This is a genomic window from Arenibacter certesii DSM 19833 (assembly GCF_000429545.1).
Taxonomy (GTDB): Bacteria; Bacteroidota; Bacteroidia; order Flavobacteriales; family Flavobacteriaceae; genus Arenibacter; species Arenibacter certesii.
Window position 1 is genome coordinate 57,672 of the sequence record NZ_KE386914.1, and the last position, 57,671, is coordinate 115,342.

41 protein-coding genes (2 of these 41 cut by a window edge) are annotated in these 57,671 nt (G+C 37.9%); 28 read left to right on the forward strand and 13 right to left on the reverse strand.

The features are described from left to right. On the reverse strand, positions 1–587 hold the 5' portion of the coding sequence (locus G466_RS0119175; protein ID WP_026815062.1) for a uracil-DNA glycosylase. 79 nt of this gene lie to the left of the window's left edge; 587 of the gene's 666 nt are visible here — the first part of the coding sequence; the start codon lies at positions 585–587; its stop codon lies off the left edge, out of view. A gap of 230 nt (positions 588–817) precedes the next feature. Here G466_RS0119175 and G466_RS0119180 point away from each other — a divergent pair, with 230 nt between their 5' ends. From G466_RS0119180 to G466_RS0119190, 3 genes are read left to right on the forward strand one after another with little or no spacing between them, the layout of a single operon-like run. Continuing rightward, positions 818–1,363, forward strand: a complete 546-nt coding sequence (locus tag G466_RS0119180) for an RNA polymerase sigma factor (RefSeq protein WP_026815063.1) — start codon at positions 818–820, stop codon at positions 1,361–1,363. 33 nt (positions 1,364–1,396) lie between these two features. After that, entirely contained in the window at positions 1,397–1,918 is a 522-nt protein-coding gene (locus G466_RS0119185) for a hypothetical protein (protein WP_026815064.1), read from the forward strand. Next, entirely contained in the window at positions 1,908–2,360 is a 453-nt protein-coding gene (locus tag G466_RS0119190) for a hypothetical protein (RefSeq protein WP_026815065.1), read from the forward strand. Before G466_RS0119185 ends, G466_RS0119190 begins: the two co-directional genes overlap by 11 nt. A gap of 914 nt (positions 2,361–3,274) precedes the next feature. Here G466_RS0119190 and G466_RS0119195 read toward each other — a convergent pair. Then, positions 3,275–4,306: a WD40/YVTN/BNR-like repeat-containing protein gene (locus G466_RS0119195; protein WP_026815066.1), complete on the reverse strand. Its 1,032-nt coding sequence runs from the start codon at positions 4,304–4,306 to the stop codon at positions 3,275–3,277. A 73-nt stretch (positions 4,307–4,379) separates the two neighbouring features. Here G466_RS0119195 and G466_RS0119200 point away from each other — a divergent pair, with 73 nt between their 5' ends. Further along, entirely contained in the window at positions 4,380–5,597 is a 1,218-nt protein-coding gene (locus G466_RS0119200; protein WP_026815067.1) for an RsmB/NOP family class I SAM-dependent RNA methyltransferase, read from the forward strand. Positions 5,598–5,674: 77 nt separating this feature from the next. Here G466_RS0119200 and G466_RS0119205 read toward each other — a convergent pair whose 3' ends face one another. Both G466_RS0119205 and G466_RS0119210 read right to left on the reverse strand, forming a co-directional pair. Continuing rightward, the gene (locus tag G466_RS0119205) at positions 5,675–6,115 is read right to left on the reverse strand and encodes a hypothetical protein (RefSeq protein ID WP_026815068.1); all 441 of its coding nucleotides are present in this window, start codon (positions 6,113–6,115) and stop codon (positions 5,675–5,677) included. A 104-nt stretch (positions 6,116–6,219) separates the two neighbouring features. Continuing rightward, on the reverse strand, positions 6,220–8,028 hold the full coding sequence (locus tag G466_RS0119210) for an acyl-CoA dehydrogenase (protein WP_026815069.1): 1,809 nt from the start codon (positions 8,026–8,028) through the stop codon (positions 6,220–6,222). Positions 8,029–8,181: 153 nt separating this feature from the next. Here G466_RS0119210 and G466_RS0119215 point away from each other — a divergent pair, with 153 nt between their 5' ends. The 4 genes from G466_RS0119215 to G466_RS0119230 all read left to right on the forward strand — a co-directional run bounded on the left by G466_RS0119215 (position 8,182) and on the right by G466_RS0119230 (position 14,829). After that, positions 8,182–9,048 carry a cation diffusion facilitator family transporter gene (locus tag G466_RS0119215; RefSeq protein WP_026815070.1) on the forward strand — a complete coding sequence of 289 codons (867 nt, stop codon included), beginning with the start codon at positions 8,182–8,184 and terminating at the stop codon, positions 9,046–9,048. Between the two features lie 129 nt (positions 9,049–9,177). Beyond that, entirely contained in the window at positions 9,178–12,846 is a 3,669-nt protein-coding gene (purL, locus tag G466_RS0119220) for a phosphoribosylformylglycinamidine synthase (protein ID WP_026815071.1), read from the forward strand. 291 nt (positions 12,847–13,137) lie between these two features. Next, on the forward strand, positions 13,138–13,950 hold the full coding sequence (locus tag G466_RS0119225; RefSeq protein ID WP_026815072.1) for a class I SAM-dependent methyltransferase: 813 nt from the start codon (positions 13,138–13,140) through the stop codon (positions 13,948–13,950). A gap of 162 nt (positions 13,951–14,112) precedes the next feature. After that, positions 14,113–14,829 carry an AAA family ATPase gene (locus G466_RS0119230; protein WP_026815073.1) on the forward strand — a complete coding sequence of 239 codons (717 nt, stop codon included), beginning with the start codon at positions 14,113–14,115 and terminating at the stop codon, positions 14,827–14,829. A gap of 149 nt (positions 14,830–14,978) precedes the next feature. Here G466_RS0119230 and G466_RS0119240 read toward each other — a convergent pair whose 3' ends face one another. After that, positions 14,979–16,088, reverse strand: a complete 1,110-nt coding sequence (locus G466_RS0119240) for a glycoside hydrolase family 10 protein (protein WP_026815074.1) — start codon at positions 16,086–16,088, stop codon at positions 14,979–14,981. Positions 16,089–16,563: 475 nt separating this feature from the next. Here G466_RS0119240 and G466_RS0119245 point away from each other — a divergent pair, with 475 nt between their 5' ends. The 6 genes from G466_RS0119245 (at position 16,564) to G466_RS0119270 (ending at position 24,918) form a co-directional block, all read left to right on the forward strand. Continuing rightward, complete coding sequence (locus G466_RS0119245) at positions 16,564–18,336, forward strand: AMP-dependent synthetase/ligase (RefSeq protein ID WP_026815075.1); 1,773 nt, start codon at positions 16,564–16,566, stop codon at positions 18,334–18,336. A gap of 134 nt (positions 18,337–18,470) precedes the next feature. Further along, the gene (locus G466_RS0119250; protein ID WP_026815076.1) at positions 18,471–18,923 is read left to right on the forward strand and encodes a MarR family winged helix-turn-helix transcriptional regulator; all 453 of its coding nucleotides are present in this window, start codon (positions 18,471–18,473) and stop codon (positions 18,921–18,923) included. Positions 18,924–18,935: 12 nt separating this feature from the next. Then, entirely contained in the window at positions 18,936–21,341 is a 2,406-nt protein-coding gene (locus tag G466_RS0119255) for a 3-hydroxyacyl-CoA dehydrogenase/enoyl-CoA hydratase family protein (protein ID WP_026815077.1), read from the forward strand. 43 nt (positions 21,342–21,384) lie between these two features. Beyond that, complete coding sequence (locus G466_RS0119260; RefSeq protein WP_026815078.1) at positions 21,385–21,732, forward strand: four helix bundle protein; 348 nt, start codon at positions 21,385–21,387, stop codon at positions 21,730–21,732. 65 nt (positions 21,733–21,797) lie between these two features. Next, positions 21,798–22,988, forward strand: a complete 1,191-nt coding sequence (locus G466_RS0119265) for an acetyl-CoA C-acyltransferase (protein WP_026815079.1) — start codon at positions 21,798–21,800, stop codon at positions 22,986–22,988. Positions 22,989–23,112: 124 nt separating this feature from the next. Beyond that, a complete protein-coding gene (locus G466_RS0119270) occupies positions 23,113–24,918 on the forward strand; it encodes an acyl-CoA dehydrogenase family protein (protein WP_026815080.1) in 1,806 nt (601 codons plus the stop codon). Between the two features lie 114 nt (positions 24,919–25,032). Here the strand turns inward: G466_RS0119270 and G466_RS0119275 are convergent, their stop codons facing one another. Both G466_RS0119275 and G466_RS0119280 read right to left on the reverse strand, forming a co-directional pair. Then, positions 25,033–27,078 (reverse strand): dipeptidyl-peptidase 3 family protein, encoded by a 2,046-nt coding sequence (locus G466_RS0119275; protein WP_026815081.1) that lies wholly within the window; start codon positions 27,076–27,078, stop codon positions 25,033–25,035. 351 nt (positions 27,079–27,429) lie between these two features. Continuing rightward, positions 27,430–29,247, reverse strand: a complete 1,818-nt coding sequence (locus G466_RS0119280; protein ID WP_026815082.1) for a glycoside hydrolase family 15 protein — start codon at positions 29,245–29,247, stop codon at positions 27,430–27,432. Positions 29,248–29,351: 104 nt separating this feature from the next. On the opposite strand from G466_RS0119280, the gene G466_RS0119285 reads away from it, so the two are divergent. From G466_RS0119285 to G466_RS0119320, 8 genes are all read left to right on the forward strand, one after another. Continuing rightward, positions 29,352–31,565, forward strand: coding sequence for a bifunctional alpha,alpha-trehalose-phosphate synthase (UDP-forming)/trehalose-phosphatase (locus G466_RS0119285; protein ID WP_026815083.1), 2,214 nt, complete (start codon positions 29,352–29,354; stop codon positions 31,563–31,565). 1 nt (position 31,566) lies between these two features. Continuing rightward, positions 31,567–32,898, forward strand: a complete 1,332-nt coding sequence (locus G466_RS0119290; protein WP_026815084.1) for a M28 family peptidase — start codon at positions 31,567–31,569, stop codon at positions 32,896–32,898. Between the two features lie 197 nt (positions 32,899–33,095). Continuing rightward, complete coding sequence (locus tag G466_RS0119295) at positions 33,096–34,733, forward strand: M1 family metallopeptidase (protein ID WP_026815085.1); 1,638 nt, start codon at positions 33,096–33,098, stop codon at positions 34,731–34,733. Between the two features lie 159 nt (positions 34,734–34,892). After that, on the forward strand, positions 34,893–35,627 hold the full coding sequence (locus G466_RS0119300; RefSeq protein WP_026815086.1) for an NYN domain-containing protein: 735 nt from the start codon (positions 34,893–34,895) through the stop codon (positions 35,625–35,627). A 222-nt stretch (positions 35,628–35,849) separates the two neighbouring features. After that, positions 35,850–36,533 carry a DUF2490 domain-containing protein gene (locus tag G466_RS0119305; RefSeq protein WP_026815087.1) on the forward strand — a complete coding sequence of 228 codons (684 nt, stop codon included), beginning with the start codon at positions 35,850–35,852 and terminating at the stop codon, positions 36,531–36,533. Positions 36,534–36,537: 4 nt separating this feature from the next. Continuing rightward, a complete protein-coding gene (locus tag G466_RS0119310; protein ID WP_026815088.1) occupies positions 36,538–37,749 on the forward strand; it encodes a bifunctional alpha/beta hydrolase/OsmC family protein in 1,212 nt (403 codons plus the stop codon). 106 nt (positions 37,750–37,855) lie between these two features. Then, entirely contained in the window at positions 37,856–38,443 is a 588-nt protein-coding gene (locus tag G466_RS0119315; RefSeq protein WP_026815089.1) for a superoxide dismutase family protein, read from the forward strand. A 133-nt stretch (positions 38,444–38,576) separates the two neighbouring features. Further along, positions 38,577–39,665, forward strand: a complete 1,089-nt coding sequence (locus G466_RS0119320) for a Gfo/Idh/MocA family protein (protein WP_026815090.1) — start codon at positions 38,577–38,579, stop codon at positions 39,663–39,665. 90 nt (positions 39,666–39,755) lie between these two features. Here the strand turns inward: G466_RS0119320 and G466_RS0119325 are convergent, their stop codons facing one another. Beyond that, complete coding sequence (locus G466_RS0119325; protein WP_026815091.1) at positions 39,756–40,685, reverse strand: hypothetical protein; 930 nt, start codon at positions 40,683–40,685, stop codon at positions 39,756–39,758. 192 nt (positions 40,686–40,877) lie between these two features. After that, entirely contained in the window at positions 40,878–41,480 is a 603-nt protein-coding gene (locus G466_RS0119330; protein WP_026815092.1) for a DUF2179 domain-containing protein, read from the reverse strand. A 258-nt stretch (positions 41,481–41,738) separates the two neighbouring features. Here G466_RS0119330 and G466_RS22790 point away from each other — a divergent pair, with 258 nt between their 5' ends. Beyond that, positions 41,739–44,102 (forward strand): ATP-dependent helicase, encoded by a 2,364-nt coding sequence (locus tag G466_RS22790; protein ID WP_084419002.1) that lies wholly within the window; start codon positions 41,739–41,741, stop codon positions 44,100–44,102. A 900-nt stretch (positions 44,103–45,002) separates the two neighbouring features. Next, positions 45,003–45,947, forward strand: a complete 945-nt coding sequence (locus G466_RS0119345; protein ID WP_229797122.1) for an endonuclease/exonuclease/phosphatase family protein — start codon at positions 45,003–45,005, stop codon at positions 45,945–45,947. 129 nt (positions 45,948–46,076) lie between these two features. Here the strand turns inward: G466_RS0119345 and G466_RS0119350 are convergent, their stop codons facing one another. Continuing rightward, positions 46,077–46,754: a class I SAM-dependent methyltransferase gene (locus G466_RS0119350; RefSeq protein WP_026815095.1), complete on the reverse strand. Its 678-nt coding sequence runs from the start codon at positions 46,752–46,754 to the stop codon at positions 46,077–46,079. Positions 46,755–47,028: 274 nt separating this feature from the next. On the opposite strand from G466_RS0119350, the gene G466_RS0119355 reads away from it, so the two are divergent. From G466_RS0119355 to G466_RS0119365, 3 genes are all read left to right on the forward strand, one after another. Then, entirely contained in the window at positions 47,029–47,274 is a 246-nt protein-coding gene (locus tag G466_RS0119355) for a hypothetical protein (protein WP_026815096.1), read from the forward strand. A 236-nt stretch (positions 47,275–47,510) separates the two neighbouring features. Further along, positions 47,511–48,713, forward strand: a complete 1,203-nt coding sequence (locus G466_RS0119360) for a metallophosphoesterase family protein (protein WP_026815097.1) — start codon at positions 47,511–47,513, stop codon at positions 48,711–48,713. Between the two features lie 3 nt (positions 48,714–48,716). Then, a complete protein-coding gene (locus tag G466_RS0119365) occupies positions 48,717–51,752 on the forward strand; it encodes an AAA family ATPase (RefSeq protein WP_026815098.1) in 3,036 nt (1,011 codons plus the stop codon). Between the two features lie 117 nt (positions 51,753–51,869). Here G466_RS0119365 and G466_RS0119370 read toward each other — a convergent pair whose 3' ends face one another. The 3 genes from G466_RS0119370 to G466_RS0119380 form a co-directional block, all read right to left on the reverse strand. Beyond that, on the reverse strand, positions 51,870–53,975 hold the full coding sequence (locus G466_RS0119370; RefSeq protein ID WP_026815099.1) for an Ig-like domain-containing protein: 2,106 nt from the start codon (positions 53,973–53,975) through the stop codon (positions 51,870–51,872). A gap of 349 nt (positions 53,976–54,324) precedes the next feature. Beyond that, positions 54,325–55,509 carry a glycoside hydrolase family 43 protein gene (locus G466_RS22795; protein ID WP_051315787.1) on the reverse strand — a complete coding sequence of 395 codons (1,185 nt, stop codon included), beginning with the start codon at positions 55,507–55,509 and terminating at the stop codon, positions 54,325–54,327. Between the two features lie 103 nt (positions 55,510–55,612). After that, entirely contained in the window at positions 55,613–56,455 is an 843-nt protein-coding gene (locus tag G466_RS0119380; protein ID WP_026815100.1) for a hypothetical protein, read from the reverse strand. 377 nt (positions 56,456–56,832) lie between these two features. On the opposite strand from G466_RS0119380, the gene G466_RS0119385 reads away from it, so the two are divergent. After that, positions 56,833–57,671, forward strand: partial view of a serine hydrolase gene (locus G466_RS0119385; protein ID WP_026815101.1) — the 5' portion only. It continues 736 nt past the right edge of the window; the window shows 839 of its 1,575 coding nt (coding positions 1–839); it begins with the start codon at positions 56,833–56,835; its stop codon lies off the right edge, out of view.

The following is a 57,671-nucleotide window of genomic DNA, read 5'->3' on the forward strand; positions in this document are numbered from 1 at the left end:
CCTCTATTCGCACTTAATGGCGAGGGATGTCCCGTAGTTAAAACACGGTGTTTTTGGGTATCTATTAATTTTACTTTTTTCTGCGCCTTTCCTCCCCACAATAAGAATATTAATCCTTCTTTCTCTTGTGAAAGCTTGGAAATCACGGCATCGGTAAAGGTTTCCCAGCCTTTACCTTGATGGCTTCCTGCACTATGTGCTCTAACGGTAAGTGTGGCATTCAGGAGCAGAACACCTTGGCAAGCCCATTTTTCCAAATTTCCACTTTTGGGAATTGGTTTTTGCTCGTCGGCTTGTAGTTCCTTAAAAATATTCATCAATGATGGAGGAAGTGCAATTCCGTCATTTACGGAAAAGCATAGGCCATTGGCCTGCCCAGGACCATGATAGGGGTCCTGCCCTATTATTACCACCTTAGTTTCATTAAAAAGGCAATGATCAAAAGCAGCGAAAATCTGTGATTTCAGGGGAAAACATTGGTGTTCATCATATTCCTGATTCACAAAAGCTTGTAGATTCTTAAAATACGGAGCCCTAAACTCGCTATTCAATAATTGGTGCCAACTAGGGTGTAGATTACCATGCATATGCAGTACAAACAATGATATTTAAATAATTAAGGGAAATAATAGCCCAAGGTTCAGTTATGAAAATTGGAAGCGGCAAAACTAATAAAAAAGTAACAATACAAAATTGCTTTATTCATTAAGTTGGGAAAACTTACTTATCTTGTTGTATACAGTGGAGAGCAATTATTTGGATTTGGAATAAACCTTTTCCTTATTTTGGAGTCCTATTAAAGAACTCAAGTTAAAACATGGAGATTGCAGAAGATGTTTTGGTATTGCAATTAAAACAAAAGAGCACTCAGGCGAAGGCTTTTGAAATACTTGTAGATACCTACAAGGAACGCCTCTATTGGCATATTAGGAGAATTATCCTTGATCATGACAACACGGACGATGTTTTACAAAATACGTTTATTAAGGTATTTAGGAATATAGATGGATTTAAGGGCGATAGCAAACTCTACACTTGGATGTACCGAATTGCTACTAACGAAGCTTTAAGTTTTCTAAAGATGGAATCTCATAAATTAAAGATCAGCAACGATGAATTAATGGTAGAAAAGATTGATAATTTAAGAGCCGACGTATATTTTGACGGAGATGAAATTCAATTACAGTTACAGCACGCAATAGCATTATTGCCAAAGAAACAAAAATTGGTGTTCAATATGAAATATTTCCAGGAACTTAAATATGAGGAGATTTCCGAGATATTGGATACCTCTGTCGGGGGATTAAAAGCGTCTTATCATTTGGCAACAAAAAAGATAGAAGCTTATTTAAAAGGGATTTAAACCTTCCAACACAATTAAGATCAAAGTATTAGAATGAAAAAATCAGGTAAAAATAAAGTCTTTAAAGTGCCCGATGGGTATTTCGATACCTTTTCGGACCAATTATTCTCTAAAATGGAGTCGGAAAGAATCGATTATACCAAGGGGGATGATTTTAGCGTGCCAGAAGGATATTTTGATACGCTCACAGATAAGATCCTTGGTAAATTAGAAAATGAAGAGAAGCAAAATGTACGAGTTTTTTCTTTGAAGAGGTATTCTTATATAGCAACCTCTATTGCCGCAGTGCTACTTTTAGTGATCGTTTTGCAATGGAAGGATCAAACTATTTCAAATAATTCTAATAGCGATATTTTGGCCAATTCTGATATAGAGGATTATTTTGAATTAAATGGATTGGGAGTATCTTCTTATGAAATAGCAGATATGTTTCCTTCTAATGACATGGATATTACTGATTTATTGGATACACAACTTGATAATGAAAGTGTTATTGACTATCTAAGTGTTAATATAAAAGATATAGAAGAATTAAATTTAAGTAATGATGACTAAAAAAATATACATATTCCTACCCCTTTTTTGGTTGATGGCCACTTTGGTCAGTACCGCTCAGGGGAAACCAGATTGGGATAAAATAAAATCTTATAAAATAGCTTTTATCACAGAACGCCTTAACCTAAGCCCAAAGGAAGCACAGGAGTTTTGGCCTTTATACAATGAATATGAAACGCAAAAAATAGCGCTTCATAGACAGGAACACAGTGATATTAAAAAGAAAATCAAAAATCTGGATGCACTTTCCACCAAGGAGGCAAGTGACCTATTGAAACAGATTGAAAAGCTGGAAGATGAAAAATATAAAGCGCAAAAGGCATATGTAGAAAAGGTTTCCAGTACTATTTCAGCAAAAAAAACAATTATATTGCTGCGTTCAGAAGAAGACTTTAAACGACAGTTAATTAAGCAATACCGACAAAAAGGAGGGAATAGATAAGAAATTAGCAGTTCCCTGTCGGCAGTTTACAGATCATGACTAATTGTTGTGTTCATGTAAATGATTGATATTTATTTCAATAGGATTTATTCTACGGAGCTCGATTAATCTATACCTTACCCTTCAACCAAATTCTCTTTCATTTTACTCAAGTGGTTCTTTATCGACTTTTAACGGTTTTTGTGAACCTGCGATTTCTTTGCTTGTCCAAAAAAAACGAAACAAAAGAAAAGACACCTTATCCAGATGAATTTATTAGATCAGATCTAAAAACCGGTTTAAAAGTCCGCGCTTTTTGAAAAAAAAACTGATTATCGGTCCTGAATCGTCGGAATTTAAACCTATCCTGAGGATATGGATGGCCTAACAAGTGGTGTCTACCAAAAGTTTTCGGCCTAATTTCTTCTTTGGCAGTAAATCAGGAGCTTCCACATTGACTTAAGGAAGGTTTACCTACCGGAGGTTGGCGTCCGGCAGCCCATGTTCACCTTAGTGAAAGCGGCTTGGGCGCTGCGGCTGTGGAAAGCCCGTAGATTTCAATAAAGGATAAATCAGCCTAGATTTTTCACGCCCCTGCCCGAACTAGGTCAGGCGGGCGTACCGAAACGGGTACGTTCGGGCGGGTTGAATACTTTTTTATTTATCTCCTTATCTATTGCTTTTTAAAGGAATTCATGAATGCTGAGCATTTCATCGATGGAAAAAAGTATTGAAATGCGTGTTAAAAGGTAGAGTATTGTTATTATGCTTACCTGATAATTTTAACCACAGACAACTTTTGTGATTGATCCAAAACTACTTCACCACTATAAATTACGAAGCAATTCAATTTTCTATTAAATCAACATACTCTAGTTACAGATAAGAATAATCAGATGGTCTCCTGACTTAATTTAGACCTTTACCAATAAAGTCTATTTAAAAGTTAGTTTGGCTATTCTATTTGCTCCAGCGGCGTAGGCTATGGAATCATTTAAAAAGCGTATGGTATAGAAGGACTCATCGGAAAGCTGGTCCCAATTTTTCCCTCTATCATGGGAATAGGCAATACCTTTAAATCCTATGGCAATGAGCGCTTTCCCATCCGAATTGGGTACAAATTGTACACAACTCCTGTAATCTGGTAATTGTCCACTCGCAACAAGTTGCCATGTTTTCCCGCCATCAACGGTCACCGCCTTATTATTTTTATTATTATCTGGATCGGTATAATCCCCGCCAATTGCGAACCCTACATTTTCATCGTAGAAATCGACGGAATAAATCCCTTCGGTAGATTTTTCGTTCTTAATTGGAGTGGCTATAACTTCCCAAGATGTACCTTTATTTTCTGTATAATAGATATTCCCCTTAGTGGTAGCAATCCATGCCTTATCCCCTATAACTTTTATATTGGTATTACTTGCGGCAAAGGCTCCCTCCCTTTCCTCAGCTTTAGGCAGGGACGAACAGGGCAATTTTTTCCAATTATTGCCACCATCCCGAGTAATAATAATGGAAAGACATCCTTCCATACTATCCCCAATAGCAATTCCCTCCATATTATTCCAAAAGGTCATTGAGTTGTAGAATACCTTCTCATCTTCTTCCTTATAAACCATCTCCATAGAACCAGTATCCCCAGTTTTATATAATAAGGCCGGATTACCTACAGAAAGCATAAAAAAATCTGTAGCGGTGTGTGCAACGGCTCTAAATTCTGGAGTTAATGTGTCATATTGTTGCGTATTTATCTTTGACTTTCCAGTACGTAAATCCAATAGGCCAAAGGCGCCCTTGTTGGCTGCAAAAGCCAAGCTGCCCGCGTCCATAAGTTCTATGGCCCTAATACTTAAAGAATCGGATAAAACGGTTTCTATTTCTACAGTGGAAAAAACCTTTGAATTTTCGGTATTAGCACAAGAAACGATCAGAAAAAGTAGGAAAGCAGGGATTAATCTAGTCATGCTCATAATTTTCACCAAAAATAATAGGATTAGCTTCTAATACAATACCTTTGCAATCTTAATTTTTTTTAAAATGCGATTACATAGAAATCTAGTGTTTGCAGTTGTTGATGCATTAAATTATATATTTAATGAAGGCGAATATGCAGATAAAGTAGTAGAAAAAGTATTAAAATACGATAAGCGCTGGGGTGCGCGAGACAGGGGCTTTATTGCCGAAACCACCTATGATATGGTGCGATGGAAGCGATTATATGCCGAGATAGCCGAAGTGAAAGCCCCTTATAGCAGACCAAATCTGTTTAGAATGTTTGCTGTTTGGGCGGTTTTAAAAGGCATAAAACTTCCAGATTGGAAACAATTAGAGCCAACCCCTGAAAGAAGAATCAAAGGGAGATTTGATGAACTTTCTAAAATCAGAAAATACAGGGAGTCTGTTCCGGATTGGATGGATGAATTAGCAGCAAAAGCATTAGGTGAAGCGCTTTGGACCAAGGAAATAGCCGCTTTAAACCAACAGGCAGAGGTTATTCTAAGGGTAAACACCTTAAAGACCACCAAAGATGCCTTGAAAAATGCACTCCGTGAAGCAGGAATCGAGACCGAACCTATACGAGGGTATCCAGATGCTTTAAAACTGGCCGAGCGCAGCAATGTATTTATTACTGAGCCTTTTAAATTAGGATGGTTTGAAGTGCAAGACGCCTCTTCCCAACTAGTAGCTCCATTTTTAGATGTAAAACCCGGACAGCGTGTTGTTGATACTTGTGCAGGTGCAGGTGGGAAAACCTTGCATTTGGCTGCCCTAATGGAAAATAAGGGGCAATTGATAGCCTTGGATATTTACGGAAATAAGCTTAAAGAACTTAAGAGAAGAGCTAAAAGGGATGGTGCCCACAATGTGGAAACTAGACATATAGAAACTACCAAGGTAATTAAGAAGTTATACGATACAGCAGACCGGGTACTTATAGATGCCCCTTGTACTGGACTCGGAGTACTTAAAAGGAATCCGGACGCTAAATGGAAATTGCAACCAGAGTTTCTTGAGAAAATTATGGTTACACAGCAAGAGATCTTACAGGACTATAGTCGCATTGTTAAACCTGGTGGTAAGTTGGTTTATGCAACCTGCTCAATTTTACCACAAGAAAATATCATGCAGGTAAAGAAATTTTTAAGTTCTGAGGCCGGAAAGGATTTCCATCTAGTTAAGGAATCCAAAATTTATTCTTCTAAAACAGGATATGATGGGTTTTATATGGCGCAGTTGGAAAAGAATCCCGCCTAATCAACGAATAAAAAAATCCCCGATGTAAAATGTCGGGGATTTTTTTTTTGCTTCTTCTCGTTATTGACATTAGTACATCAAATTCCAATCCGGACACTGGGCATTCTAACTCCTATTCCGGTACTAATTGTTGTTCTGTTGTAGGGTCTACGGTTCCCATAATTAGTATTATTGTAATAATAGAAAGAAGTTTGAGTGTGATAGTGCCTACTGTGATGACAATGAGAATCACAATGCTTTCTATGCTGGGCATAAGCATCATTTTTCCCCTTTAAATAGGCTTTATATGCTTTTTTATCTCTCTTTTTCAAGTCGCGTTCATATTCCTTTTGATCTTCCCAAAACTCCTCCTCGGCATCTTCGTCCAAGTTTTGGGTCTGTTCATATCTTGCATCTTCGATAGCACGTTGTTCATAATAGGATATCTCTTTATTTTCTATAGATTTTTTCTCTTGGGCAAATAATCCCACAGACATACACAACAAACTAATGAACGGAACGTATTTTAATTTCTTCATAATATTAATGTTTTATTCGAACATCTTAGCTCGAGACAATGGTTCGTGAATAAAACAACTACAGGAGAATTTACCCTACCTTAAACTTAAAATTCATCTATGGTTTAAAAATAATCTTTGCCCGTATTTAGAGTTAGAACATCTTTATGCATCAATGATTCCGCTAAAGCATTGGTTTTTACCAATTCGTACTTAAAGTAAAACTTCATGGAGTGTATTTTACTTTCATAGAAGTTGGTGGAGTAGGTTTTATTCTTTTCTAACATATTTTGTTGTGCTCTTGCGGCAATATCCAACCATACCCACCCTAGCACCAAATGACTAAGAAATTCCATAAACAAATTTGCATCGGCGAGATATCGTTCATAATCCCCTTCTTTGGCAATAGGCATCAAATGGGCAGTTACTTCCTGCGTCAATGATATCTTATCTCCAAGAATTTTAGCATAGGGAGCTAAATTTTCCATCGTTAGGGCCTCGGTAATAGTCTCCAATATTTCATTAAGCAACAGCTCCAGTCCTTTTCCATGGGCCATCAATACCTTTCTTCCCAAAAGATCTTGGGATTGAATTCCCGTTGTTCCCTCATAAATACTAAAAATACGGATATCGCGATAGTACTGCTGTAAGATATAGTCTGTACAGAATCCATAACCTCCTAAAACCTGAAGTCCATTACTAACTGCTATCGCGCCTGCTTCAGAAGGGTAGGTTTTTACTATAGGCGTGATCATCTCCAACAGTAATCCGTATTTTTTTGTAAGGGCTATATCATTTTCAGCAAGTTGTAGGTCGTGATATTTAGCTGCCAACAAAATTAAGCTTAGTGATCCTTCGGCAATAGTTTTTTGAAGCAATAACATTCGCCGTACATCGGGGTGTTCAATAATTAAACAAGGGCTTTCGTTGGGATTCTTTTTTCCTGAACTCCTAAGTTTTCTACCTTGGGTACGTTCCCTGGCATATTCTAAGGACGCCTGATAAGCAGCCATAGTTATAGCTGCTGCTCCCCTTCCCACACCTATGCGGGCATCGTTCATCATTTGGAACATATATTTCAATCCGTGGTGAGCTTCACCCAATAACCATCCTCGGCAGTTGTTTTTATCTCCGAACCCCAAATGTGTAGTAGCAAAACCTCGCTGACCCATTTTTTTAAAATCCGACAGGGTAACCACATCGTTGTTCACGAGTTCTCCATCTTCCATTCGGTTTTTCGGTACCACAAACAAGGAAATCCCTTTGGTTCCCGCTGGAGCACCTTCTATTCTGGCCAATACAAGATGTACTATGTTTTCGGCATATGGATAGTCGCCCCCAGAAATAAATATCTTCTGACCTTTTATTTTATAATATCCATCTTTATCGGGAATGGCTTTGGTAGTAATATCAGATAGGGAGCTGCCAGCATCGGGTTCAGTAAGACACATAGTTCCGCCCCATTTGCCAGATAACATGTTTGGGATATATGTGTCTTTTAAAGCTGTATTTCCAAAATGGATTATCAATTCCGCCGCCCCTAAAGTTAATGTCAAGTATCCGGGTAAATGATTATTGGCTGTATCTAAGATATAAGTTGCCGCGGTATGGACAATAAAGGGCAGCTGCAATCCTCCTATTTCATAATCTAAAGGACCGCATATTAGTCCCATTTCTCCACCTTTCTTCATCATCACTCCTACTTGTTCGTGAACTATGACCTCCCCATCCTTAAACGCTGCAGGAGATTCATCCATCTCTCTAAAATAAGGGAACAGTTCCCGGTCCGAAAATTCCTTAACAGAATCTAAGAACAGACCCAGGGACTCAAGATCGTGCTCCTTATATCGGTCTAATTTAAGCACATTGGAAAGTCCGTGTACATTGTACAATAAGTATTTAAGTGTTGGTAAATCTATATATTGTTGTATCATAGTCAAAATTATTAGTTCTAATATGCTTACTAAGATAAAATATATTCCGTCTAAATCACAGGGTACGTCAAGTCATTCCTTTGGAATGGGAATAATAAAACACGGAATTAGACTTTGGTCCACTATCTTTGTGGCTTATAAATCTCCCAAAGATTGAAGAACGAAAATACAGCCATACGAACCATTTACTTTAGTATTGTGGCAAGCACCCTTTTAGCAATTATTAAGGGGTTGGCTGGTTTTTTCGGTAATTCTTATGCTCTAATTGCCGACGCTATAGAGTCTACAACCGATATATTCTCTTCTCTACTAGTGCTCTTCGGATTAAAATATGCAAAAAGACCCGCCGATGATAACCACCCTTATGGACATGGGAAAATAGAACCTCTCATCACTTTTTTAGTAGTTGGATTTTTACTACTATCTGCTGTCTTAATCGCATATAATAGTATCCAGAATATTCAGACCGCACATTTACCGCCTAAACCGTGGACCTTATTAGTACTTGGAGGAATAATCATATGGAAGGAAACTTCATTTCGCCTCGTATTAAAAAAAAGTATTGAGACCAATAGCTCCTCCTTAAAAGCGGATGCATGGCACCATAGAAGTGATGCTATAACCTCTGTGATGGCCTTTGTAGGTATAACAATTGCTTTATTGTTTGGTGATGGATTTGAAACTGCAGATGACTGGGCGGCCTTATTTGCTGCGGGTTTTATAGTGTATAACAGCTACTTGATTTTCCGACCTGCACTCGGTGAAGTTATGGATGAACATCTTTACGATGATCTTATAGAAGAAATAAGGCAGATTTCTATTGGCGTTGAAGGGGTTTTGGGGACCGAGAAATGTTTTGTAAGAAAGGCAGGGACAAAATACCATGTAGATCTTCACGCATTGGTAAATGGGGATATATCAGTGTCTGAAGGTCACGCTATATCACACAAATTAAAAGATACGCTAATCAAGAAAATTCCAAATTTAGAGCATGTCTTAATTCATATAGAGCCTAAATAAATCATATTAGGTTCCAATGTTTAATAATAATTAACAATATCACCATAAAACTGTTAACTATTCTCCTTATAAATTTCAGTTTAAAACCGTAAATTTGTGCCTTTCTTAATCTTACAATTTATAAACTAGATGATTCATTTCTTCGGAGACCTCGACACCAAAGTTTTTGCGGTACAAACCAAGCAAGATCTGTTACAGGAAGATATAATAAAGCTTAGTTGGTTATTTGGTAATCAACCTAAGATAATAGCGGCGTCTTTAGACGCCTTTTTTGTTGGTCCTAGGGCAGCCATGATTACGCCATGGAGTACCAATGCCACGGAAATCACCCAAAATATGGGTATATCTGGGATAGTAAGAATTGAGGAGTTTTTAGCTTCAAACAAGGAGTTTAAGGACTACGACCCTATGCTGTCTCAAAAATATAGTTCACTACATCAGGATATATTTAAAATAGATGTTGAACCTGCTCCCATCCAAGAAATTGAAGATATTGCTTCTTACAATGAAAAGGAAGGCTTAGCCCTTAATGAAGAGGAAGTAGAATACCTACAGGAGATGTCTAAGAAGATTGGGCGTAAATTGACCGATTCCGAAGTTTTTGGATTTAGTCAAGTGAATTCAGAACACTGTAGGCATAAGATATTTAATGGCACTTTCATCATTGATGGCGAAGAAAAGCCATCCTCTCTTTTCCAGTTGATAAAAAAGACCTCCAAGGAGAATCCGGGAGACATTGTATCGGCCTATAAGGATAACGTAGCCTTTATTAAGGGACCAAAGGCGGTTCAGTTTGCTCCGAAAACTGCAGACAAGCCCGATTTTTATAAGGAAAGTGATTTTGAATCCGTTATTTCCCTAAAAGCGGAAACCCACAATTTCCCGACAACAGTAGAACCTTTTAGTGGTGCTGCTACCGGTGCAGGAGGTGAAATTCGTGACCGACTGGCAGGAGGTAAAGGCTCTTTGCCATTGGCAGGAACAGCTGTTTACATGACTGCTTATTCCCGATTAGAGGACAATAGACCGTGGGAAAAAGCTATGAAGGAAAGGGATTGGTTATACCAGACCCCAATGGATATCTTGATTAAAGCATCTAATGGAGCATCTGACTTTGGCAACAAATTTGGTCAGCCTTTAATTGCTGGGTCTGTTCTTACCTTTGAACATGATGAAAATAATCGCAAATTAGGCTATGATAAAGTGATTATGCAAGCCGGAGGTATTGGATATGGTAAGGCTAGTCAGGCAATTAAAGAAGAACCAAAAGCTGGGGATAAAATTGTAATTCTTGGTGGAGATAATTATCGTATCGGGATGGGCGGTGCTGCTGTTTCTAGTGCAGATACCGGCGCATTTGGATCTTCTATAGAACTTAATGCCATACAACGTTCCAATCCAGAAATGCAAAAAAGAGCTGCTAATGCTATCAGAGGGATGGTAGAAGCAGAACATAACCCAATAGTATCAATTCACGATCATGGGGCTGGGGGACATTTAAATTGTCTTTCCGAACTAGTGGAAGATACAGGTGGAAAAATAGATTTGGACAAGTTGCCTGTTGGAGACCCAACCTTATCGGCCAAGGAAACCATCGGGAACGAGTCCCAGGAGCGCATGGGCCTAGTAATAGGTAAGCAAGATATAGATACATTGCAAAGAATTGCGGATAGGGAAAGATCGCCTATGTATAAAGTAGGTGATGTAACCGGAGACAAGCGTTTTACTTTTGAATCTGCCACTACTGGAGAAAAACCAATGGATTTGGATTTGTCCGATATGTTCGGGAGCTCTCCAAAAACCATCATGACAGATACTACGATTAAAAGGGAATACAGTGCCCCTGTTTATTCTTTGGAGCATTTTCACGAGTATTTGGAAAACGTACTTCAATTAGAGGCTGTAGCCTCTAAAGATTGGTTAACCAATAAGGTAGACCGATGTGTTGGAGGGAAAGTAGCCAAACAACAATGTGTAGGCTCGCTACAATTGCCTTTAAACAATTGTGGGGTAATGGCGTTGGATTATAAAGGGAAGGAAGGAATTGCCACCTCTATTGGGCACTCTCCTATTTCCGGACTAATTGATCCTACCGCGGGTAGTAAAAATAGCATTGCTGAAGCATTGACCAATATTGTTTGGGCCCCATTAAAGGATGGACTTTCCTCGGTATCGCTTTCTGCGAACTGGATGTGGCCTTGTAATAATGAAGGGGAAGATGCTAGACTATATGAAGCTGTTTCGGCCGTTTCTGATTTTTCTATCGCCTTAGGAATCAATGTTCCTACCGGGAAAGATTCACTTTCCATGAAGCAACGTTATAAAAATGACGAGGTAATCGCACCAGGAACTGTAATTATCTCAGCTGCTGCCAACTGTAACGATATTAATAAAGTAGTTGAACCTGTTTTACAAAGGAATGGAGGAGGTATCTACTATATTAACTTATCAGAAGACAGTCACAAATTAGGCGGATCTTCTTTTGCTCAAGTTTTCAATACTATTGGAAACGAAGCTCCATCCGTACTTAATGCTAAAAACTTTAAGAATACCTTCAATACGATTCAGAAATTAATCGTAGAGGACAAAATTCTTGCAGGACATGATGTTGCTTCTGGTGGATTGATCACTACCCTTTTAGAGCTTTGTTTTGCAGACCAAAATTTAGGTGCAAATTTAGACTTAACATCAATTGAGGAGCCGGATACCATTAAATTGTTGTTTGCTGAAAATTCTGGAATCGTTTTTCAAGCTAAGGACGCTTCTGTAGAAGCTATACTTAACGAAGCAGGAGTTGTATTTTACCATATTGGTTCCGTTACTGAAGAAGCTACGCTTACCATCAAAAACAATGAGGTGGAAATGGGACTGAATATAGAGTCCTTAAGAGACACTTGGTTTAAGACCTCATATCTTTTAGATCAGCAGCAAACCGCCAATAATTTGGCTAAAGATCGATATGAAAATTATAAGAATCAGCCTTTAAACTATATTTTTCCAGCTAATTTTGAAGGTAAAATGCCTGAAAAACCGGCTACTGGTAAAAGACCTAAAGCTGCTATTCTTAGAGAAAAAGGCAGTAATTCTGAACGTGAAATGGCCAATGCCATGTTTTTGGCCGGATTTGATGTTAAGGACGTACACATGACCGACTTAATATCAGGAAGAGAGACGTTGGAAGATATCCAATTTATTGGCGCCGTGGGCGGATTCTCCAACTCGGATGTATTAGGAAGTGCTAAAGGTTGGGCTGGAGCATTTAAGTATAATGAGAAGGCCAATAAAGCACTGAAAGATTTCTTTGCTAGACCTGATACGCTTTCTGTGGGAATTTGTAATGGTTGTCAATTGTTTATGGAATTGGAACTAATTAATCCAGAGCATTCGGAGCATGGGAAACTTACCTATAACAATTCTAAAAAACACGAAAGCGGATTTACCTCTGTAAAAATCCAGAAAAACAAATCGGTGATGCTCTCCTCATTGGAAGGCACCAGCCTGGGAGTGTGGATTTCTCACGGGGAAGGTAAATTTAAACTACCTCTTTCTCAAGATAGTTATCAAATTGTAGCCAATTATGCTTATGAAGGGTACCCTGCTAACCCTAATGGGAGTGATTACAACACTGCTATGATGTGTGATAAGACAGGTAGGCATTTAGTCACTATGCCCCATATAGAACGTTCTATATTCCAATGGAACTGGCCGCACTACCCTAAGGATAGAAAAGATGAAGTTTCTCCTTGGTTAGAAGCATTCGTAAACGCGAGGAAATGGATCGAAAATAACGGTAAGTAATTTTCATTTGTCATTTTAATATATATTACCCCGTTGGAAATTTCCTTCGGGGTAATTTATTTTTAGGGGATAAACCATGTTCTAAAATGGTGTTGATTAATCTATTAAAAAGATGACGATCTATAAATATCAAACCATAAAATCATTACTTTTAATGGTATTTATTGCAGCCATCTGACCCTAGAGAAGTCTATTGACCTTAATTATACCTAATTAATGATCTAGTAAAGTAGAATCGAGGAAAAGAGAAAAAGTCAAATACGGGAATTGGGTAGTCAAACAGTATATAAATTGGAAAAAGCATCAAATTACCAGGCCATCAATAAAGCATCTTGGAATAACCGGGTTAATGCACATTTAAATTCGGATTTTTATGACCTTGATGGTTTTTTGAATGGAAAATCCTCTTTAAACCAAATAGAAACGGACCTTTTGGGCGATATAAAAGAGAAAAGTATTCTTCATCTACAGTGTCACTTTGGTCAAGATACTATCTCCCTTTGTCGTTTAGGAGCACAGGCTACAGGTGTAGATCTGTCTGATAAAGCAATTGAGGCTGCCAAGAGAATTGCCGCTGACACAAACTCCAAAGCCACTTTTATATGTTGCGACATTTATGATTTGCCAAAATATTTAAACCATCAATTTGATATTGTTTTTACAAGCTATGGAACAATTGGGTGGCTACCTGATTTAAATAAATGGGCTACAATTATAGCTAGATTTTTAAAACCAGGTGGTAAGTTAGTATTCGTAGAATTTCATCCTGTAGTTTGGATGTTTGATGACAATTTTGAGAAAGTTGCCTACAATTACTTCAACTCAGGAGCAATTGTAGAAACAGAACAGGGAACTTATGCCGACAAAAATGCTGAAATAGAACAGGAGTACGTAATGTGGAACCACAGTTTAAGTGAAGTGATCAGTGGTCTAATTTTGGCGGGACTAGAAATTAAATCCTTTGAGGAGTTTGATTATTCGCCTTATAACTGTTTCAACCATACCGTAGAAATAGCACCAGGGAAATTCAGAATAAAACATCTAGAAAATAAAATCCCACTGGTCTATTCCTTAGTTGCAACCAAGAAGAGTACTACCAAATAAAACCTCATAAGAATAGAAGGATAAAGGCATATACATCCTCCTCTAAACTATCACTGCCATTCTTTTTTTATTATACCTGTTACTGATTTCCCAGAAACCGTATGGTTTTAAATATCTTTGAAGATTATAATCCATCTCATAATATAATATTTAAAAGACTCTATGGGAATATATGACTTAATGATAAAATCCAAGGAAATTGAGCTTTCCCTAGATCAGATTCATTTCAGCCAAGTAAACGAAGACACCTTAAACCAGTTGTTGAACGAGTTTAAGCATTTTGAAGCCTTAAAAAAATATGACTTACCCATAGATAATAAAATTCTCTTACACGGGCATACCGGGTGTGGAAAAACAGCTACAGCGAAAGCTATCGCTAAAAAGTTGAACAAGGACATCATTATTCTTAATTTGGGAGGAATTGTATCCTCCCGATTGGGGGAAACGGCCAAAAATGTCTCCAATATCTTCCAAAAAGCCAGTAGGGATAAGTCCGTCCTATTTATTGATGAGTTCGATTTTTTGGGAAAACTTCGGGATTACGACGACAAGGACTCAGGAGAGATGAAACGGCTAGTAAATACAGTCATTCAATTAATAGATTACCTTTCAAATGACACCTTGCTTATTGCGGCAACGAATCATATTGAAATAATCGACAAGGCTGTTTTAAGGCGATTTCAGTTAAGATTAAAATTTGAACTTCCTTCACGGAAAGAACTAGACAGTTATTACGACGAATTGCTAAACAGGTATCCAGAAAAACTCCAGGATATTGAAAGGAAATATGACATTTCCTATGCCGAAGCCAAGGACATTATCCATAGGGAAGTAAAAAAACTGATAATAGAATGGGAAGAAAAGAAAGCGCAAAATTAGATAGTTCGTTCATATGTATCACCTAGGAAAATAATACTCCTAGTATCATAAAAACAATGTCCGTTGGGCTGTTTCCAGATCCAACGGACTTTATTATACTAATAACTTCTTTTCCTACACCCCTTACAAGAAGGCTAAAACAATATTTTTTATTTTTTGGTATAATCGGCATATATAGCTTTCTCAAAAGCTACCCAGTGCTCCGCTGTCATACGTTCTGGAGTAAACAAGCAAATTCCGGTAGCGCCGTTTTCTATAGATCCCCTGATAGCAGTTTCTATTTCGGACGGCAACAATCCGTGATTTTCTGGATCGTTTTCTTCAGTTTTATTCTCTGGATTAGGACAGATGAACAACCCACTAAAAATAGGTTTCTGGTTATTTACGGCCGCCACCTCTTCTTTAGTAACCTCCCCTACCCATTCTGGGCCTTTTAGGTAAAAATCATTATAATTCATAGGGTAAATAGCATCTAGATTCCATTTATCCCATTCTTGTCTAACCAATTTCTTGGAGATACTAGGGCCAGGAAAAACAGCTGCATTAATTTTCTTTCCTTTCTCATGCACTACTTCTGCTATACCATTTACCACATCGGTAATTAAGTTGTACCTAAATTGCTTCCATTCTGCTACTTGCGAAGGATCTTCCACTTCCTTGATATCGATTCCAGACTCTACCTTAAAATCTGCCACGCAATCGTCGCAGTAGCAATAGTCTGCAGGAGCATACTCCTCATCCATCACCAATCCGTATTTATCCCAAAGTCCTTCCGCTAAAATTACATCGGGAAACCGGATATAGTCCAAATGGATTCCGTCTACTTCTTCTACAGAAGCAATATTTCCATATAACTCAGCCAAAAATTGATGCGTACCGGGCTTATTGGGACAAAGAAATTTGTAATATGGAACATATACCGGTTTATCAAATGCAGATTCCCCATTTCTATTTATTGCATATAGTTCAGGCGCCAACTTGGGGTTATCCCCTTGTACCATAGTAGGTACCCAGGTATGGAATTCGAGTCCGGCTTCCTTCACCAATTTCCCAACCCTTTCATATGTTTTAGGATCTTGACCTCCATTATACATTAATCCGTCTATGCCTTTTTCCTTATAATCCTTAAAAGTAGCCAACAACTCTTGGTCCGTAGCCTCACCAGGTCCTCCCGTCCATGCATAGACAGGGATTTTAGATTTTTCCGCGCAAGAGTACAGATTAAAAATAATGACAATGGCGGCAATTAATTTTTTCATTTGTGTGTTTTAATGGGTTAATAAAATAATAGTATTACGAAAGGTCAAAATAATCAAAATTCCGGCTATAATGGAAATGGTTTCCCCCCTATTTTAATATATCACTTATGGCTGCTTAATTACTTTGATAACACTATAGGAAATTTCGCTTTTATAAACTCATGTTACGCTATCGTGTTAGTTCTTTAAACTCTTGATCTATTATTAAATTTATAAGAGGAAATTCCAGTATTACCACCTTAAAATAACTAATGTATCCTAAAAGATTTAAATTTTATAGCCAAATCAAATTCAAAGTAGTTGTTCTTGAAAGGAGCTATTATATTAAAGAACAAGCTGTCTTTAGCAATGAGGATATGGGTGGATTTACGATTAATAATGTAATTTCAACAATTATATATATCAAATTATACAAAAGTCATTTTATTATACCGTTCCGTTTTCTTAATTTGGCAATTCGAATAGCTCAAGAAATATGCAAGAAATTACCCGCCTTTTTGATTTCCCCTATTATCAGTTGGAGAAATACAATCTTAAAAAATCATTGGTAACCAAGTACAATGGAGAATGGGTAGCTACCTCTTCCCAAGAATATGTAAACAAATCAAATCAAATTAGTCGCGCTTTATTACGATTAGGGATAAAACCAAATGATAAAATTGCCGTGATATCCATGAGCAACAGAACGGAGTGGAATGTTATGGATATAGGGATACTACAATTAGGGGCTCAAAACGTACCTATCTACCCAACTATTTCCGAGGAGGATTACGAATATGTCCTTAATCATTCAGAGGCCATTTATTGCTTTGTCTCTTGTAGTGAGGTGTATAACAAGGTGGAAGCAGTACGGAAAAACATTCCTAATTTAAAGGAGGTGTTTTCATTCGATGAATTGGACAATTGCAAAAATTGGAGCGAAATCTTGGCGTTGGGTGTAGATACTGCTAATCAGCCAGAGGTTGAAAAACACAAAAATGCGGTTAAGCCCCACGATTTGGCAACGTTAATCTATACCTCTGGTACCACGGGAAGACCAAAAGGTGTAATGCTCACACATGATAACGTAGTGAGCAACGCATTGGAAAGTTCTAAGCGGTTTTCTCTTGTAGAAGGAGATACAAATGCGTTGAGTTTTTTGCCTTTATGCCATATTTATGAACGTATGATCATATACCTCTACCAGTTTAGAGGAGTATCGATACACTATGCCGAATCTATGGATAAAATTAGCGATAACATAAAGGAGGTTTCTCCCTATGTTATGACTGCCGTTCCCAGGGTTTTGGAAAAAGTGTACGACTCAATTATTGCAAAGGGAGCAGCCTTGACCGGGATAAAGAAAATGCTGTTCTTTTGGGCAGTGGATATCGGATTAAAATATGAGCCATACGGACAAAATGGATGGTGGTACGAGTGGCAACTAGCTCTTGCCCGTAAACTAATCTTTAGTAAATGGAAAGCAGGCCTAGGTGGAAAATTAAGCTTTGTTGCTTCCGGAAGTGCCGCATTACAGCCTAGATTAGCAAGAGTATTCAATGCTGCAGAAATGGGCGTTATGGAAGGTTATGGACTTACGGAAACTTCTCCGGTAATTTCCGTTAACGATATGCGCGATGGCGGATTTAGAATAGGAACTGTAGGAAAGTTATTGGATCGTACGGAAGTGAAAATTGCCGAAGATGGAGAAATTTGCGTAAAAGGACCCCAAGTGATGTTAGGGTATTATAAGGATAAGGAGAAAACAGCTGAGGTTTTGGAGGGTGGATATTTTCATACCGGGGACATCGGCGAAATAGATTCGGATGGATTCCTAAAAATAACCGATAGAAAAAAAGAGATGTTTAAAACCTCTGGAGGTAAATACGTGGCCCCACAATTATTGGAAAATAGATTTAAACAATCCCGATTCATAGAGCAGATCATGGTTATTGGGGAAGGGGAGAAAATGCCTGCAGCCCTAATCCAACCCGATTTCGATTTTATCCGAGATTGGGCCAAAATCCATAATGTAAAGGTGGGCGATAATAAGGACCTAGTCACCAATGAAAAGGTACTGGAACGTTACCAAGAGGAAGTAGACCTCGCCAATGAAAATTTCGCCAAATGGGAAAAAGTGAAACAGTTTAGACTTACCCCGGATGTCTGGAGTATAGAAGAAGGACACCTTACCCCCACCCTAAAATTGAAAAGAAAAATAGTCAGGGAAAAGTATAAAGATCTCTACAAAGAAATATATGGCCATTAACCAATATCCCGCTACCCTATAACAATCAGCTCCTTACAACAATAAGGAGCTTTTTTTTACATTGCTATTTTTTATTAAATTTATTATGCATGCATAATAAATTTTCTTATCTTTGAAATTCTCGCATCAAATAAATGAAAGATACAACAATAGATTATGCGTTACGCGCCACTTGGCAAGCAGTAACAAAAATGTATAATGAGGAAGCTAAAAAGTTTGGCAGCACTATGGCTGTCGGTTTTACGCTTTTAAGCATAGACCCTAAAACAGGTACTCCTTCCACAGCTTTAGGTCCAAAGATGGGAATGGAGGCCACCAGTTTATCTAGAATACTAAAAAGCATGGAACAAAAGGGTCTCATAGTACGCAAACCCAACCCTAATGATGGTAGAGGAGTCCTAATTCACCTAACTGATTTTGGACGTGAAAAAAGAAATGACTCCAAAGCAGTAGTCATTCGCTTTAATGAGACCATAAAGTCTCATGTATCAGAAGAACAATTAAATTCATTTTTTGAGGTGGCGGAGCTAATAAACCGCTTAGTCTCGGAAAAGAAAATTTACGATAAAAAGTCCATAACCAATTAATAATAACTATTGATGAAAAAACATATTAGAAAGGTAGCAGTTATTGGCTCCGGAATCATGGGAAGTGGAATAGCATGTCACTTTGCCAACATAGGAGTAGAAGTTTTACTGCTAGATATAGTACCACGAGAACTAAATGATAAGGAAAAAGCCAGTGGACTCACCTTAGAAGATAAGGCAGTACGCAATAGATTGGTAAACGAATCTTTAATGGTTGCATTAAAATCCAAGCCCTCCCCCATTTATCACCCAAAGTTTGCCCAGCGAATAACCACTGGAAATCTTGAAGATGATATCGCTAAAGTTGGCGAGGTTGACTGGATTATTGAGGTGGTCGTTGAACGATTGGACATCAAGAAAAAGGTATTCGAAAATCTGGAAAAATACAGAAAATCGGGAACATTAATCACTTCCAATACCTCTGGTATTCCTATAAAATTTATGAGTGAAGGTAGAAGTGAGGATTTCCAGAAACATTTCTGTGGAACCCACTTTTTTAACCCCGCCAGATATTTAAAACTATTCGAGATTATTCCAGGACCAAAAACTTCACCAGAGGTTTTGGAATTCCTAAATGGATATGGTGAACAGTTTTTGGGGAAAACTTCGGTTATAGCCAAGGATACCCCTGCATTTATAGGGAACCGTGTAGGTATTTTTGGAATACAGAGCCTATTCCACATGGTTAAGGAAATGGGACTTACTGTTGAAGAAGTTGACAAATTAACTGGTCCTGTAATAGGTCGACCTAAATCGGCTACTTTCCGTACAGTAGATGTAGTAGGTTTGGATACCCTAGTGCATGTTGCCAACGGTATTAATGAAAACTGCCCCAATGATGAACGTCATGAGCTGTTTAAACTGCCTGGCTTCATCAATACCATGATGGAAAACAAATGGTTGGGAAGTAAAACAGGACAAGGTTTTTATAAAAAAATAAAGAATGCCGATGGTTCCAGTGAGATAAAAACACTAGACCTCAATACCATGGAGTACAGAGCTAATAAAAGAGCTAGTTTTGCCACTTTAGAGCTTACAAAAACCATAGATAAGGTTGTAGACCGCTATAAGGTGTTAGTTGGTGGAAAAGACACGGCCGGCGAGTTCTACAGAAAGAGCTTTGCAGCGCTATTTGCCTACGTATCTAACCGGATCCCAGAAATAGCGGATGACCTCTATAAAATTGATGATGCCATGAAGGCTGGATTTGGATGGGAACATGGACCCTTTCAAATATGGGATGCCATTGGAGTGCAAGAGGGATTAGAAATGATAAAAAGTGAAGGTCTAAAAGCTGCCCCATGGGTATCAGAAATGCTAGCATCCGAAAATAAGTCGTTTTACAACGTAAAAAATGGGGCTACTTATTTTTATAATATCACCGCTAAAAAATCAGAAAAAGTACCTGGACAAGATGCTTTTATTATCCTAGATAATATTCGTAAGTCCAATGAAGTATTTAAAAACAGTGGTGTTGTAGTAGAAGATTTAGGAGATGGAATAGTAAATGTGGAATTCCAATCCAAAATGAATACCATTGGTGGCGATGTACTTGCAGGACTAAACAAGGCTATAGATATAGCTGAAAAAGATTTCCAAGGATTGGTAGTTGGCAACCAAGCTCCCAATTTCTCCGTAGGAGCCAATATTGGAATGATTTTTATGATGGCGGTAGAGCAGGAATATGATGAGCTGAATATGGCTATTAAAATGTTTCAAGACACGATGATGCGAATGAGGTATTCCGCAATTCCTACCATTTCGGCACCCCATGGGATGACCTTAGGTGGAGGATGCGAACTTTCTCTTCATGCAGATAAGGTAGTTGCTGCAGCTGAGACTTATATAGGATTGGTAGAATTTGGTGTAGGAGTTATCCCTGGTGGAGGTGGATCTAAAGAATTTGCCCTTCGAGCGCAGGATACCTTTAAGAAAAACGACGTAGAATTAAACGTTCTCCAGGAGTACTTTCTTACTATAGGAATGGCAAAAGTCTCTACTTCTGCCTACGAAGCCTATGACCTAGGAATATTACAACACGGAAAGGATATAGTGGTAGTCAATAAAGACCGACAAATAGCAACCGCCAAAGCACATGCCAAATTAATGGCAGAAGCAGGATATACTCAACCTATTAAACGCAAGGATATTAAAGTCCTTGGAAAACAAGCCCTTGGAATGTTCTTAGTAGGTACTGATGCTATGGAAGACAGTAATTACATAAGTGAACACGATAAGAAGATTGCCAATAAATTGGCGTATGTAATGGCAGGAGGAGACTTATCTGAGCCTACCCTGGTATCTGAACAGTATCTATTGGATTTGGAAAGGGAAGCCTTCCTATCGCTATGTACTGAAAGAAAAACCTTAGAAAGAATTCAGCACATGTTAAAAACGGGTAAACCGTTGAGAAACTAACAGCTTTAGTATTGAGATATTAGTATTGAGTAGTTAGACAGAAGTGCATAAAGTAGAAGGCTTAAAAATTTGGAGAAAGGCTATGGATTTAACAAAATCTATCTATCAACTTGTAACTGAGTTACCTTCTGATGAAAACTACGGGCTAAAATCTCAAATAAAAAGGTGTTCCATTTCTATACCTTCAAATATTTCAGAAGGTGCAGGAAGAAACTCCAATAAAGAATTTAAACACTTTTTGTCAATTGCAAATGGATCTGCCTATGAACTACAAACACAATTAATTCTATTGTGGGAGTTAAATTTAATATCAAAAGAAAAAGTACAACCCATTATTGAACAATGCATTGAAATTCAGAAAATGAATTATTCATTTCAAAAAACATTATAAATCACCTTATAAATATCCAACACTAAAATCTCAATACTCATATCTAAATACTCAATACTAAAATCATGAAAACAGCATATATAGTAAAAGCATATAGAACAGCGGTAGGAAAAGCTCCTAAAGGGGTCTTCCGCTTTAAGCGTACAGATGAATTGGCAGCGGAAACCATAGAATATATGATGAAAGAGTTGCCACAGCTCGATAAAAAACGCATTGACGATGTCATTGTAGGAAACGCCATGCCAGAAGGTTCTCAAGGGCTTAATATGGCACGACTCATCTCTTTAATGGGATTAGACATAGTTGACGTTCCTGGAGTTACTGTAAACAGATTTTGCGCCTCTGGAATAGAAACTATTGGAGTAGCCACCGCAAAAATTCAAGCTGGTATGGCCGATTGTATTATTGCTGGGGGAGCAGAAAGCATGAGTGCGGTCCCTATGACTGGCTATAAAACAGAACTTAATTACGACTTGGCTAAATCTGGTCACGAAGATTATTACTGGGGTATGGGAAATACTGCTGAAGCTGTTGCCAAGCAGTTTAAGGTATCTAGGGAAGATCAGGACGAGTTTGCCTACCATTCCCATATGAAAGCGTTAAAAGCGCAAGCAGAAGACCGCTTCCAAAGTCAGATCGTACCAATAGATGTAGAGCAGATTTATATAGATGAGAACGGAAAAAAGGCGACAAAGAACTATACGGTCACCAAAGATGAAGGTCCCCGTAAAGGAACTAGTTTAGAAGCTTTGGCGAAACTTCGCCCCGTATTTGCTGCTGGAGGTAGCGTTACTGCTGGAAACTCTTCCCAAATGAGTGATGGCGCCGCCTTTGTAATGGTAATGAGCGAAGAAATGGTAAAAGAATTAAACTTGGAACCCATTGCCAGACTGGTAAATTATGCTGCTGCAGGTGTAGAACCTCGGATTATGGGGATCGGACCGGTAAAAGCCATTCCCAAAGCGCTAAAGCAAGCGGGATTAAAGCAAGAGGATGTAGAATTAATTGAGTTAAACGAAGCCTTTGCTTCTCAATCCATAGCAGTAATTAGAGAGTTAAACCTTAACTCTGATATTGTAAACGTTAACGGTGGAGCCATCGCTTTAGGCCATCCATTAGGATGTACAGGTGCCAAGTTGTCCGTTCAACTGTTCGACGAAATGAGAAAGCGAAATATGAAAGGGAAATATGGTATGGTTACCATGTGCGTAGGAACCGGACAAGGAGCAGCAGGGATTTATGAGTTCCTAAATTAACAAGTTGACTCTTTAAACAAAATGATCAATCAATTACCGCTCTCACCTAGTGAGTGAAAAATAACGTTAAATTTTAAAACGCCCGTTATACCTGCAGATCGAAAAGCAGATCGGGAAAAGGCCTATGGAAACTACAGATAAAGAAATCTTACGAGGAGGACAATTCCTTGTAAAGGAAACAAAATGTGAGGATGTATTTACGCTTGAGGATTTATCCGAAGAGCAAAAAATGATGCGGGAGAGCACCAAAGAATTTGTGGATAGAGAGCTTTGGGCTCATTGGGAGCGATTTGAAAATAAAGATTACGCTTATACCGAAGAAACCATGCGCAAAGCGGGGGAATTAGGATTATTAAGTGTTGCAGTACCGGAATCTTACGGAGGAATGGGGATGGGTTTTGTATCTACCATGTTGGTATGTGATTATATTTCTGGGGCTACTGGATCTTTTAGTACCGCCTTTGGTGCACACACTGGAATTGGCACCATGCCTATTACCCTGTATGGTACTGAAGAGCAAAAACAAAAATACGTACCCAAATTGGCTTCAGGAGAATGGTTTGGCGCTTATTGCTTAACCGAACCAGGTGCCGGCTCCGATGCCAATTCTGGAAAGACCAAAGCTGTTCTTTCTGATGATGGTAAATACTATAGCATTTCGGGACAAAAAGTGTGGATATCCAATGCCGGATTCTGTAATCTGTTCATTGTTTTCGCTCGGATTGAGGACGATAAGAATATTACTGGTTTTATTGTGGAGAATGACCCCAGTAATGGAATTACTTTGGGAGAAGAAGAAAGGAAATTAGGAATCCACTCCTCCTCTACCCGCCAAGTATTCTTTAGCGATACCAAAGTTCCGATAGAGAATATGCTTTCGGAACGTGGCAACGGTTTTAAGATCGCTATGAATGCGTTGAATATAGGTCGGATAAAACTGGCAGCTGCCTGTTTGGAAGCGCAAAGACGTGTTATTGGTGAGGCTACTAAATATGCTAATGAAAGAATCCAGTTTAAGACACCAATTATCAATTTTGGCGCTATAAAAGCAAAGATTGCAAATATGGCCACCAATTGCTACGCAGATGAGTCTGCAAGTTATAGGGCTGCAAAAAACATTGAAGATAGGATTGCCATGAGACAGGCTGCAGGCAATTCTCATCAGGAAGCGGAACTAAAGGGTGTTGAAGAGTATGCTATAGAGTGCTCTATCTTAAAAGTAGCTGCATCCGAAGACGTTCAGAATACGACGGATGAAGGAATCCAAATTTTTGGGGGAATGGGATTTTCTGCAGACACCCCAATGGAATCTGCATGGAGAGATGCCCGTATTGCCCGAATATATGAGGGAACCAATGAAATCAATAGAATGTTGGTTGTAGGTATGCTAGTTAAAAAAGCCATGAAGGGCCATGTAGATCTTCTAGGACCAGCAACCAAGGTAGGTGAAGAATTAATGGGAATACCTTCTTTTGATGTGCCTGATTTCTCCGAATTGTTTGCGGAAGAAAAGGATTTATTAGCACGACTGAAGAAAGTGTTTTTAATGGTTGCCGGTAGTGCCGTACAAAAATATGGACCTGATTTAGAAAACCATCAACAACTAATGCTCTCTGCTGCCGATATTCTGATTGAAATCTATATGGCGGAATCTACGATCCTTAGAACAGAAAAAAATGCGAAACGTTTCGGAGAAGAAGCTCAATCCACTCAAATAGCAATGTCTAGATTATACTTATACACTGCAGTGGACACCATCATCCAAAAAGGAAAGGAAGCTATAGTTTCTTTCGCTGAAGGCGATGAGCAACGCATGATGCTAATGGGACTTAGACGTTTCACAAAATATACAAATCAACCTAACGTAGTGGCTTTACGCACACAAATTGCCGATAGAGTAGCTGCGGATAATGGTTATACCTTTGACTAACTCAAGTAGAAGCTTCCTATGGAGGCAAAACAAAAAGCCGTTTCCAAAAGGAACGGCTTTTTAATTTTTATGTTGTTACAAATCACTGATTTACTATTACATAAAGCTCATCACTTAATTAACTGCTTCAGTATGTTTTATGGTTAAAAAGCTAAAATTCTTAGCATACTCTAACATCTGAGATTCAAAATTCTTAGGTTGAGTTACCTCAATATCGGTGATTTCACCAGCCTCATTTACTTCTGCAACCAACACTGGATTTACAAAGCCACTATAAGGAGCAGATTTAAATTGAGAATTTCTTTCTATTATTTCAGCGTGAATTTCTTGATCTACTTTTACCCCATATCCCTCTACTAAATCTTGAGCAGCTTTAAAATCGCCTTCAGATTTCATTCTTTGGGTCTCCTGTAATAATTGACCAAACAACTCTCGTAATTTTTGATAGTCATTGATATTATAATAGGTCTTCCCTTCTCTTGTAATTTTCTCAATCACATTATCTGCCTTTCCTTTTTCGAAAGCCCATGCAGAAACCCATTGCCGGTTTACCATATGATCTTCTTCAATATCATCCCCAAGGTTGATACGAACCAGCTGGGTCATTAAACCATTTCGGATATAACCATCATAGGCCGCCTTACCTAGTTTCTCCCAATCGTCTACCAATCCCAGCTCCTGTAATTTAGGATCCATCAAATAGTAAAGCCCTATTAGATCAGCCCTACCTTCTTCAATAGTAGAGGCATAGTTTTTAAGGGTTTCTTTAGGTTGACCAACGCCTTCGTTTATTTGACCAGACGCATGCCCTATTACTTCGTGTAGTGCGGTATGCAGCTTATCCCCTATTTCTCCATATTTTATTTCCAATTCAATCTCCTCTGCATCGTGGGCAAATTCCTTTAATCTATCCGTACCCCCGGCATGGTTGTAGGCATTGATAATATTTCCTAAGGAAACCGATTTACTTCCGTGTTGCTGCCTAATCCAGTTGTTGTTGGGAAGGTTCACTCCTATTGGAGTACTTGGTGATGCATCTCCTGCTTCTCCTGCCACATTTACCGTTTTATAGGATACACCTACCACTTTTTCCTTTTTATGCTCTGGAAGTAAAGGCGCATTATCCTCAAACCATTGTGCATTATCAGATAGGACCGCCATTTGTCTGGACATTTCAAAATCCTTGATTTGTACAATAGATTCATAAGACCCCTTATACCCTTTTGGGTCATTGTAAACTTCAATAAAACCGTTGATCCAATCAATATTACCTGAAGTGGATGTGGCCCACTCAATGCAGTATTTATCCCAAGTATCTAAACTTCCAGTTTTGTAATATTCAATCAAAAGTCCCAATGCACTGGCCTGTTTTTCATTTTCAGCAACCCCTTGTGCTTTTTCCAGCCATTTAATGATCTCATCTATGGCACTTCCATAGAGTCCGCCAGACTTCCACACCTTTTCAACTAATTTCCCGTTTTCCTTAACAAGTTTAGAATTTAAACCCGTTTCAATGGGCATTCCTTTAGGTCCTTTATAAGCAGTTTTATAAAAATTTTCTACTTCTGCGTCGGTTACTGAAGGGTCGTAAAAGTTAACTGCAGAAGAAGCTACAATGTCCACCCCCTTTTTCTTATTTACCTTTTTACTATCCTTATCGTTGAAAATTACGTCAAAAGCTTCTCCTTTTAATTCAGTACCCGTTTCCGATAACAGAGAATTTAAATAGTCCGCTGAAAATTCGGGCATAATCTTGTCATTTGAATAGTGGTGATGGATTCCGTTGGAGAACCATACCCTTTTCATATACACCTCAAAAGACTTCCAATCGTCCGAGGTCTTATCTCCTTCAAAACGGGTATAGACATTTTCTAAAGCCTCTCTAATAGTAAGGTTATGCCGGTAGTTTTGGTCCCAGATAATATCCCTACCTGCCAGTCCGGCTTGAGTAAGGAAGTAAACCAATTTCTTCTCTTTTAGTGTTAGCTCCTCAAATCCAGGGATTTGATATCTTAAGATTTTAATATCGGCAAATTGGTCTACCGAATAATCAAAGCTCTGCTCTGTTTCCATTACAGGCTTTTCTACCATCTTCTTTTCAGTACAAGCCACTAACGTGCCTAGCAAAAGAAGACTACCTGCCATTAACTTTAAGTTCATTTCGCGTGTATATTTTAAATTAGCTTAAGCGCAAAATTAACGATTCATCAATAAAATGTTAGAATTATAAAATATTTAATTTGTATTTCCTCAATTAGGAGCTCCATTTCAATTTATACCGGGTAGGAATGTGAGGTATAGAAAAATGATAATACCTCAAAAGAAATTCTTATAGGGCTGTGAGGTAAAATATGGAAGTGCAAATAAAAGGCAGTAGCATAACCTGGTAGGTGGTTTATACAAATAAGGAGTATAGGATGTAATGAATTCACCTCTCTCCTTGGACCACCTACCGGAACTAAAAGAATTTAATTGGAATAGCACTCTTAAGCTCTAGCAAAACAGTAATAATTACTTATCATTTTTTTCCATAGATTCTAAAATATCTATTTCACTACGCTTCTTGGAGAAATTCATTGCACATTCTATCAACGCCAAATGGGAATAGGCTTGCGGAAAATTTCCTAGAAGTCTTTTGGTCTTAAAATCAATATCTTCGCTGAATAGACCTAAATGATTACTATAACTTAAAAGTTGATCAAAATGCGCTATCGCTTTTTCTTCTTCCCCTATTTTAAATAGACTATTTATAAACCAAAAAGTACAAATAGTAAAGGATGATGAGGGCAACCCAAAATCGTCCTCATTTTTATAACGATAAAGAAGTCCGTCATGGCAAAGTTCTTTTTCAACTGCATGTACCGTACTCACGTACTTGGGGTCTTTTGCCTCTATAAACCCATACGACTCCATTAAAAGCACTGAGGCATCTAGGTGTGGCGACCCATAGGATTGGGTAAATGCTTGTTTCTCTTCATTCCAAGCATTTGTATGGATATCTTCCCTAATTTCCCTTTCTAAGGTGCGCCATTTCTTCAGTCTATGTTTTTTCCCAAAGAATTCCGCTACTTTTAATGCCCTATCAATCGCTGTCCAGCAAAGCACTTTGGAAAAGGTAAAATGTCTGTTTTCGGTTCTAAATTCCCATATACCCTTATCTGGTTCTTGCCAGTGATTTCCAACGATCCAGGCAATTCCTTTGGTAATATTCCAAAGCTCCTCTCCATTTTCAATATCGGTATCAAATTCCTCCAACTGGGTATAGATAACATCCATTAAAATACCATATATATCGTGCTGACGTTGTTTATAAGCTGCGTTACCTATACGGACCGGTTTTGATCCTTTATACCCACTTAAGTGCTCTAGGGTTTTTTCTGTGAGCTTTTTCTCCTTATTGATACCGTACATAATTTGTAATTTCTCATCCTTATCGGGCATTAGGTCTATTATAAATTGCAGGTATCTTTTAGCAATATTTTTATGACCTAGTCTAGAAACCACCTTAATTACCATGGAAGCATCCCTGATCCAACAGAATCGATAATCCCAATTCCTAACTTCCCCAATAGTTTCTGGCAAAGAAGTAGTAGCTGCGGCCAATACTGCGCCAGACTTATCATAGCTAAGCATTTTAAGGGTAAGGGCACTTCGCTTTATTTGATCGCTATAGCTGTGGTAGGTAGGTGTCTTATTGGACCAGTTAAGCCAATATACCTTAGTACGTTCCATTTCCAAGTACACTTTCTCCAAAGTGGGAATTAGAATTTTCTCATTATATCCCAATAAAAAATACCCATCCTCCTCCAAGTTTATATCTCCACCGTTCATTACGGTCTGTTTGTCAAATGAGGTATAAAGGAATATAGTATCAAATCTCACCTCCCTAGTGAGGCTTGCAATAAAATTATCTTTAATATACGTCTTTGTTTCCCCTTGGGCATATTCCAACTTAGGATTATACAGCACTTTGAAAACTGGTTTTCCGTACACATATCTAATATACCTTACAATTTCAGGAGGTGCGTTATATCCACCTTTAGGACTTGGCCTATGGTATCTGGGCATAAAATCGTGCACTTCAAAAATATTTATTCCATCTGAATAACGGGTAACCAAAATAGCGGTATTACGAACATATTCTTGATTTATGGAATAACTTTCATCGACTAAAATCTCAAAACTCCCCCCTTTTTTCTCGTCTAGAAGTTTTGCGAAAATAGAGGCTGAATCAAATTCTGGCAAACAACACCAATCTAAAGATCCGTTTTTAGAAATTAATGCGGCGCTTCTACAATTGCCAATTATACCATAATCTAAATTATCCATAAACGTAAATATTGTAACTGTAAAGATTTAAAAATAGGAATTTCCCATGATTTTGTCGAAATTTAGGAAAATTAATGCCGAAAACATCCAAAAATTCTCATTTTATGTCTAAAACCATTATAATTTCAAACAGGTTACCCGTACAATTACAAATTGATAATCGCAAAATTACGGCCACCCCCAGTGTTGGTGGGTTAGCCACTGGAATGAAATCTGTACACTCTGGGGGAGATAGTCTTTGGATTGGATGGAGTGGATTAACTGATGAGGAGATTCCTAATGGGCTAGCGCCAGAAATAGACAAAGCATTGGCAAAACACGGTTCTTCTAAAGTAAGCTTAACTACGGCTGAGGTAGATGGATTCTATTATGGCTTTAGCAATCGTACCATTTGGCCCCTTTTTCACTATTTCTTGGAATATGCAGAGTTTGAACTGGAAAGCTGGAATATTTATAAAGCCGTAAATCAGAAATTTGCCGATGCCATTCTAGAGAAAGCGGAAGATGACGATATTATATGGGTCCATGATTACCAATTGATGTTGGTGCCACAAATGGTTAGGAAGCAACGCCCCAATGTATCCATTGGTTTCTTTCTTCATATACCTTTCCCTTCTTATGAGATATTTAGAACCTTACCGTGGCGAAAAGAAGTACTTGAAGGGCTGCTAGGAGCAGACTTAATCGGATTTCATACCTACGATTACGAACGACACTTTTTAAGCTCTGTAAGACGGTTATTACGCCTAGAGGTCAGCTTTAACGATATTCACTTAGATGACCGGGTTATTAAGGTAGATTCTTTTCCCATGGGGATAGATTATAAGAAGTTTAGTGATGCTGCAAAGAAACATCACGAAAATAAGGAAGTAGATAAATCGGAGTTGCAGAAGCGGTTGGATATGCACAAGAAAAATCAGCCCAATGCTAAATTTTTACTCTCCATAGACCGCTTGGATTATTCTAAGGGAATTGCTAAACGTCTTAAGGCCTTCGAATATTTTTTAAACGAAAACCCTCAATACAAGGAGAAGGTGCGACTTATTATCCTAGCGGTTCCTTCCCGCTCCAATGTGCCACAATATCAACTATTAAAAAAGGAAATAGACGAATTAGTGGGAAGAATAAACGGGGAATTTTCTACGGTAAGCTGGACCCCAATATGGTACTTTTACCGCTCTATGCCTTTTGAAAATTTAATAGATCTCTACACCTCTTGCGATATTGCTTGGCTGACCCCTATACGGGATGGGATGAACCTAGTTGCCAAAGAATATATAGCTACCAGAACGGACAAAACAGGAGTGCTAATACTCAGTGAAATGGCTGGTTCTGCCAATGAAATGAACGAGTCGCTACTTATAAACCCCAATAATTTTGAAGAGATATCGGAGGCATTACTCCAAGCAATTAATATGCCCAAGGAAGAGCAGCAGGCAAGAAACGGCATTTTACAAAAAAGACTGGAGCGCTATAATGTAGAAAAATGGGCAAATGATTTTATGACTTCACTTCTGGAGCAAAAACAAAACGAAAAACAACATAAGTCTCGCAAACTATCTGCTTCCAGGGCGAAGAATGTAATAGATGAGTTTAAGTCTGCCAAGAAAAAGCTATTGTTCATAGATTATGATGGCACCTTAGCAGGATTTCAAAACGACCCCCAAAAAGCAAGTCCAGATGAAGAATTATACCATCTCTTGGACAAGCTTGCTGCACTGGAAAATACTGATCTATATTTAATTAGCGGCAGGGACAAAGAAACTTTTACGAAATGGTTTTTGCCAAAAAAATACAATATGATCGTAGAGCATGGCGTATGGATATCCCAAAATGGGGAAGACTTTAGAATGCTGGAAAACGTTAAAAAAGATTGGATGGAAAAGATTCTTCCCGTACTAGAGTCCTTTGTTGATAGGACCCCAGGTAGTTTTATAGAAGAGAAGAATTACTCTATGGCCTGGCACTATCGGAATACCGATCCAGATTTTGGTCAGAAAAGGGCTACTGAACTCAATACTGTGCTCACTAGTCTAATTGCCAATGATGATTTAAGTGTTTTAAATGGCAATAAGGTGATGGAAATAAAGAGTAGCAATATAAATAAAGGACGTGCTGCTATGCGAGTATACTCCGAACAAGATTATGATTTTGTTTTTGCGATAGGCGATGACTGGACGGATGAATTTATGTTTGAAGAATTACCAGAATCCGCCTTTACAGTAAAGGTTGGCCGCCAAAAGACTCAAGCTAAGTTTTATGTGAACAGCATAAGTAATGTTAGACAATTACTCAATAAGTTTACGGACAAGTCCTAATATGAAAAAACTACAGGCAATTACCTTATTTTTATTAGTCGGTTTTTTAAACGCCCAGACCGATCAACGTATATATGATATCATTGAAGCAGTCTCAGCGGAAAGGATAAAAAACGATATTTCTACCCTTGCAGGATTTGGCACCAGACATACTTTAAGCGATACGGTTTCCACTACTCGTGGTATTGGCGCCGCAAGACGCTGGATAAAAAAAGAGTTTGATATCATCTCTAAGTCATGTGATAATTGCCTTGAAGTAACATCTCAAAAAGACCTGGTAAAGTCTGGTATAAATCAGCGTATTACCAAAGATACTTGGGTGGTGAATGTGGTAGCTATACAAAGAGGGGAAAAATACCCCAATCGATATATTATTATGAGCGGGGATATTGATTCCCGTGTAAGCGACCCTAACGATTTTACTTCAAATTCCCCTGGCGCCAATGATAATGCTAGTGGAATGGCAGGCACTTTAGAAGCCGCAAGAGTGCTTTCTAATTATCAATTTGAGAGCAGTATAATGTACCTTGGTTTGTCTGGTGAAGAACAAGGCCTTTTTGGTGGTCAGGGCTTTGCAAAACAGGCAAAGGAAAAAGGATGGGAAATTATTGGGGTATTCAATAATGACATGATTGGGAATATCAAGGGAGTAGATGGAATCATCAGTAATACCGATTTCAGGATATTCTCCGAACCAGTGCCACCCACAGAAACAGAGGAAGAGCGAAAAATGCGTAGATTCTACGGCGGGGAAGTAGACGGTACAAGTAGGCAACTCGCTCGCTATGTGCACAAAAATGTGCTGACCTATATGCCAGAAATGAATCCCATGATGATCTATAGGCTAGACAGATTTGGCCGAGGTGGACATCACAGACCCTTTAACGATCTGGGCTTTGCTGGAATACGTATTATGGAGGCTCATGAAAATTATACCCAACAACATCAAGATATTCGAATAGAAGACGGTATTTCCTATGGGGATGTATTGGAGCATGTGAACTTTAATTATGCTAAAAAGCTAACCGCGGTTAACGCTATTAACTTGGCATCCTTGGCTTGGTCACCTCCTGCCCCAAATGAAATTGGAATTGGCGGGATAGTAGCTCCTGCGGTTACACTTCAATGGAGTGAAGTTAGCGGTGCAAAGGGTTATAAAATATATTGGAGAGAAACCACCTCCCCCACCTGGGACCATAGTAGGTATGTTGGCGATGTTACTGCTTTTACCTTAGAGGGAATTGTAATCGATAATTATTTCTTTGGAGTATCGGCTGTGGGAGAAAATGGATTTGAAAGTGTGGTGGTTTTTCCTAATAAAATTATTAAATAATCCCAATAACTAGGTATTTGGTGCGTGAACCAGTGTTGTCTCAGTTTTTTTAAATCCGATGTTAAGAACCATTAAATCCAAAAAAAACTTTTTGATAGGACCTGTATTTGGGCTAGTACCAATTTAAATAATAAATTTGTTGCAATGAAAAATTGTAGGCAAAATAATACACTATCAAATACCCATCAATTACGACTATGATCAAAAACAGGATTCATAAATTCATCTCTATTTTTCTTATCTCTATTTTTTTTAGCGCATTTGGGCAAAACCAGAATTTTACGGAGCAAGATACGCTTCGTGGTAGCATAACTCCCGAAAGGGAATGGTGGGATGTAGATTTCTATCACTTAAACATAGAGGTGGACCCAGAAAAAAAATTTATCGCTGGGAGCAATACTGTCCGCTATACTGTGTTAGATGAATCTCAAGTGCTTCAAATAGACCTACAATCACCGTTAACAATTACTAAGGTGTTGCAAGATGGCAAATCGCTAAAATACAAATCCAATGGTAGCGCACATTTTATCAAACTAAAGAAAAAACAACGCAAAGGAGCCATTAATGAGCTCACCGTTTACTATTCCGGTCATCCAAGGGAAGCAGTGAAAGCGCCATGGGATGGTGGATTTTCTTGGAAAAAAGACGCCAATAATAAACATTTTATAGGATCTTCCTGTCAAGGGCTCGGTGCCAGTGTATGGTGGCCAAACAAGGATCATATGTATGATGAGGTTGATAGCATGGCTATAAGTGTTACCGTGCCCAAAGACCTAATGAATATTTCTAACGGGAAACTTAAACAAATAGAGGAGCATGGGGAAACTACCACCTATCACTGGTATGTTACGAATCCGATAAACAACTATGGGGTTAATGTAAATATTGGCGATTACGTCCATTTTGGCGAGACTTACGACGGGGAAAATGGCAAATTGAGTATGGATTATTATGTAATAGCTGGAAATTTAGAGAAAGCAAAGAAACAATTTCAGCAAGCTCCTATGATGATGAGCGCCTTTGAACATTGGTTTGGCCCGTATCCTTTTTATAATGATGGCTATAAATTAGTTGAGGCCCCGTATTTGGGAATGGAGCACCAAAGCTCAGTAACTTACGGGAACGGATTTAAAAATGGCTATTTAGGAAGGGACCTTTCTGGTACCGGTTGGGGCTTAAAGTTCGATTTTATCCTAGTTCATGAGTCAGGCCACGAATGGTTCGCCAACAATATCACCTACAAGGATATAGCTGATATGTGGATCCATGAGAGTTTTACCACCTATTCCGAAAGTCTTTATCTAGACTATCATTTCGGTAAAAATGCAGGCGCTGAATATGTTATTGGAACCAGAAAGGGAATCGCTAACGACATCCCAATTATTGGTCCCTACGGCGTTAATAAAAGCGGTTCTGGAGACATGTATTATAAGGGCGCCAATATGCTTCACACCTTGCGACAGCTTTTAGAAGACGATGAAAAATGGAGAGCTATTTTAAGGGGATTGAATGAAGAATTCTATCATCAAACCGTAACCACAGCGCAGATTGAAGAGTATATTAGTCAAAAAGCAGGCATTGATCTCACTCAATTTTTTAACCAATATCTCCGCACCACACAAATACCGAGGTTAGAATACTGGGCGGATGGCCATCAACTGCGTTTTAGATATACCAATATTGTTGCAGGTTTTGATATGCCAGTGAAAATTAGGTTAAATGGGAACGAAGAGTGGGTATTTCCAACAGCGAAATGGAAAACAATATCCTTAGATAATGAAATTAAGGCCATATCGGTAGATAAAAATTTCTATATAGAATCCATTAAAGTATAGGAAAATTGTTTTTGAGCCCATTTTTTCATAGAACAATCCTAAGTTATCTTTAGCTTTGTAGTTCATGTTTACCCTAATAACGGGTATAAAATGGCTTTTAACTTATAATCGTAAAATCAATAAACAACGTAATTAAAAAAATATAAAATCATTTAAATTATGGATACAAATTTGGCGGTATTAATCGATGGCGACAACATTCCCTCTGCCTATGTAAAGGAAATGATGGAGGAAATTGCCAAATACGGCAACCCTACCATTAAACGTATTTATGGAGACTGGACCAATCCAAAACTGGCCAAATGGAAGAACCTTTTATTGGAGAACGCCATCACTCCCATTCAGCAATACGCCTATACAACGGGAAAAAACGCTACTGATTCAGCAATGATAATCGATGCCATGGACATCCTGTACTCTAACAAGGTAAGTGGCTTTTGCATTGTATCCAGTGATAGCGACTTCACAAGATTGGCAACGCGACTAAGAGAAGCGGGCATGAATGTGATCGGTATCGGAGAAAAAAAGACTCCTAACCCTTTTATTGTAGCCTGTGACCGATTTATCTATATAGAGATTCTAAAAAATCAGACTGAAGAGAGTAGTTCAGAAGCATCAGATCGCAAAAAAGGTAAGAAAGATGATGTGGATAAGATCACCGCTAAAGAAATTAAGCTTATTGCCTCTACCATATCTGATGTGGCAGATGACGATGGATGGGCATTTTTAGGAGATGTGGGCAGTCTATTACAGAAAAAGCAACCCAATTTTGACTCTAGAAATTACGGGTTTCAAAAGCTGACTCCCCTTATCAAATCCATTAAGAATTTTGAAATCGATCAACGGGAAAATACAAAGGGCCGTTTTAAATTAATATATGTAAGAAATAAGTAAAGGACCTAGTTTATGTATGCCCAATTAGTGCTATGCTGTAATTAAAGCAGCCATATATGTTGTTTAGGTAGAACCTATCCTTGGCAGGTAATGCTGTTTGTTGCCATTCTCTCTATATGGTGTACATGCGAAGTGGAGAATTCTTTAAGAAGCTGTTCTTCCTCTACACTTTAGGATTGATTAGTGGCGCATAGGCATACATCATAATTCTAAAATTAAAACATGAAAAATATTTTTGGTCTCTGCCTACTTTTATGCATTGTTAATTTAAATGCGCAAGATTCAGGTGATCATAAGACGGGCTTTTGGTATCAATATGTTGGTCATAATAGGGTTTCGGAAAAAATGAGTGTATTAACGGAGGTGCAACTCCGCTATTTTGAACAGTCCAAAAATTTTCAGGAGCTCGTTCTGCGGACGGGGGCAAATTACTCCTTTGCCAAGGAGGTGAATATCACATTGGGTTATGCCTATTTATTTACTGATGACACTTTTGAAGAATTCCCTGATGAAGAAAATATAAGAGAGCACCGTATTTTTGAACAAGTAACGTTAAAGCAGCAATTTTGGGAAATGTATCTGGAGCATCGATATGTTTTGGAACAGCGATTTCTGGATTTTGGGGATCAAAACGAGACCCAACACAGAGCTAGGTATCGCCTGCAGTTGACCCTGCCCCTTACCAATACCTTCTTTGTTAACCTTTCTGATGAAGTAATGCTAAATTTACAAGAGGATATTTTTAATCAGAACCGACTCTACGCAGGGCTAGGAGTACGTGTCACCAACAATCTAAATGTGGAAGCAGGGTTTTTAAAAACCCATTTTTCCCATGCTAATTATGAACGTCTCTTATTAGGGGTAACCTATAATCCGGACCTTAGGGGTTTCTTTAAAAAAAAGTAATACTATGAATCTTCAAAAAGTAACTTTTACCAATTCAAATGGGGATACTTTGGTAGGCCGACTTGCTTTACCAGCCAATCAACAACCCCATAATTTTGTGCTGTTCGCTCATTGTTTTACATGCAATAAAAACTTTCCCGCCATACGGAATATTAGCAGGGCTTTGACCACTGAAGGTTTTGGAGTATTGCGTTTTGACTTTACTGGACTGGGGGAAAGTGAGGGCGAATTTGCAGATACCAACTTCTCTGGCAACGTAGGGGATCTTGTGGAGGCAGCCAATTACTTAAAAGAGCACTACTCCTCCCCTTCCTTGATTATTGGTCATTCTCTAGGTGGAGCTGCCGCTATTTTGGCGTCAGAAGAAATAAGCTCAATTAAGGCCATTGCGACTATTGGTGCACCATCGGATCCAAAGCATGTTACCCATATCTTTAAAGATAAATTGGAAACAATAGAGAATACTGGTGTTGCTGAAGTAAATGTTGGAGGGCGCAGTTTTACGGTTAAGAATCAATTTCTAAACGATCTACGATCCCAATCCTTAAAAGAACGTATAAAGAACAATAGAAAAGCGCTCCTAATACTACATTCACCACAAGATACTGTGGTTGGAATTAACAATTCGAAAGAAATATATCAAGCGGCACATCATCCCAAAAGTTTTGTAAGTCTAGATGGAGCCGATCATTTATTGAGCAATGTAGAGGATGGAAAATATACTGGAAACCTAATTGCGGCATGGGCCAAACGATATTTAGATTTTCCTAAAAGCGCACCTCTGGATACAGACCACCAGGTTGTGGCCAGTTTGGACAAAAACGATGGGTTTACCACCGAAATGAAAATAGGCAACCATTATATTACTGCAGATGAACCTATTTCTTTTGGCGGAAATGATTTTGGGCCATCACCCTACGAATTAGTATCCGCTGGATTATCGGCATGTACGGCAATGACCATACAGATGTATACTAAAAGAAAAAAATGGCCGCTAGAAAATGTTCAAGTACATACCTCTTATAAAAAGGTACACGCTAAAGACTGTGAAAATTGTGAATCGGACAATTCCAAGATAGATACATTTGAAAGGGAAATAAAACTAGTGGGTACTTTAGCTGCACCTCAGATTGCCAAAATATTAGAAATTGCCGATAAGTGTCCCGTACATAGAACCCTAGAAACTAAGATCCACATTTCTACCAAAATTGTGTAGATAGGTGAAGATCCTGATCGATAGTGTTAAAATCCTTTTGATTTATGGTTGATGTCCCCCAAAATTATACTTAACTTTATCTTTTTATAACTAAAAATAGTTAAACATGAAAAAAATACAATTAGTATCTCTAAGCCTTCTATTATTTGCAAGCTACAGTTGCAAAGAAGTAAAAAAAGAGAGTGAGAACGCAATTGATGGTATTGAATCCAAAATGGAGGAGATAACAGAAGAAGAGGAAGTGAAAGTCCTTAGGTTTTCAATGGAACCGAAAAGTGATAGTAACGTTACGGGTGATGTAACCTTTACGGAGGAAAATGGCACCGTTAGAATGCAAGCTACCCTGACAGGCTTAACTCCTGGTGAACATGCAATTCATATTCACGAGAAAGCAGATTGTTCTGCTGCAGATGGTACGTCTACCGGTGGGCATTGGAATCCTACTTTTGCACAACACGGAAAATGGGGAGATGAAGCGGGTTACCACCGTGGAGATATTGGGAACTTAACAGCAGATGCAGATGGTAATGCTACTGTAGATTTCTCAACTGACGAGTGGTGTCTAGGTTGTGATGATGAAACTAAAAATATTATCGGCAAGGCAGTGATTGTTCATCAAGGAGTTGACGATTTTGTTACTCAGCCTACTGGTGATGCAGGTGGAAGAGTAAGTTGTACCGGTATAATAGAATAAATTTTATTTTGATTAATCTTAAAAGCTGTCCTTATAGGCAGCTTTTTTTTTACACCTAATTTAACCGACTTCAATTAGTTAAAATTGATTTATTAAAATACTTATTGTATTTTCCTGGGATAAATTGGGAGCCATGGTAAACAAAAGACGCATTTTCATTCAAAACACAGGTATTATCGCAGCCACTGCAGCATTTTCCCCTAATGTATTGTTATCTGCCACTAGACCCGCAAAAGAGAAACTAGGGGTTGCCCTAGTGGGTTTGGGGTATTATAGTAAGGACCTCCTCGCTCCTGCCCTACAGCTGACAAAAAACTGTGAACTTAGGGGAATTGTGACTGGAAGCCCAGATAAAATTCCCGCCTGGAAGGCTAATTATGGAATTAAAGACAAGAATATATATGACTATCAAAATTTTGATGATATAGCCAACAACCCAGATATAGATGTGGTTTATGTGGTTTTACCACCATCCATGCATGCAGAATATACGATTAGGGCTGCCAAGGCTGGAAAACATGTTTGGTGCGAAAAACCTATGGCTCCCTCTGTAGCCGAATGTGAGGCTATGATTAAAGCATGTAAAGACAATAAAGTAAAATTGGCTATCGGATACCGCTGTCAGCACGATCCAAACATTCAGGCGTATATGAAAGTAGGGAATGATCGTCCGTTTGGAAAGGTAAAAATGATTAGCTCAGCAGCTGGTTATTTTGACGGGAGGACCGACCATTGGAAACAAAGCAAAGCAATGGGTGGTGGTGCTATGGGGGATATGGGAGTTTATGCTTTACAAGGAGCCCGATTGGCAACAGGAGAGGAGCCTATCTCCGTACTGGCACAAGCTTCTACTACGCGACCTAAAATATATCATGAAGTGGAAGAAACCATGATGTTTCAGTTAGAATTTCCCAGTGGTGCCTTGGCAGCATGCCATACCAGTTTTGGAATCAATATGAACCACTTACATATTACCTATGAAAATGGATGGTTAAAAATGCAACCACATTCCAGCTATAGTGGCAACAATGGAAGTATGTCTAATGGCACCATTATAAATTTCCCTATTCCAAACCAACAGGCCAAGCAAATGGATGAGGATGCCCATGCAATCTTAAATAATATGGACTTAATAGCGCCAGGAGAAGAAGGTTTGCGTGATATTGTAGTGGTAGAATCAATCTATAAATCGGCTGCACAACAATGTGCGATTATGATATAGATTATAGAGTAGCAGTATTATTTCCGATCTTTAATCAGCAATTAATATCCCTTCAAAACTACTGATCCCAATACGAACTAGGAGATATTCTTATTGCTCAGAAAACCTGTTGACGGTAAATTTTTTAAGAGCGTGACTTTGGACGGACCACACGTGTAGATTCCCTTCGTCATCAACTTGCAATCCGGCCGCAATTCCGAAGTGAACCTTACTTTTACCAGTAAAAGATTTGGATAACACCTTCTTCATTATAGGGAGAAAGGAATTTGTTTTACTAACCAGAATTAAATCGGCATACCCTAAATTATTGTCACCGTTGTAGAATCCAATGGCGTAAATAGCGTTATTATCCCTAATCAGATTTATGGATTGATAGGCAGGCCAGTCCAACGGGGCAGAAAAGCTTGCGAGTTTCTTTTTTACGTTTTCTTCGGGTTTAATATGGTAGAAATCCCAATTACGAGAGTCCCAATTACCGACCACCATCAAGCTGTAATTTTCCAATGCCAATAATCCTACCGCTCCAGCAGTTTGTTTTTCGGGTTCGCCATGTCTATCTATAACAATAGTAGGCTGTGCTTTATAAAGGAGGGTGGTCCTATAATTATAAACGCACACTTTGGAGGTTGTTTTACTGTAATTATCTTCAATTCCAACAGCTAACAGTCCATTACTAACTTGGAAACCACCAGCATGCCTGTATGGTTCCTTCTTAAGGGAAATAAGTTTATCGGATTTAAGGGTACCTAAATCTACTTGTAAAATATAGGCTTTGGAAAATGAACTTCCTGAGGCTAATAATTTTTCTTTTCCATTTTGCTGGATAACCTGTACCCCTTGCAAATGACCTCCCTTAGTGGGCACCTTTATTATATTTCTCACGAGAAAAATTTCTGGAACGGAGCTGATAGATCTAAAGGCATTGGGCACATCTTTTACTTGTTGGCCAAAACTTGATATAGGGATCAAACCAAGAAATAACATTATAATAAGGGAGCTCCTCCTATTTCGTACACCCATGGTTTTATAAAAGTGGATAAATATCTTCGTGCAATAGTACATTCTACAATTTAGATACAATTAAAATATTCTCCAAATACGATTGCTAGGAGTCAATAGTAAAAGGGGAGAAGAGTTAATAATGTAAAAAAATGAATTATTTTTTTACATTACTAACTTTAAAGAATTTAATAGAATATAATTCCCCACTATTTACTTTCTTTTTAATTGAATCCACCTAAAGCCAATTCCCTTTGGTACTTCTTCCGATAGGTCTGCTTCACTAACCATTTTTACCCCTTCAATGGTGTAGAATGCATTAGGGTGGTATTTGTTAATTGCTTCGGTCAAATTGTTTAGCAAATCCCTTTTTAGGACTAAAAAAACAACGTTCACTTTCCCTGTACTACCTTCTCCATCTAGCATGGAATAGCGATAATCGTTCTCTTTTAAGAAATCTAGAAATTGATGAACTGGTTCCTTTGTGATTAATCTTAACACCACACGGCCCAGAGCCAGTCTCTCCTCTATATACATTCCTACGTAAGTCCCTGTTGCAAATCCACTTGCATAGGCTATATAAGAGAAAACATTATCTATATTACTAATTATCTGTCCTATGGCCAATAACCAAATAAGAGCTTCAAAAAAACCTAAAATAGGGGCAATATTCTTTTTCCCGCTCATAACAAATATGATCCGGATGGTAGAAATGGAAACATCTCCGATCCTTGCCACAAAAATTAACAGAGGAATGATTACATAGTTTAAAACTCCCTCACTTACTCCAAAATTTTCGTAAAAAAATTGCTCCATAATTTAAATTTCTTATAAAAAAGTAACAACCAACGGTTAAAAAAAAGTTGTTTGTTTGAAGATGCAAAGGTATTCAATCAGCTTATAACCAATAAGAAAAATCAAAAAAGTTTAAAAAAGGTTTATCTCAGGATTAGTTTTATGAAGATTACGGGAAGTAGTACGTTATGGACCGAATTCACACCCTTATTTTTCATAGAATAACCCTATATTTACTTATTAGGCATGGATAGAAACCCTACATCTTGAATGTAAAACATGGAGAATCTGAAGGAAAATTTAAATGATCAACAATTAGAAGCTGTAACAGAAACAGAAGGCTATGTTAGAGTGATTGCTGGTGCAGGTTCGGGAAAAACTAAAGCACTTACCCAAAGATACGCCTACATTGTGGACGCCTTGGGAATTAACACTTCTAATATCCTTTGCGTAACTTTCACCAATAAAGCCGCACAAGAGATGCGGAAACGAGTAAAAAAACTGGTTGGTACCAATTCCGACTTGAGTTATATCACGACTTATCACGGATTTTGTGTTCGCGTATTAAGGGAAGACATCAATAAGATTGCCTACCCGAAAAATTTTATTATTATGGATGTTGAAGATCAAAAGACGGTTCTTCGACAAGTTTATGCCGAACGGGGCCTAACTTCTAAAGTCTTCACTTTTAAACAAGTATTACGATATATAAGCAAGCAGAAATCCACACAAGAATATTTGCGATATATCCTTGAATCCAAGAAGCAAGAAACTGATAACGAAATAGAAAAAATATTTAGACGATATCTAGAAAAACAACAGCGGAATTTTGCTTTGGATTTTGATGACTTGCTAAATTTTACCCTTTACCTATTTATAAACAACCCAGACGTACTTGAAAAATGGCAAAAAAGGCTGCACTATATTCAAGTTGACGAAACCCAGGACAGTTCGCAAAAACAATTTATGTTAATTGAGCTGCTTTCTCAATACCATAAGAACCTATTTGTTGTTGGCGACCCAGACCAAACTATTTACGAGTGGCGAGGGGCCAAACCTGAAATCTTGGTCGATTTTGATAAGCAATTCCCAGAGTCAAAGACCATCATAATGAATCAAAATTACCGGTCCACTCCCAATATTCTAAGTCTTGGCAATCATATAATAAAAAACAACAAGATCCGGGTAGATAAAGATATGTTTACAGAAAACCCGAAAGGGGTTGATGTGGTCCATTTCCATGCTCAGAATGATTACGAAGAGGGCTTATGGGTTGCTAACGAGATAAAAAGACTCCTATCCGAAGAAAACTGTACGTATTCCGATGTGGCCATATTATACAGGGCCAATCATATTTCGCGCAGTATTGAACAATCCCTAATAAGGGAAAATATTCCTTATTCCGTTTTTGGTGGAATACGGTTCTTTGAGCGGAAAGAAATCAAGGATGTTTTGGCATATTTAAGATTAATCCAATTTGAGGACGATTTTTCTTTTTTAAGAATAGTCAATACCCCAAGCAGAGGTTTAGGCAAGAAGTTCCTTGAAAGTGTTGCCAAAATTGCTGATCAGCAAAATACCTCACTATACACCGCATTAAAGGATAACCTAAAACACAGAGAGTTAAGTCGTAAAGGAGCTATAGAGTTTGTTCAACTAATAGAAAAGTACAAAAAAGAAAAAATAGATTTTATTGTATCCGACCTAGTAAAGGCAGTGATGGATGAAAGTGGTCTTACCTCCTACTACAGAACCGATGGTGATACGGACAGACTAGATAATATCAAAGAACTTCAGAACTCCATTATTTTATTGGAAACGCAGGATGAGGCGCCTATTGACCTAATGGAATATTTACAAGAAATTGCGCTTTATACCGATATGGATATAGAGGACGATAGCAATGATAGAATTAAATTAATGACTATCCACACTTCTAAAGGCTTGGAGTTTCCTTTCGTTTTTTTGTGTGGTTTTACAGAAGGGATACTACCAAGTGCCATGGCTATTAAGGAAAGGCGGGCAAAAGCCATTGAAGAAGAAAGACGATTGACCTATGTTGCTATAACAAGAGCAGAAAAGGCATTCTATATGACTGAATCCGAGGGGTATAATTTTAGCTTAGGGACTAGTAAATATCCCTCACGTTTTCTATTTGAAATAAGCGATAATTATTACGTTAGTAAAGGAGAATTGAGCCAAGAGATTATTAAGGCAGCCAAAGCGCAATTGAAGTCAGACACTACGCAGCAATTAATTCAGAAGAAATTTGAAGTTGGGGATATTGTTCACCATCAAATTTGGAAAGAAGGCAAAGTAATTGCAGTAAACGATGTAAAAGGAGAATACCAGATAGAGTTTTTGGAAATAGGCAAGACGAAACCCATAACTTATGAATTTAAGGGACTGACTAAGGTTGAGGGTTCTTCGGAACCGACCGGAGATGATAAAAATAAAAAAACGGATCTAGAAGAAGATTGGACCGCTTTAATAGAAGAAAAAGATAGGAAGAGAGGGAGTCAGCTCCTTAAAAATGATGAAGAAGAGCAACCTCCAGCCAATAAGAATGAAAAAGGCAACAGCAAACAGTCTAAAGAAAAAGACAATAATCTGTGGTCAAGGCTAAAGGACCTGTGGTCGTAAGTTTAAATTGGGCTCATTAGTTTAGTGTCTTAATTGTTTAGATTACCTTTTACAATCTGTTCAAAACACAAATTTCAAGGATTATCCTCTAATACTATTTCAGTCTTAAGCCTAATTATATAGTCCTTACCTCATGAATCACTTCTACCCTACTTTAGATTAATTTATTTTAAATTTTAGGAAGGTATGTAGCTTACCTAATTTTGTTAATTTAGGACTTTTATAAGATGTGTTAGTTAATTTTAGTAGGTTCGAAATCCGTATGGATGTATCTACTAAAAATTCAATAATCAATAAAAATTACCAATATGAGAGCATTAACGGCTTCAATGATAAATTTACTCGCCGCTGTCCGTACGTACCTTGAAAGGGGGAAATATAAAATTTCATTCAAAATATTTCTTATAATAATAGGTGCTTTAAGTATTTACGCTGCAGGAGAAAGATTAGGAGAGTTTCTCTTCTACATTACTAACAAAAACTTATTTTAAGTACGCATTTACGTCTTTAGAATACGAACATTGGTGGCACCCTTTACACTTAATTAAGAAAGTTTTTCCATTACCTTCATATATTAAACCTAGGGCTATCCCACTCACCATAAAGACCTGGTTTTCTTCCCCTATTCATATAATAGTCAAAGGTTGGCTATATAAATCTCTTTATATCCGTTTTGACGGCGTTCAAGATTGTTATAATTATTATCTTTATCTGTAGTAGATTAAATTAATCAACTAGAATTTACAGACCTTTTGTTATATGCTAATCGCTTTTTATATTTTATCGGCCATACTTATCACGGTGTCCTTACTACCTTTTATCTCACATCAACACTGGATATTCCGGGTATGGGATTTCGGAAGAATTCAGCTGTTGATACTTCAACTTTTAACATTATTCATGGGGATTTTATTGGTGGATGAAAAAAGTGATCTTTTCTGGGTGGTCATAGTTTTACATGCTGGGCTTATAACTTTCCATGTTATCATCTTAATTCCCTATACCACCTTATATAAGAGAAATAAAGCTGTAGAGGTCCCAAAAGAATCTGATCCCATTTCTATAATATCCGCTAATGTTTATCAATTTAACGAGCAGTATCAAAAATTAATTAATTTGGTCCTAGAAGTTAAGCCCGATATCTTGCTTACCATGGAGTCCAATCAGGCGTGGGAAGATGCTATGACCCAAATCGAAGGGGAATATCCAAACTTTAAAAAGGTAGCCTTAGAAAACACTTATGGGATTCACTTTTATACCAAACTCCCCGTAAAATCTATTAAGGTCAATTATTTTGTTGCGGACGATCTGCCAAGCATAGAGGCTTCCTTACTTACAGAATCAGGTCAGCCATTTACATTTTTCGGGATCCATCCACCTCCACCAAGCCCTACGGAAGAGGATACATCTAGAGAACGTGATGGAGAATTACTTGCCATTGGGAAACGAGTAAGAAACACTAAAGGGCCTGTAATTGTAGTAGGCGACTTTAATAATGTAGCCTGGGCAAGGTCTTCTGTCTTATTTAGAAAAACATCAGAACTTATTGATCCACGAATCGGAAGAGGTTTTGTTTCCACTTTTCATGCTAAATATAGATTCCTTAGAGCTCCCATTGATTTATTTTTCCATTCCAAGGAAGTGTTTATTGAAGATTTTAGAACGTTACGACCTATTGGAAGTGATCACCTACCCTTGTTCTCCAAATTTTTTATAAATCATGAGGAAGATGTTCAGGAGGAAGAGGTGGAGACATTAGATAAGGAAGAAGCCGAAGAAGTAGATGAAATGATTAAAGATGGTATTGAAGAAAAGAGCGATAGACCACAGGTAGCAACGGAATAGGATTATATAAGAATTTGGGAACCCCTCATTTCCCGCTAGTGAAAGTTTCCCTATGTAGGCCAATAGAAATTATGCTCCCACCCTACTATAAACGGAAATTGTCAGTCTAAAATACAGCTTAACCATGGTTTAAAAAAGAGTATATAGCGTGGTGACAATAACTCCTTTTCTATCCATTGGAATAACAGATAGGAGTTGCTTTTCTTCTTTTACCTTAAAACTGAATGGGGCTGCTATTACGTCTATTCCACTTTGTTTTTTGAGTCGAGTTCCTTGCCCGGAAATAATATCCAGATTGGGTACAAAATCTATTGCGGGTATATGTTCGGTTAGGAGTACATATTTAAAATGGATTAGCTTATCCAAAATACATTGCACTTCGGCATTGGATAAATGCTGCAGTACTTGTCGCAATAAAGCACAATCTCCAGAAGGCAAATTGTCTACTGCCACATCCAAACAATGGAATTCAAGATTCTCTTCTAGATATTTGTCCTTATGGTGCGCTATAAGATCTGCCACAATATCCACAGCAATATATTTCTTGGTATGCTTAACCAATTGTCTTCCCACGTTAAAGTCTCCACACCCTAGATCACAAACAACAAGCGGACTTTCAAAGGAAGTTAAAAATGAGGTTAAAGCTGTTATATATGGATTTACTATTTCCGGATGATGCGATCCTTCACCGGAATAGAAGTCGGATTTATTATCCCCCCAGAGTTTCATTTCATATACCTGTTCCATTGCCTTCTTGGTTGGCCAGGGCTTCTTTATTTTTTTGGTTGCTATTTCCTTCTTATTCATAAACAGGTTTAAAGATTATAAAAGTAAATTGAGCCATGCAGTCGTTTTTATAATCCAAATTAATTATCCCTGAAAAATACTTCCTGCTGATCTCCAAAAGTAAAAATATAGATAATATCAACTATATAAACCTGGCAACCCAAAAAAATAAAACCACGTTACAGTAGAGTTTGAACTCATCGGAAGCTAAGTAGTAGAAAAGAATTCGGTATATTGTTACCTACAGCGTACCCCCCCTTTTGAGGTTAATAAATCGAATTAAAAGAACAGAATAATGAAAACAATGACATGTAGCCAATTAGGAGGGGCTTGCGATAAAGAATTCCATGCAACTACTTTTGAGGAAATTGAGGGAATGAGTAAAAGTCACGGAATGGAAATGTTTCAAAAAAATGACAAAGCACATTTAGAGGCCATGCATAAAATGAGGGACTTAATGAAATCATCTGACTCTAATGCGATGCAGGATTGGCTAGATGAAAAAAGAAAAGAATTTAACGCACTTCCTGAAAGAGGATAATCAAGGGTGCCTATGTCAGCAGACCGGCGCGACGAAGGTACATCACATACCATCCAATTTTAAGAATACAGAATTCCTTAATTTAACAACTTCAAAAGTATAAAATAGGATTTGAAGAATTAGTTGTTTTAATTACATTCGATTTGAATTTGGGAAAATAACTCCTAGCATGAATCTAGAGGTATATGGCTTTGGATTATTTTCTTGTAGTTTTACGTCTTATATAAACCAATTGCATGAAAATCCTTCATACATCCGACTGGCATATCGGGAAGCAACTACATAAATACGATCTGTCCGAGGATCTTGAGCTGTTTTTTACATGGCTAATAAAATATATAAAATCTGAAAACATAGATGTCCTATTGGTGTCAGGTGATATTTTTGATCAGGCGAATCCTTCACAAGCAGCTTATAAGCAGTATTATGATTTACTGAAAAACCTTATTCAGCTCGACTGTAAAATTATACTTACTGGTGGGAATCACGATTCCCCAACGGTATTGAACGCACCTGCAGAATTGCTAAAGGCATTTGATATTACTGTAATTGGTGGAGCCACAGAGGCAGTGGAAGATATGTTTGTAACTGTTGATAAAAACAATGAGAAGTTAGTAGTGGCTGCCGTTCCCTTTCTAAAAGATCGCGACATCCGCAAATCTGCTGCAGGAGAAAGCTATGCTACAAAAATTGAACAAATAAAGTCGGGCTTAAGAACCTATTTTTCAAATGTAACTGCACATTACAGTCGGCACCATACCAATCAGGTGTTTATTTTAATGGGACATTTATATGTACAGGGCAGCGAGCTTTCCGAGAGCGAGCGCGATATACAGATTGGAAATCAGGCGGGTGTGGAGGCCAATATGTTTGGGGAAATACCTCATTATGTAGCTTTAGGCCATATTCATAAACCACAAGTAATTTCTCAAGAGCAAAATATACATTACTGTGGTTCCCCAATTCCATTGAGCTTTTCAGAAAAAGAAGATCGCAAACAGATTAACGTGATTACCATAGAGAATAACAAAATCTCACAGGTAGCTATTATTCCTATTCCCAAGCACAGAAATTTACTCACTTTTGAAGGCAGTCTCCAAGAAGTAGAAGAAAAATTAAATGCCTATTCCGAAGTAACCACTTTAATATCCCTAGCCGAAATAATCGTAAATGAGGAAAGCGAAAGTTTGGAGAAGCGACAAGCTTTTGATGCGCTTACCGATTCCCAACTCAATTCCAAAATCGAAATTGTGAAATCGCGACTCAATTTTAAGAGTAAAATTCGTGGTGCTAGTGATGCCTTTGCTGTGGGCACCGATGTAGCAGATGTTACTCCTATGCAGATGTTCGAAAAAAAACTGGAGCTACAAAGCGAATTAGAGAACACAGACGAATTAAAGAACGCTTTTCGTGAAATCTTGGAAGAATTGAAATTATAGTCCATGAAAATCCTAAAAATTAGATTTGAAAATATTCACTCCCTAAAAGGAGAACACCATGTTGATTTTGGTGATGGTGTTCTGGCGGAAGCTGGGCTCTTTGCCATTACCGGCCCTACAGGATCGGGTAAGTCGACTTTACTAGATGTAATAACCCTTGCGCTTTACAACCGAATTGCAAGGGTAGATAAAGCGGTAAGCAATACCATTTTGGAGGATGACGGCGGCATTATGACCCGCAATATGAAACATTGCTTTGCAGAGGTAGAATATCGTGTTAATGGCAAGGATTATCGTAGCCATTGGTCCATAGAACGCAATAGGAACAATAACTTAAACGCACGTAAGCAGGAATTGGTAGAAGTAGCAACTGGTCAGATCCTTGAAGCGGGTACCAAAACTCCGGATAAAAACCAGGAGGTTATTGGCCTTAGCTATGAACAATTTGTAAAAGCCATGGTGCTGTCTCAGGGAGAATTCAGTAAATTACTGCAAGCACCGCGCAACGAACGTAATAAATTATTGGAAGATATTACAGGGGCCCGCTCCTACCGTGAGATTGGAAAGGCAGTCTATTTTAGGTATAAACAGGTAGAAAAGAGCATAGCACTCAAAGAGGCAGGACTAGAAACTATTGAGCTTCTAACAGCAGAACAAGTTACGGAAAAGAAAGCTGAACTTAAATCCCTGACCGAGGCGAAGCCTGAAATAGAAAAAAGCTACCAAACCGCTTCAGAAAAAATATCCAACAGAAAAGAGCTTCATAAAAAACAAGTAGAACAAAAAGAACTGCAAGATCAACAGCTTCAGCTAAAAAAGGACTGGGATATTTTCAACCCTTTTAAAAGCCAATTGGAGCTACATGATAAACTAGCAAAATATAGTGTAATCTTGTCAGATTACGATGCTGTAAGCAAGCAAGAGAGCCAACTGAAGGAAGATGGAGATCGACTCGGAAAATCTAAATTGGAAGCAGAAAACCAATTAAAATCATATTTAGAGGCCGCCGAAAAGCTCCTTAAAGAAAAGGTGGAAGTCAAAACTGCCAATGAGAAATTGGATGCTTTCCGAAATAAAATTGCTCAACTACAAGCCGAAGAGAAAAAGATGCAAGGAGAGGCGTCGTTATTCCTTAATCAATTAAATACTTATGTTAGGAAAATAAATGAGTTGGGATATCCATTGCCCATGGCGTACAAGCCCCAATTGTTTATCCCAGAAGTTGCATTTCTACATAAAGCGATTCAGGAATCTATACATTCTTCAGGGGTAGATTCCCTAGAAAAGTTGAATTCGGTTTTGGATGGCCAACGTGTTTTAAATGAAAAAGCAGGGGAATTACTCTCTAGTAAAGAGCAACTTATAAAGATTCAAGAAAACCATAAAAATCAATTTGGCAAACTAAAAGAAGTCAAGGAACAGTTGGTAAAAGACACCAACACCATAGAATCTCTGGAAAAAGAGGTGCTTTTAGGGTCAAAGGAAGTAGAATCGTTAGAGAAATCTTTAGCACAGCAACGTAATCATCAGAGTTTAGAGGAATATCGATTACAGTTAGATCCCGAGCAACCTTGTCCGCTTTGTGGGTCATTGCACCATCCCTATGCTTCCGAAAAACCTTATTTGGATACCAAGGAGGAACTGGTAAACGAAAAAAAGAAAGCACTCCAAACAAAGTCGGATTATCTTATCTCATTAAGAGCAAAAAACAAATTCCAATTTAAGGAAATAGACGACTTAACCACGGCTATAGCAACCCTTAAAGAAGAGCAGGCACAGCATTTGGAATCACTCACCAATATAGCTGAGCCTTTAAATTGGAATTTTAAAGACGATTTAGAAACGCTAAAATCCCGCCGACTCGATTTAAATCGGCAAATCCAGCAAATGGAAAAGTCGAAACAAGCTTTCCAAGCGGCTTCCACATTAAAGGATTTGGATGATAGTTTAAAGCAGTGGGAGTTGGCACTAACCACTTATAAAAGCTTAAAACAGAAACGCACTGCCTTATATGATGGGCCAGATATCAATGGAAAGGTGAATACTTTATCCACTTCCATAACTAGACTCCACTCCACTATTACTTCGCTTTCTGAGCAGTTAAATGGAAACGCAGAAAAACTAAAACTGCAATCGGCACAAAAGGAAAAAAAGGAAAATGAGCTAAAGGGGATAATTACAGATGAAAAGCTAGAAAACCTACAAGCCTTACGGTCTGCCATACTTTCTGAAGAGCGTGCCAGTAAAATTAGGAAACGTGAAAATCAACTAAAAGAGCAAAAAACCATTCTATCAGAAAAAGAAAGCTCCATAAATAAAGCATTAACTGAGTTAACAGAGAAAGATGACCAATCCCTTTCACTGGAAGCTTTAACCACCCTATTTAAAGAAGCTAAGTCCAGCTGGGATACCCTGTCCATTAATATCGGTAAGATCACCCAAAGTTTGGAGGCCGATGAAAAAGCCAAGAAGCGTCAGCAAAAAGTACAGGAAGAAATAGACCTACTAAAGAAAGATTTGTCGCTATGGAAAACCATGAACGATTTAATTGGGGATGCTACAGGTAATAAATTTTCCAATTTTGTCCAGGATCTTACTCTAGAGCAACTTATTGGGCACGCCAATAAACGACTTTCTGAGTTTAGCGATCGTTATCTACTAGATATTCCAACAGCAGAGGAAGCCGAAAAAAGTGATACGCTCAAGGTTTTTGATAAATATATGGGTAATGCACGTCGCTCTGTACGTACCCTTTCCGGCGGTGAGACCTTTTTAGTTAGTTTGGCTATGGCTTTTGCGCTATCGGACATTGCTGCAAGAAATGTAAAGATAGAATCCCTCTTTATTGATGAAGGTTTTGGCACATTGGATCCAGAAACCTTGGACCAGGCAATTACGATACTGGAAAAAATGCAGAACGAGGGCGATAAGTCTGTTGGAGTAATCTCTCACGTAGGCGCATTAAAAGAACGTATTACAACTCAAATCCAATTAGAAAAAGGAAGTTTAGGGCATTCAACTTTAAAGGTGGTACAATGATATTGGTGGTAGGAGTTACTAAATTAGCATTGTTAGCACTCTTTAGGAATAAAACCAAGTTTATTTCCTGAATAACACCATAGCGGTTTCAATATCGGTCCGGGGTATTTAAATGCTTTATTCTGGAATTATAAACTTAAAACTTTCGGTGTTGGACTGTAGAATGTATATTCCTGGGGGTAATCCGCTTACATCAATAATTGATTCCTCGTGGGCGTTTTCTATATGCTTAACTGAATTTCCGTAGATATTAATTATCTCTAGATCACTACTTGTTTCTTGGAAAACATGCATTTGGGAACCTTCAATAGGGTTTGGCGCAACTTGAAGGGCACCGTTTCCTTCTTGTGGGGAATTTGAACCTAAGGCGTTCTTTTGAGTTAGATTTCCAATAGCCTTATCCACCACATTAAATTGTGTTACATTATTTTCTTTTTGACCATTACTATCTGTAACCTCAACTTTAACAGTATGGGTGCCAAGAGTAACATTGGTAATTAGATGGGGGGTATAAAACGAAAGATCGGTATCCACTAGAATGCCATTTACGAAGACCTGATATTGAACGATATTGCTCTCACTTGGAATGGCAATATCAACTGGGATGGTTTCTCCTGCAATATAATTTGTACCATCAACTGGTGATATTATTTTTAAGATGGATTTATCTTCATTGGGAATATTCTCTTTTCCCCCCTCATCCCCTATTCTAGTGTTAATAGTTTTAATAGTTTTTAAACCCTTGCTATCCGTTGCTTCGGCCCTAATAGTATATACACCTTCATTTGTATTCGTAATTTTATGAGGGGTAAAATTACTTCCATCGGTATCTACCAGCTCATCATTTACAAAAATCTGATATTGAACAATCTTACTATTATTGGCAGTTGTTAGGTCGACCGTAATAGTTTCCCCAACACCATAATGTGTACCCTCTATAGGGGATACAAAGTTAATCGAAGGAGTTTCGTTGTAATTTGGATTATCGTTTTCATTTTCTTCATCCTCCCTATCTTCTTCATCTTCCTTATTCTTATCTTCTATAACCACTATTTTGGTGGTATATTTGGTTTTTTGACCCTTATTGGTAGTCACTTCTGCTCGTATTTCGTAGTCTCCTTTTTTAATGTTCGTAATGATATGTGGCGTATAATTTACTCCGTCCGAATCAACTAAGTTGTTATTTACAAAAATTTGATGACTAATTATATTTAGTTGATTTTTTACTTTGAGATCAATAGTGACATCCTCCCCTACATTAAAAGTTTGTCCATTTTGGGGTGAGGTAATTAATAGCTCCATTGGCTCATTATTCTCGGGAAGCAGGGTCTTTTCACAAGGGTTTTCCATCAACTTCCTTGCATCATTATGATCAGGATTCTTTTTGCCTCCATTAAACGGTCCTCCACTAATTAGAAAGTACGACATACCCGCATCGGAAGGATCAAAATAACCGCTAAAAGGATTTCGACTATAAATCCAACGATTGTATGTTTTATTACTATCTCGCATCCAAGTCCAATTGCTTTTTGCAGAATTAAACCCACCATTCTGATCATTCAGTTTATTTGGGCTATTACATCCCCCCTTATTACAATTTTCAACAAAGTTCACACCTTTTCTCTTAAATTCGGACTTTAGATCATCCCAATTATGAGCACCACTACAATGGGTATGATCTTCATTCCATTTAGAGTGAGAGATTATGGTAACATTATCAAAACCTTTGGACGCATTTTTGAGCCCACGCCATACTGTTTCCATTGGTCCTCCTGCTAAGATCCACAATGGATTAGATTTAGTTGATTTCTCTATTTCGATGGTCATTTTATTAGTTGAAGCATTTCCCTGCCTTTCGTAATCATAAAAAATATTTGATCCGTATCCGAAGTTTTCTATGATGCCAGCAGCGGTTATGCGCATGTTTTGACTATCATCACCAGCACCAGGGCCCATTCCATCCGATTCTGTTACGTTGGTTTCGCATATATGGTTGTTATATTCTATTTGTACTACCTTGTCCTTAAGTCCAGCTGCCCACCACAAACCTGCAGATAGGGCCATTGCCACAATATCATCATCATCATGTACGTTTCCATCAAAGCTCATTACAACCCTACCACCAGGGAATTTCACTTCTGGTATAGGAGTACAGGCAGATTGACCGATAGTGTAATAGGAGGTTAATAGGGACAGGGCAAATAAAATTAGTTTCGTCTTCATAACGGGGAGTTAAATTTCACTATAAAATAATGAGCTAAACCATAAACTAGGTTCGGTATATTTTTCAATCTATAATTTAGATTTTCTTATATCCCCTATTTCAAAATTTTATGCCCAAACTTACCCGAAAATTTATAGATCATCTATTTCAATCAATTAAAATTTTGACTCAAATAGAGGATTAACGAACTGAAATATAGAGAGATAGTTGTTTAATAAGTTTTTACTTATAGTAACAATAGTAATAACCTACTTACCATCGTATTGTTAACGATATTAATAGATAGACATTTAAAGTGTAGAGCAAAAAACCGATAACCAGCAAGAAAAGGGCTTGCTCAGCTTACTACTATTCTTTTTTGAGTTTATTTAAAATACTTCGAGGCACTGAAATAATTGTTCCATGCCTAGCACCATCTGGGAATTTTACCCGATCAGAAACCTCTATCCAGTTTTCTAAATTTTCTGAAGAAACTGCTCCGTATTGGTGATGTATATATTTATCAAAATAAACAATAAACTTTCCATTTACATAGGTTGTAGTAGGACCTTCCGCCCAATAGTCCCCTGTGATAGGTTTCCCTGGTGCACTATAGGGACCTTCCACAGAACTACTAAAGGCTATCTTAATATTTTTTTGGGCGGGCTCAATAGTTTCATCCTTTAAAAACATTACATACTGGTCTTTAACTTTTATGATATGTGAATCTATTACATTAAAACCGGGTTCATACAGTAGTTGCGTTTTGGTGTAGTTTTTAAAATCTTTTGTTGTGGTGTAATATATGCGATGGTTATATCCATTTTCTTTTTCAGACTTTGTTTCTTGAAATTGCCCTTCCACTGTACTGGCCCAATAGATTATATATCTCTCAGTATCAAGGTCGAATGTTATTTCGGGTGCCCAGGTATTTCGACTATCTTTTTCATGGGCCATAACGGGAATAAACTGTTGTTCGGACCAATTTATAAGATCTTTAGAGTAGGCATACCCTATCCCATTATCCGTCCAACTTACCGTCCATACCATGTGATAGTTGCCGTCTCCCCCTATAATTATGCATGGGTCGCGCATAAGTTTATCTTTTCCTACGGTTGGACTCAAAAATGATGTGTCGTTCTTTAAAGCCTTCCATACAAATCCGTCCTCGCTAAACGCCAAATGGAGTCCGTCCTCACCATTGCCTTTAAAGTAGGAGAATAACAGCACATCATCCTGGGGATTTCCGACTTCTAGATAAATAGGAGGCCATTGTTCTACATCTAGGTTTGTAGCAGATACTACCTTTGCCTCCGTAGAATCCTCAACAGATGGGCTGCTCATTCCATATTGCTCTTTAAAAGATAATGAAAGGTCATTTTTCCAAACATTATCATTTGAGTATTGACCCCTTATTTCAAAATTCTTATCGTGATTTACCACCGTATTAATTCTATAAAGGTCTGGTGACATCCTGGAATGGGATAATAATGTCCCGTATGTGATATAAAATAAGAGGGTGATAAATTGGTATTTAAAATTTTTCCTGGCCATTTGGTAATATAGTTTTTTAAAGCTTCTCTTTTCAGCGGGAGTCTGATTTTGTATACAACGTTGGCCGGATTGTGTTGATAAAGCAAATTTCTACTGAAATCGATTACTCAAAATAGTCTTCTGGCAGGTACACATAATAAGAATTAGAAGAAATATGTTTAAAACGATAATTTACCTTCATATTATAATATGCAAAGTCTGTCTCTTCACTTAAAACCATAGTGTTCTTAGGTATTCCGATAGGAAAAGAAATAGGGAGTTCTATATCACCCTCCAAATTATTAAAGTGATGCAAAGGCCGCATATCTATATCACTAGTACCCACATAAAATACCGAAGGATCTGGTTGACCTTTAAAAAACACCTCATATTTTTCACCTTTAAAAACTTCCCAACCATGAACCGAATCTCCAAAATTTTTAATTTCTCCTCTTGGCTTCCAAAAATAGGAGAATTCCTTTTCATCAACAAAATCAATTACCTGTCTATCTATTGTATTCGGCGTATTCATCTCAGGTTCTTGATAATTAAAAATATATTCTCCATTTGGCTTAGCAAGTACCCATTCGCACATTTCACTACTCACTCCAAAAGAGCTTAATCTTTCAAACAACCAATAGTTTAAATTTGGTTCCCTAAATACCCACATTTCCTTCCATTCTCTATCTTCACTGAGATATTCCCAGATCCATAATTCGGTGAAATGAATTTCTTTTATACCTTCCGTATTATTAGGCTCCGCATACTGATCCTCATACTGCTGAAAGTCTACTTCTGCTTCTTCACTTTCCAACTCTGGATCACCTATGATTATAGTGCTATTTTCAAAATGATCCAATGCATCAACTTCTATTAGGGAATCTGTTGTTCCTTTAAATTTTTCTGATATAAATGCGCAGCTTGTAAAAAGAAAGAGTAAGCTAAAGTAAGTCAAACACTTTGTCATTATTATAACTTCTTAAGTTGTTCAATAGAAATTTGATACTTATATCCGAATTTTAAATATATGCAAAAATTTTCCTTTTGATCGCCTAATTAAAGTAAACCCAGAGGTTTAAAGATGAATATTCGTTTAAAATCAGTAAAGCTTATAATTAACCTGATATTGAAGATTTAGAATCTAAAATCACTACATAACGGATAGCACTATAATCACCTAAGAATACAATCTATTTTTTCACTAATATCTATTTGCGTATGCAAGAAGCTTGCTCAATTTTTTTTTAGTTGAGTTTAATAAAATAGAAACCTTATTTTTAACTGTCTAAGGACAATAAAAGCTTCGGTTAAGTTCAATTAAAAACATCAAGAAACCTTCCAATAATGAAAAAATCCATATCACCATACTTAGTCGCATTTTATTTATTGGTAGGTCAAAACTTAATGAGCCAGAACTATAGTTCTTTTCAAATAGATTCCATAGTCAAAAAATCTATGTCTATAAGGCCTAATGCTGGGATAGCCGTTGCGGTGGTTAAAGACAATGAGGTGGTTCATTTAAAAGGCTATGGGGTAACATCTATCCTTACCAAGGAAGCAGTAGATGAGAATACACTGTTTGCAATAGCCTCTAACTCCAAAGCGTTTACTACCACGGCACTAGCCATATTGGTGGATGAAGGCAAACTTAGTTGGGATGATAAGGTTGTGGATCATATCCCTGAATTTAAAATGTACTCCCCTTATGTTACGGAAAACTTTAATATACAAGATTTACTAACACACCGGAGCGGTTTAGGTTTAGGCGCTGGAGATTTAATGTTCTTCCCTGATGGGTCTGATTTTACTATTGGGGATGTATTACAAAGTTTTCAGTATCAAAAGCCCGTATCCGCATTCAGGACGAAATACGATTATGATAATTTACTTTACGTAGTGGCCGGGGAAGTAGTAGCACGAGTAAGTGGAATGGGCTGGGCCAACTTTGTAGAAACCAAAATAATGGATCCTTTGGGGATGAATAGGTCTGTTGGCGTATATCAGCGATTACAAGATAAAAACAATGTCGCATTTCCACACTCAAGCGAAAATGGTGAACTAAGGCAATTGGAACATTATACAAAAAGTGACGCATCACTTGGTGCTGCAGGGGGAATATATGCCAGTGTAAACGATCTAAGCAAGTGGCTATTGTTAAATTTAAATAACGGGAAATATGGTGC

Coding starts and splice junctions, on each gene's coding strand:
- G466_RS0119180 (WP_026815063.1), top strand. CDS start 818: ATGGAGATTGCAGAAGATGTTTTGGTATTGCAATTAAAACAAAAGAGC.
- G466_RS0119185 (WP_026815064.1), top strand. CDS start 1,397: ATGAAAAAATCAGGTAAAAATAAAGTCTTTAAAGTGCCCGATGGGTAT.
- G466_RS0119190 (WP_026815065.1), top strand. CDS start 1,908: ATGATGACTAAAAAAATATACATATTCCTACCCCTTTTTTGGTTGATG.
- G466_RS0119195 (WP_026815066.1), bottom strand. CDS start 4,306: ATGACTAGATTAATCCCTGCTTTCCTACTTTTTCTGATCGTTTCTTGT.
- G466_RS0119200 (WP_026815067.1), top strand. CDS start 4,380: ATGCGATTACATAGAAATCTAGTGTTTGCAGTTGTTGATGCATTAAAT.
- G466_RS0119205 (WP_026815068.1), bottom strand. CDS start 6,115: ATGAAGAAATTAAAATACGTTCCGTTCATTAGTTTGTTGTGTATGTCT.
- G466_RS0119210 (WP_026815069.1), bottom strand. CDS start 8,028: ATGATACAACAATATATAGATTTACCAACACTTAAATACTTATTGTAC.
- purL (WP_026815071.1), top strand. CDS start 9,178: ATGATTCATTTCTTCGGAGACCTCGACACCAAAGTTTTTGCGGTACAA.
- G466_RS0119230 (WP_026815073.1), top strand. CDS start 14,113: ATGGGAATATATGACTTAATGATAAAATCCAAGGAAATTGAGCTTTCC.
- G466_RS0119240 (WP_026815074.1), bottom strand. CDS start 16,088: ATGAAAAAATTAATTGCCGCCATTGTCATTATTTTTAATCTGTACTCT.
- G466_RS0119245 (WP_026815075.1), top strand. CDS start 16,564: ATGCAAGAAATTACCCGCCTTTTTGATTTCCCCTATTATCAGTTGGAG.
- G466_RS0119250 (WP_026815076.1), top strand. CDS start 18,471: ATGAAAGATACAACAATAGATTATGCGTTACGCGCCACTTGGCAAGCA.
- G466_RS0119255 (WP_026815077.1), top strand. CDS start 18,936: ATGAAAAAACATATTAGAAAGGTAGCAGTTATTGGCTCCGGAATCATG.
- G466_RS0119265 (WP_026815079.1), top strand. CDS start 21,798: ATGAAAACAGCATATATAGTAAAAGCATATAGAACAGCGGTAGGAAAA.
- G466_RS0119270 (WP_026815080.1), top strand. CDS start 23,113: ATGGAAACTACAGATAAAGAAATCTTACGAGGAGGACAATTCCTTGTA.
- G466_RS0119275 (WP_026815081.1), bottom strand. CDS start 27,078: ATGAACTTAAAGTTAATGGCAGGTAGTCTTCTTTTGCTAGGCACGTTA.
- G466_RS0119280 (WP_026815082.1), bottom strand. CDS start 29,247: ATGGATAATTTAGATTATGGTATAATTGGCAATTGTAGAAGCGCCGCA.
- G466_RS0119285 (WP_026815083.1), top strand. CDS start 29,352: ATGTCTAAAACCATTATAATTTCAAACAGGTTACCCGTACAATTACAA.
- G466_RS0119290 (WP_026815084.1), top strand. CDS start 31,567: ATGAAAAAACTACAGGCAATTACCTTATTTTTATTAGTCGGTTTTTTA.
- G466_RS0119295 (WP_026815085.1), top strand. CDS start 33,096: ATGATCAAAAACAGGATTCATAAATTCATCTCTATTTTTCTTATCTCT.
- G466_RS0119300 (WP_026815086.1), top strand. CDS start 34,893: ATGGATACAAATTTGGCGGTATTAATCGATGGCGACAACATTCCCTCT.
- G466_RS0119305 (WP_026815087.1), top strand. CDS start 35,850: ATGAAAAATATTTTTGGTCTCTGCCTACTTTTATGCATTGTTAATTTA.
- G466_RS0119310 (WP_026815088.1), top strand. CDS start 36,538: ATGAATCTTCAAAAAGTAACTTTTACCAATTCAAATGGGGATACTTTG.
- G466_RS0119315 (WP_026815089.1), top strand. CDS start 37,856: ATGAAAAAAATACAATTAGTATCTCTAAGCCTTCTATTATTTGCAAGC.
- G466_RS0119320 (WP_026815090.1), top strand. CDS start 38,577: ATGGTAAACAAAAGACGCATTTTCATTCAAAACACAGGTATTATCGCA.
- G466_RS0119325 (WP_026815091.1), bottom strand. CDS start 40,685: ATGGGTGTACGAAATAGGAGGAGCTCCCTTATTATAATGTTATTTCTT.
- G466_RS0119330 (WP_026815092.1), bottom strand. CDS start 41,480: ATGGAGCAATTTTTTTACGAAAATTTTGGAGTAAGTGAGGGAGTTTTA.
- G466_RS22790 (WP_084419002.1), top strand. CDS start 41,739: ATGGAGAATCTGAAGGAAAATTTAAATGATCAACAATTAGAAGCTGTA.
- G466_RS0119345 (WP_229797122.1), top strand. CDS start 45,003: ATGGGGATTTTATTGGTGGATGAAAAAAGTGATCTTTTCTGGGTGGTC.
- G466_RS0119350 (WP_026815095.1), bottom strand. CDS start 46,754: ATGAATAAGAAGGAAATAGCAACCAAAAAAATAAAGAAGCCCTGGCCA.
- G466_RS0119355 (WP_026815096.1), top strand. CDS start 47,029: ATGAAAACAATGACATGTAGCCAATTAGGAGGGGCTTGCGATAAAGAA.
- G466_RS0119360 (WP_026815097.1), top strand. CDS start 47,511: ATGAAAATCCTTCATACATCCGACTGGCATATCGGGAAGCAACTACAT.
- G466_RS0119365 (WP_026815098.1), top strand. CDS start 48,717: ATGAAAATCCTAAAAATTAGATTTGAAAATATTCACTCCCTAAAAGGA.
- G466_RS0119370 (WP_026815099.1), bottom strand. CDS start 53,975: ATGAAGACGAAACTAATTTTATTTGCCCTGTCCCTATTAACCTCCTAT.
- G466_RS22795 (WP_051315787.1), bottom strand. CDS start 55,509: ATGGCCAGGAAAAATTTTAAATACCAATTTATCACCCTCTTATTTTAT.
- G466_RS0119380 (WP_026815100.1), bottom strand. CDS start 56,455: ATGACAAAGTGTTTGACTTACTTTAGCTTACTCTTTCTTTTTACAAGC.